Origin of the sequence: Nocardiopsis coralli (assembly GCF_014892575.1) — a bacterium.
Lineage (GTDB): Bacteria > Actinomycetota > Actinomycetes > Streptosporangiales > Streptosporangiaceae > Nocardiopsis > Nocardiopsis coralli.
In genome coordinates this window covers 1-57,671 of sequence record NZ_JADBGI010000020.1, presented here as the reverse complement: position 1 = coordinate 57,671, position 57,671 = coordinate 1, and the positions used below count along the sequence as shown (strand labels likewise).

Annotated in this window: 46 protein-coding genes and 1 pseudogene (1 of these 47 running past the window's edge); 37 read left to right on the top strand and 10 right to left on the bottom strand. The window is 71.6% G+C overall.

Going from position 1 to position 57,671, the window contains the following annotated elements; translation table 11 throughout:
* From IDM40_RS20545 to IDM40_RS20495, 11 genes are all read left to right on the top strand, one after another.
* Positions 1–743 carry the 3' portion of a diaminopimelate decarboxylase family protein gene (locus IDM40_RS20545; RefSeq protein ID WP_193123660.1) on the top strand. The gene continues 460 nt to the left of window position 1, outside the view, so 743 of the gene's 1,203 nt are visible here — the last part of the coding sequence; its start codon lies off the left edge, out of view; it ends in the stop codon at positions 741–743.
* Complete coding sequence (locus IDM40_RS20540) at positions 740–1,987, top strand: arginase family protein (RefSeq protein ID WP_193123659.1); 1,248 nt, start codon at positions 740–742, stop codon at positions 1,985–1,987. The genes IDM40_RS20545 and IDM40_RS20540 overlap by 4 nt, the downstream gene beginning before the upstream one ends.
* Positions 1,984–3,105 (top strand): diaminopimelate decarboxylase family protein, encoded by a 1,122-nt coding sequence (locus tag IDM40_RS20535; RefSeq protein WP_193123658.1) that lies wholly within the window; start codon positions 1,984–1,986, stop codon positions 3,103–3,105. Before IDM40_RS20540 ends, IDM40_RS20535 begins: the two co-directional genes overlap by 4 nt.
* A complete protein-coding gene (locus IDM40_RS20530; protein ID WP_193123657.1) occupies positions 3,102–4,598 on the top strand; it encodes a PLP-dependent aminotransferase family protein in 1,497 nt (498 codons plus the stop codon). The genes IDM40_RS20535 and IDM40_RS20530 overlap by 4 nt, the downstream gene beginning before the upstream one ends.
* An 11-nt stretch (positions 4,599–4,609) precedes the next feature.
* Entirely contained in the window at positions 4,610–5,077 is a 468-nt protein-coding gene (locus IDM40_RS20525) for a hypothetical protein (RefSeq protein WP_193123656.1), read from the top strand.
* On the top strand, positions 5,074–5,625 hold the full coding sequence (locus tag IDM40_RS20520) for a 2OG-Fe(II) oxygenase family protein (protein WP_193123655.1): 552 nt from the start codon (positions 5,074–5,076) through the stop codon (positions 5,623–5,625). The genes IDM40_RS20525 and IDM40_RS20520 overlap by 4 nt, the downstream gene beginning before the upstream one ends.
* 6 nt (positions 5,626–5,631) lie before the next feature.
* Positions 5,632–6,954, top strand: a complete 1,323-nt coding sequence (locus IDM40_RS20515; RefSeq protein ID WP_193123654.1) for an MFS transporter — start codon at positions 5,632–5,634, stop codon at positions 6,952–6,954.
* Positions 6,951–7,940, top strand: coding sequence for a GNAT family N-acetyltransferase (locus tag IDM40_RS20510; protein WP_193123653.1), 990 nt, complete (start codon positions 6,951–6,953; stop codon positions 7,938–7,940). Before IDM40_RS20515 ends, IDM40_RS20510 begins: the two co-directional genes overlap by 4 nt.
* A 43-nt stretch (positions 7,941–7,983) precedes the next feature.
* Positions 7,984–8,565, top strand: coding sequence for a DUF3090 domain-containing protein (locus tag IDM40_RS20505; RefSeq protein WP_193123652.1), 582 nt, complete (start codon positions 7,984–7,986; stop codon positions 8,563–8,565).
* A gap of 46 nt (positions 8,566–8,611) precedes the next feature.
* A complete protein-coding gene (locus IDM40_RS20500) occupies positions 8,612–9,367 on the top strand; it encodes an SCO1664 family protein (RefSeq protein WP_193123709.1) in 756 nt (251 codons plus the stop codon).
* A 97-nt stretch (positions 9,368–9,464) separates the two neighbouring features.
* Positions 9,465–10,244 (top strand): HAD-IIA family hydrolase, encoded by a 780-nt coding sequence (locus IDM40_RS20495; RefSeq protein WP_193123708.1) that lies wholly within the window; start codon positions 9,465–9,467, stop codon positions 10,242–10,244.
* 120 nt (positions 10,245–10,364) lie between these two features.
* On the opposite strand, the gene IDM40_RS20490 is transcribed toward IDM40_RS20495, so the two are convergent.
* The gene (locus IDM40_RS20490) at positions 10,365–10,739 is read right to left on the bottom strand and encodes an RNA polymerase-binding protein RbpA (RefSeq protein WP_193123651.1); all 375 of its coding nucleotides are present in this window, start codon (positions 10,737–10,739) and stop codon (positions 10,365–10,367) included.
* A 705-nt stretch (positions 10,740–11,444) separates the two neighbouring features.
* Here IDM40_RS20490 and IDM40_RS20485 point away from each other — a divergent pair.
* From IDM40_RS20485 to IDM40_RS20445, 9 genes and pseudogenes are all read left to right on the top strand, one after another.
* On the top strand, positions 11,445–12,971 hold the full coding sequence (locus tag IDM40_RS20485; RefSeq protein ID WP_193123650.1) for a sensor histidine kinase: 1,527 nt from the start codon (positions 11,445–11,447) through the stop codon (positions 12,969–12,971).
* Positions 12,971–13,375 carry a roadblock/LC7 domain-containing protein gene (locus IDM40_RS20480; RefSeq protein WP_193123649.1) on the top strand — a complete coding sequence of 135 codons (405 nt, stop codon included), beginning with the start codon at positions 12,971–12,973 and terminating at the stop codon, positions 13,373–13,375. Before IDM40_RS20485 ends, IDM40_RS20480 begins: the two co-directional genes overlap by 1 nt.
* Positions 13,372–13,731, top strand: coding sequence for a DUF742 domain-containing protein (locus IDM40_RS20475; protein WP_193123648.1), 360 nt, complete (start codon positions 13,372–13,374; stop codon positions 13,729–13,731). The genes IDM40_RS20480 and IDM40_RS20475 overlap by 4 nt, the downstream gene beginning before the upstream one ends.
* A complete protein-coding gene (locus IDM40_RS20470; RefSeq protein ID WP_193123647.1) occupies positions 13,712–14,332 on the top strand; it encodes a GTP-binding protein in 621 nt (206 codons plus the stop codon). The genes IDM40_RS20475 and IDM40_RS20470 overlap by 20 nt, the downstream gene beginning before the upstream one ends.
* A pseudogene (locus tag IDM40_RS28960) lies at positions 14,329–15,700 on the top strand (cytochrome P450). Before IDM40_RS20470 ends, IDM40_RS28960 begins: the two are co-directional and overlap by 4 nt.
* Positions 15,700–16,944: a cytochrome P450 family protein gene (locus IDM40_RS20460; protein WP_193123646.1), complete on the top strand. Its 1,245-nt coding sequence runs from the start codon at positions 15,700–15,702 to the stop codon at positions 16,942–16,944. The pseudogene IDM40_RS28960 and the gene IDM40_RS20460 overlap by 1 nt, the downstream one beginning before the upstream one ends.
* A 66-nt stretch (positions 16,945–17,010) precedes the next feature.
* Positions 17,011–18,222, top strand: coding sequence for a cytochrome P450 (locus IDM40_RS20455; RefSeq protein ID WP_193123645.1), 1,212 nt, complete (start codon positions 17,011–17,013; stop codon positions 18,220–18,222).
* The gene (locus IDM40_RS20450) at positions 18,222–19,463 is read left to right on the top strand and encodes a cytochrome P450 family protein (RefSeq protein WP_193123644.1); all 1,242 of its coding nucleotides are present in this window, start codon (positions 18,222–18,224) and stop codon (positions 19,461–19,463) included. The genes IDM40_RS20455 and IDM40_RS20450 overlap by 1 nt, the downstream gene beginning before the upstream one ends.
* A gap of 137 nt (positions 19,464–19,600) precedes the next feature.
* Positions 19,601–20,482 (top strand): hypothetical protein, encoded by an 882-nt coding sequence (locus tag IDM40_RS20445; RefSeq protein WP_193123643.1) that lies wholly within the window; start codon positions 19,601–19,603, stop codon positions 20,480–20,482.
* Positions 20,483–20,563: 81 nt separating this feature from the next.
* Here the strand turns inward: IDM40_RS20445 and IDM40_RS20440 are convergent, their stop codons facing one another.
* Positions 20,564–21,961: a nucleobase:cation symporter-2 family protein gene (locus IDM40_RS20440; protein ID WP_193123642.1), complete on the bottom strand. Its 1,398-nt coding sequence runs from the start codon at positions 21,959–21,961 to the stop codon at positions 20,564–20,566.
* Between the two features lie 260 nt (positions 21,962–22,221).
* On the opposite strand from IDM40_RS20440, the gene IDM40_RS20435 reads away from it, so the two are divergent.
* From IDM40_RS20435 to IDM40_RS20425, 3 genes are all read left to right on the top strand, one after another.
* Positions 22,222–22,719 carry a hypothetical protein gene (locus IDM40_RS20435; RefSeq protein WP_193123641.1) on the top strand — a complete coding sequence of 166 codons (498 nt, stop codon included), beginning with the start codon at positions 22,222–22,224 and terminating at the stop codon, positions 22,717–22,719.
* A gap of 24 nt (positions 22,720–22,743) precedes the next feature.
* Positions 22,744–23,097 (top strand): hypothetical protein, encoded by a 354-nt coding sequence (locus IDM40_RS20430; RefSeq protein WP_193123640.1) that lies wholly within the window; start codon positions 22,744–22,746, stop codon positions 23,095–23,097.
* A gap of 82 nt (positions 23,098–23,179) precedes the next feature.
* Entirely contained in the window at positions 23,180–24,736 is a 1,557-nt protein-coding gene (locus tag IDM40_RS20425; protein ID WP_216631074.1) for a glutamate synthase-related protein, read from the top strand.
* Between the two features lie 103 nt (positions 24,737–24,839).
* On the opposite strand, the gene IDM40_RS20420 is transcribed toward IDM40_RS20425, so the two are convergent.
* Positions 24,840–26,525 (bottom strand): ABC-F family ATP-binding cassette domain-containing protein, encoded by a 1,686-nt coding sequence (locus IDM40_RS20420; protein ID WP_193123639.1) that lies wholly within the window; start codon positions 26,523–26,525, stop codon positions 24,840–24,842.
* A gap of 159 nt (positions 26,526–26,684) precedes the next feature.
* Positions 26,685–27,314 (bottom strand): restriction endonuclease, encoded by a 630-nt coding sequence (locus IDM40_RS20415; RefSeq protein WP_193123707.1) that lies wholly within the window; start codon positions 27,312–27,314, stop codon positions 26,685–26,687.
* Positions 27,315–27,592: 278 nt separating this feature from the next.
* On the opposite strand from IDM40_RS20415, the gene IDM40_RS20410 reads away from it, so the two are divergent.
* The 5 genes from IDM40_RS20410 to IDM40_RS20385 all read left to right on the top strand — a co-directional run bounded on the left by IDM40_RS20410 (position 27,593) and on the right by IDM40_RS20385 (position 35,827).
* Positions 27,593–29,110, top strand: coding sequence for a TIGR02677 family protein (locus IDM40_RS20410; RefSeq protein ID WP_193123638.1), 1,518 nt, complete (start codon positions 27,593–27,595; stop codon positions 29,108–29,110).
* Positions 29,110–30,597: a DUF2398 family protein gene (locus IDM40_RS20405; protein WP_193123637.1), complete on the top strand. Its 1,488-nt coding sequence runs from the start codon at positions 29,110–29,112 to the stop codon at positions 30,595–30,597. Before IDM40_RS20410 ends, IDM40_RS20405 begins: the two co-directional genes overlap by 1 nt.
* Positions 30,594–34,790 (top strand): TIGR02680 family protein, encoded by a 4,197-nt coding sequence (locus IDM40_RS20400; protein ID WP_193123636.1) that lies wholly within the window; start codon positions 30,594–30,596, stop codon positions 34,788–34,790. Before IDM40_RS20405 ends, IDM40_RS20400 begins: the two co-directional genes overlap by 4 nt.
* Before the next feature lie 192 nt (positions 34,791–34,982).
* Positions 34,983–35,306, top strand: a complete 324-nt coding sequence (locus IDM40_RS20390) for a hypothetical protein (protein ID WP_193123635.1) — start codon at positions 34,983–34,985, stop codon at positions 35,304–35,306.
* A 98-nt stretch (positions 35,307–35,404) separates the two neighbouring features.
* On the top strand, positions 35,405–35,827 hold the full coding sequence (locus IDM40_RS20385; RefSeq protein WP_193123634.1) for a DoxX family protein: 423 nt from the start codon (positions 35,405–35,407) through the stop codon (positions 35,825–35,827).
* Positions 35,828–35,890: 63 nt separating this feature from the next.
* On the opposite strand, the gene IDM40_RS20380 is transcribed toward IDM40_RS20385, so the two are convergent.
* Positions 35,891–37,294, bottom strand: coding sequence for a nucleobase:cation symporter-2 family protein (locus tag IDM40_RS20380; protein WP_193123633.1), 1,404 nt, complete (start codon positions 37,292–37,294; stop codon positions 35,891–35,893).
* A 259-nt stretch (positions 37,295–37,553) separates the two neighbouring features.
* A complete protein-coding gene (locus IDM40_RS20375) occupies positions 37,554–38,165 on the bottom strand; it encodes a hypothetical protein (protein ID WP_193123632.1) in 612 nt (203 codons plus the stop codon).
* A gap of 212 nt (positions 38,166–38,377) precedes the next feature.
* Here IDM40_RS20375 and IDM40_RS20370 point away from each other — a divergent pair, with 212 nt between their 5' ends.
* On the top strand, positions 38,378–39,343 hold the full coding sequence (locus IDM40_RS20370) for a bile acid:sodium symporter family protein (protein ID WP_193123631.1): 966 nt from the start codon (positions 38,378–38,380) through the stop codon (positions 39,341–39,343).
* A 135-nt stretch (positions 39,344–39,478) separates the two neighbouring features.
* Positions 39,479–40,099: a class I SAM-dependent DNA methyltransferase gene (locus tag IDM40_RS20365; RefSeq protein WP_193123630.1), complete on the top strand. Its 621-nt coding sequence runs from the start codon at positions 39,479–39,481 to the stop codon at positions 40,097–40,099.
* A gap of 140 nt (positions 40,100–40,239) precedes the next feature.
* On the opposite strand, the gene IDM40_RS20360 is transcribed toward IDM40_RS20365, so the two are convergent.
* On the bottom strand, positions 40,240–40,599 hold the full coding sequence (locus IDM40_RS20360; RefSeq protein ID WP_193123629.1) for a hypothetical protein: 360 nt from the start codon (positions 40,597–40,599) through the stop codon (positions 40,240–40,242).
* 294 nt (positions 40,600–40,893) lie between these two features.
* Here IDM40_RS20360 and IDM40_RS20355 point away from each other — a divergent pair, with 294 nt between their 5' ends.
* The 6 genes from IDM40_RS20355 (at position 40,894) to IDM40_RS20330 (ending at position 48,601) form a co-directional block, all read left to right on the top strand.
* Positions 40,894–42,000, top strand: a complete 1,107-nt coding sequence (locus IDM40_RS20355; RefSeq protein WP_193123628.1) for an endonuclease/exonuclease/phosphatase family protein — start codon at positions 40,894–40,896, stop codon at positions 41,998–42,000.
* A 323-nt stretch (positions 42,001–42,323) separates the two neighbouring features.
* Entirely contained in the window at positions 42,324–44,024 is a 1,701-nt protein-coding gene (locus tag IDM40_RS20350; RefSeq protein ID WP_193123627.1) for a glycosyltransferase family 4 protein, read from the top strand.
* A gap of 411 nt (positions 44,025–44,435) precedes the next feature.
* Positions 44,436–45,266, top strand: a complete 831-nt coding sequence (locus tag IDM40_RS20345) for a DeoR/GlpR family DNA-binding transcription regulator (RefSeq protein WP_216631072.1) — start codon at positions 44,436–44,438, stop codon at positions 45,264–45,266.
* A gap of 294 nt (positions 45,267–45,560) precedes the next feature.
* A complete protein-coding gene (locus IDM40_RS20340) occupies positions 45,561–46,763 on the top strand; it encodes an extracellular solute-binding protein (RefSeq protein ID WP_193123626.1) in 1,203 nt (400 codons plus the stop codon).
* Positions 46,764–46,819: 56 nt separating this feature from the next.
* Complete coding sequence (locus IDM40_RS20335) at positions 46,820–47,695, top strand: carbohydrate ABC transporter permease (protein WP_235997780.1); 876 nt, start codon at positions 46,820–46,822, stop codon at positions 47,693–47,695.
* Positions 47,696–47,773: 78 nt separating this feature from the next.
* On the top strand, positions 47,774–48,601 hold the full coding sequence (locus IDM40_RS20330) for a carbohydrate ABC transporter permease (RefSeq protein WP_328807081.1): 828 nt from the start codon (positions 47,774–47,776) through the stop codon (positions 48,599–48,601).
* 184 nt (positions 48,602–48,785) lie between these two features.
* Here the strand turns inward: IDM40_RS20330 and IDM40_RS20325 are convergent, their stop codons facing one another.
* The 3 genes from IDM40_RS20325 to IDM40_RS28310 all read right to left on the bottom strand — a co-directional run bounded on the left by IDM40_RS20325 (position 48,786) and on the right by IDM40_RS28310 (position 53,668).
* Entirely contained in the window at positions 48,786–49,286 is a 501-nt protein-coding gene (locus IDM40_RS20325; RefSeq protein WP_193123625.1) for a helix-turn-helix domain-containing protein, read from the bottom strand.
* 957 nt (positions 49,287–50,243) lie between these two features.
* Positions 50,244–51,908, bottom strand: coding sequence for a serine/threonine-protein kinase (locus tag IDM40_RS20320; protein WP_193123624.1), 1,665 nt, complete (start codon positions 51,906–51,908; stop codon positions 50,244–50,246).
* A gap of 23 nt (positions 51,909–51,931) precedes the next feature.
* Positions 51,932–53,668 (bottom strand): serine/threonine-protein kinase, encoded by a 1,737-nt coding sequence (locus IDM40_RS28310; RefSeq protein WP_328807080.1) that lies wholly within the window; start codon positions 53,666–53,668, stop codon positions 51,932–51,934.
* A gap of 413 nt (positions 53,669–54,081) precedes the next feature.
* On the opposite strand from IDM40_RS28310, the gene IDM40_RS28860 reads away from it, so the two are divergent.
* Positions 54,082–57,144, top strand: a complete 3,063-nt coding sequence (locus IDM40_RS28860) for a DEAD/DEAH box helicase (RefSeq protein ID WP_193123623.1) — start codon at positions 54,082–54,084, stop codon at positions 57,142–57,144.
* Positions 57,145–57,671 lie beyond the last annotated feature (527 nt).

Here is a 57,671-nt window from a genome sequence, read left to right as displayed (position 1 = left end):
TCGCCGGGGACAGCCGGTTCGGGATCCTGCCCTCCGACCCCGGCCTTCCCCGGGTGCTCGACCGACACCGGCTGAGGGCCACCCGGTTGCACGTGCACACCGGTCAGATGAGCCCCGACTCCCTGCGCTACAAGACCCGGTACCTGCTCACCGTCGCCGAGCACCTGCCCGACGTGGCCACCATCGACCTCGGCGGTGGTTTCCTGCACCTCTACCAGGACCGGGCGAGCGCCGTCGCCGCGTTCACCGACGTCGCCGCGCTCGTGACCGGCTGGCGCGAACGCACCGGCCGCCCGATCTCCCTGCGCTTCGAACCGGGCGGGGCGCTGCTCACCCCCTACGGCTACCTGCTCGCCGGGGTGCGGTCGGTGGAGGAACACCATCCGGTCCTCGGCACCCGTGTCGTGACCCTGGACACCTCGGCCTGGAACCTCGCCCCGTGGCACAACCGCCCCCAGGTCCTGGCCCTGGACGCGGAGCGCCCCACCGGGCCCGCGCTCCTGGCAGGGTGCACCCTCTACGAGAACGACTACTTCGGTGCCACCCCCGCCGCGGCCCGCACCGTCCTGCAGGTCCCCGACTGCCGCCCGGGCGATCGCCTGGTCATCACCGCCACCGGCGCCTACACCATGACCAACGCCCGGTGGTTCAACCGCATCCCGCCGCCGCAGGAACACCTCTTCGACGGTGAGCGCATGATCGAGGCCGGCGCCCCGCTCACCACCGCCGGGGCCGCCACGTGAACGACGCCGCACCCGGGCCGGCCGAGGCCCCCGCGATCACCGACGACACCCTCCTGACCACCGAACCCCTGCTCGCCATGCGCGGTGCACGGAACGGCCGCACGACCGTGTGGCACACCCGCGAGGGGTGGGAGATCGAGGTCGGCCCGGCCACCGCCGACCTGCTCGCCGCCTTCGCCGTCCCCCGCACCCTGGCCACCTTTCCCGACGGCGGCGCCACCGACCGGTCCCGCCTGCGCACTCTCGTCACGGCGCTGGGCGAACGCGGCCTCGTCCGGCGCCACGACCCGGACGGCGTGCCCACACCCGCCGGACGGGGCGGCATGTTCGGTGCCCCGGTCCTGACCCTGGCCGAGGCGCTGCGCGGTGAGGCCTGTGACGTGGTCTTCGCCGGGATGCCCTACGACCTGGGCGCCTCGCACCGGCCCGGCAGCAGGTTCGGCCCCGCTCAACTGCGGCGGACCGGGGGTGCGGTGTTCCGCTGCCGGGACACCGTCGACGGCCCGCCCGGCGCCGTGGATCCGGTGACCGGAAACCGGGTGCTGGCCGGGGTCCGCCTGGCCGACATCGGCGACGTGACCGCGAGCGTGCACCGCTCCGCCGGGCCCACCTGGTCGGTCCTGGAGAACGTGGTCGGCCGGCTCGCCGGCCACGGGCGGCTCCCGGTGGTCCTGGGCGGGGACCACTCCGTCACGCTGCCCGTCGTCCGCGGCCTGACCGGGGTCCACGGCGAGCTCGGTGTCCTGCACATCGACGCACACGGCGACTACGCGCGCCCCCGCCGCGACGACGCCGAACTCCACTGCCACCACGGCAACGTCATGGACTGGGTGGTGGGCGACCCCCGGGTGGTCCGCCTCGCCCAGTTCGGCCTGCGCCAACTGGAGGATCCGCCCGCACGACCGGACGAGGCCCTGCGCCGTTGGCCCGGGACGTCGGCTCTGCGCACCCCGCTCGCCGACATCCTCGCCGAACTCCCGGAGGGCCTGCCCTACCACCTGACCGTCGACGTGGACGCCCTGGACCCCTCGGTGCTCTCGGCCACCGGCACGCCCCTGCCCGGCGGGTTCACGCACGCGCAACTGGTCGGGCTGCTCACCGACCTGTGCTCCGCCCGGCGCATCGTCGGCATCGACGTGGTCGAGTTCCTGCCCCAGGAGGGCGAGACCGACGGGTTGATCATCTCCGACCTGCTGTTGCGGGCCCTGGACGCCGCCACGGCACCGAGGGGAGGCGCCGCGTGACGATCGTGCCCTCCGCCCCCGGTGAGGCGGTCCTGCGGGCCGCCCGGACCGTCGGCACCCCCGCCCTCCTGTACGACCTGGACGCGATCACCACGACCGTCCGTGCATTGCGCGAGGACACGGCCGACCTCCCGGACCGCGGCCTGCTGTTCGCCCTCAAGGCCAACCGCTTCCCGCCGCTGTTGCGCCACCTGGCCGGCCTCGGGGTGGGGGCCGACGTCGCCTCGCCCGCCGAGTTCCGGGCGGCGCGGGACGCCGGCATGGACCCGATCAGCGCCACCGGGCCGGGACTGACCGGCGAGCATCTGGCCACCATGGCCGAGCACGGTGCGATGGTCGACGTCGACGGCGTCGACCAACTGCGATCGCTCCTGCGGGCCCGCCCCGTGCCACGGGAGATCGGGCTGCGCCTGCGCGTGCCGATGGCCGAACAGGACCGCACCTCGGGGCGCCGGGCGAGCAGGTTCGGGGCCGAGCCCGCCGACCCCGAACTCCACCGGCTCCTGGACGAGGCCGGGGTCCGCGTCGTGCGGCTCCACGTCCACAGCGGCGAGGTCGGTACGCCAGAACGGGCCCGCCTGTTGGCGTCGGCCCTGCTCACCTGCCTGCGCGCCTTCCCGCAGGTGCGGACACTCAACCTGGGCGGCGGCCTGACCACGCTGTACGTCGACCGGCAGCGGGCCCGGCAGGCCTGGAAGCGCGTCGCCGAACGCCTCGCAGACGCACCCGTGCGCGTCCTCCTGGAGCCCGGCATGCTGACGACCGCGTTGGCCGGCTACCTGGTGGTCTCCCTGCGCTCCGTCGACCGGCTGCCCGACGGCCGCGGATACGCCGTCGCCGACGCCTCGGGCTGGAACCTGTTCACCTGGGGGAGCCCCCGGGTCGTGGCCCGCGTGCCGGACCGGGGCGGGGAGGGGCACCCCCATCTGATCGGCGGGGTGACCTGCTACGAGAACGACGTCCTGGCCGAGGAGGCCGCGCTGACCGATCCCCGCCCCGGCGACCGGCTGGTGTTCAACGCGTCCGGGGCCTACACCGCGAGCATGATGCGCGACCTCCACGGATGGGGCCCACCGCGCCAGGAGGTCGTGCGCGTCGAAGGAGGGCGGAGCACATGAGCACGGACGCCACCGGAGCGCGCGCGGACACGGCCACGGCGGCCGCACCCGACGAGGCCGCGGCCCTGCTCGGGCTCGCCGACACGCTGTTCCCCCCGGCCCCGGACGGCCGCCGGGCCGGGCCGACACGGGGGTGGCGCGAACGCGTCCTGGCCTCGGCCGGAGAACAGGGCCCCGAGGCGGAGGAGGAGATGAGCCGGGCGGAGGCCGAACTCCGCGCGATGTGGCTGCGCCACGCCCACGGCTTCACCGATCCCCTCTACAAGTCACCGCCCCTGGGCACACCCATGGCCCTGCCCTTCGGGCGCCCCTCCACGCACAGCTACGAGCGCAACATCGAATGCCCCTCGCTGGAGGAGCGGCTCGCGGCCCAGGACACCGGGCTCGACCACCACGAGGCCGCGCACGTCGTGTACTCCAGCGGCATGGCGTCCATCGCAGGGGTCCTCCAGTGTTATCGGAGTCTGACCCGGGCCACCGCGGACGGTCCCCTGAACCTCGTGATGTGGGGCGCCTACTACGAGACCGGGGTCCTGTTCGACCTGGTCGCCGACGACGGCCTGCGCTGCCGACGCGCCGAGAGCCAGGAGGAACTGCGTTCGTCCCTGCTCTCGGGGGAGGTGGACGTGCTGTTCGTCGAACCCGTCCGCTACGAGTGGGAACTGGAGGCGCTCGACCTGCCGGCGCTCATGGGCGCGTGGCGGGAACGGCGCGGCGGCCGTCCCGGCATGGTCGTGGTGGACTCGACCCTCGTCGCGCCCGTATGGCCCATGGAACGGTTCGCAGAGGCCGTCGGCGACCCCGGCGTCCTGGTCGTCGAGGTCCGCTCCGGCCTCAAGCTCGACCAGCGCGGCCTGGAACTGGGCAACCTGGGGGTGGCGTCCCTGTACACGCGCCGGTCCGATCCGGTGCTCCCGCCCGTGGCCGACCTGGCCGCCTACCTGCGCAAGATGCGCACGGTCGTGGGCTCCGGCCTGTCCCTGGAGGCCCTCTCGGTGCTCAGCGCACCGTTCGTCCTGGACCGTGCGGCCGCCCGGGACCACGCCGTCGCGGTCCTGCGCAACAACGCGCTGACCGCCCGGCTGCTCGCCGACCTCTCGGGACCGGGGCGGCTCTTCTCCCGCATCGCCCATCCCGCGCTGGACGGCGGGGCGGCCTGGGCGCAGGCCCCGTTCGTCGTGTGCCATCTGCGTGAGGACCGGCTCGAGCACCACGGGCGGCTCCTCGGGGTGTTGCGTTCCCAAGCGTGCCGCCGGGGACTGCCGTTCTCGCACGGGTCGAGCTTCGGTTTCCGCGCCCACCGGTTCGAGTGCATCGTGCCCTCGCTCAAGGAGGGGCGGGGCCTGTTCAAGGTGGCGATGGGCGCGCGGGGCGGGTGGGGCAGGTCAGCGGTGCTGGAGCTCCTGATGGAGGTGGCCTCCCATCCCGACATCGATTCCCTGTGCCGGAGCGACCCCGACGCGGTCCCCGTCGACCTGACCGATCTGGAGTGAAGGAGAAGACGATGATCCTCACCGCAGGGCCGACGGAGGTGTCCGTCGACCCAGCACTGCCGCAGGAGGTGGAGTCGGTGCTGGAGGGCCTGCGCCCCTCGGCCCCGGCCGACCTCACCGGGGCCCGGTCCCGGTACACCGACCTCGCCGTCGACGAACCCGAACTGCGGGACCGCCTCATCGCCGTCGCCGCCGGGTTGCCCGGTACCCCCGACCCCGCGACGGTACGCGTGCACCGCCACGGCGTCGGTGACTTCACCCTGCCCCGCCGGGCCGGTGACAGCGCGGCCGGGAACTGGACGCTGACCTTCCCCCTGACCGACTCCGAGGTCGACGGGGTCACCGCCTGGACCGGCGAGCGTTTCGAACGCCTGCCGGACCGGGTGGGCGCGGGCCTGGTCCTGGAACCGGGGGCGTGGACGTGGGTGAGCCCCGTGCGCGGGGCACCCAGGTACAGCGTCGTGATGGGGGTGCGATGAAGCCGTTGACCGTGGTTCCCGACGTGGTGGCCGACTGCGCGGGGATCGTCTCCCTCGCCCGCCGCTACCGACACCTCTTCGCCGACCACCCCGACCCCGGCGCCCCGCCCCGGCCGGCCGGGACCGACCCCTTCGACCCCTACCGGGACACCGAGTACGAGGACGACGACCGCTACCACGTGCTCCAGTCCGCCTGGATGCCCGACGACCTCAGGGCCGCGATCTTCGCCGCCATCACCCCGGAGGGGACACCGATGGGCGACTACTACGTCCAGGTCAACAGGTACGACCGCGGAGACTACGTCCTGCCGCACCGCGACTCGCTGCGCCAGGGCCTCTACATGCTCAGCACGTCGGGCTCGGACGGTCTCAACGCCCAGCACGACCCCGGGACCATGGTGTTCGTCCCGGACCGGGCCGGCACCTTCGTCGAGCACGATCCCCAGGCCTGGCACTGGGTCGACCCGGTGGTCTCGGAGGAGCGCTACACCCTGGTGACGATCCCGCCGCTGCCGCACCGCAGCGACGCCCCCTCCGGCGAGGTCTAGGACGGCATGCGACGTTTCTCCCTGGTGTGGTCGACCCAGCTGCTGTCCGCGATCGGATCGGGCACGGCCTGGTTCGCCGTGACCCTGTGGGTGTGGGCGGAGTCCGGTTCGGCGACCCTGTTCGCACTGCTGACCCTGCTGTCCCTGGCCCCCGGACTGGCCATGGCACCGGTGGCCGGCGTGCTCGTGGACCGCATCGGGCCGCGGGTGGCCGTGCTGTTCGGCGACGCCGCACTCGCCGTCACCACGTCCACCGTCCTCGCCCTGTACCTCACGGGCACCCTGGAGATCTGGCACCTGTTCGTCATCGCCGTGTTCGAAGGGGTCATGGAGTCCCTGCACCTGGTGGCGTACATGGCGCTGGTCCCGCTGCTGGTGGCCGAGGAACGGCTGGTGCGCGCCAACGGGATGATCAGCCTGGTCGCGCCGGGGTCGGAGATCCTCGGCCCCGCCCTCGGGGGTGTCCTGCTGGCGCTGACCGACCTGTCGCTCATCCTGCTCCTGGACCTGGTCACGTTCGTGTTCGCCGCGGTGGTCCTGTTGCTGGTCCGCACCCCCCGGCCGGTCGCGGCGGAGGGGGAAGCGCGCCGTTCGTGGGCGGTGTTCCGCGCCGACCTGTCGTTCGGGTTCACCTACATCTTCGGCAGCCGGCCCCTGGTGATCCTGCTCCTGCTGTTCTTCGTGCTCAACTTCTCCGGGGCGATCTCCTACGCGCTGACCACACCGCTGATCATGCTGCGCAGCGGGGACGACGAGGCCCTGCTCGGGGTGGTCCTGGCCGCCGGAGGAGTGGGCGGGGTGATGGGCGCCCTGGCCGTCAGCGCGGTCGGTGACCGGTTCCGGCGGATGACCCTCGTACTGGCCGGGATGGCGGTCGGGTCGGTCGCCGGCCCCCTGCTGCTGGGCCTGTCGTGGGCCCCGTGGCTGTGGATCGCCTCGTCCCTGCTGGCCGGGTCGGTGCTGCCCGCGGTCAACTCCGCCTACCAGGCCATCTGGCAGTCCCACGTGCCGGAACAGCAGCAGGGGAGGGTCTTCGGGGCCCGGCGTCTGCTGGCACAGTCGTCCCTCCCGCTGGGGCTGCTCGTCGCCGGACCCGTCGTCGACTACGTCCTGACCCCGCTGTTCGCCGACACCGGAGCTGGCCCGGCGGTGCCGCTGCTGGGCGCCGACAAGACCGGCGCCACCGCATTCTTCCTGGCGTTCGCGGGCCTGTTGGGGCTCGCCGCCGCGCTCCTGGCCATGACCTCGTCGCGGCTGCGCGGTTTCGGTGAACCCGCTGCGGACAGCCCCGAGGAAACGATCACGAACGAATCGAGGACACCGACATGATCTCGCCGATCGACCCCGCGGACGGGCCCGCCCTGCGGGGCTGGCACGCCGCCCTGGTCGAGGCCGCCACCGCCGGCCGGGCGGAGGCCGCCGTCATGGGTTACCCCGACCTCGAGGGGATGGTCGCTCCGCGCGAGGACCGCCACCACCGTCTGTACGCGGCGCTGGAGGACGGCCGGACCGTGGGGACCCTCCTCGTCGACCTCCCGGACCTGGAGAACCGGCACCTGGCCGAGGTGGACGTGTCCGTGGTTCCCGGGCACCGGCGCCGGGGACTGGGCGCACGCCTGCTCGAACAGGCCGCGGAGGCCATGGCGGAGGAGGGGCGTACCACCGCGGCCGGCGAGGTCTGCGTCCCCGGCGGGTGGTCCCCGGACGACTGGCCGGGCGCCGCGTTCGCACGGTCCCACGGCTTCGACGTCGTGCACGAGGAGGACTACCAGGTCCTGGACCTGCCGGTGCCGGAGCAACGGCTGGCGGCACTGCCCGGGGCGACCGGTGGGCACCGGCTCACCACCTGGACCGGCCCGTGCCCGGAAGACCTGTTGGAGCCCTACGCGCGCATGCGGACCGCCATGGAACTCGACGTGCCCACGGGCGAGCTCGACACCGAACCGCAGGTGTGGGACGCCGATCGGGTCCGTCAGGAGGATCTGCGCCGGGAAGGGCAGGGATACACCACCATCGTCTCCGTCGCCCGGGCCGCGTCGGGGGAGTGGGCCGGTTACAGCCTGATGATGGTCCCGGACGAGGGCGAGGGGGAGGTCTACCAGGACGACACCCTGGTGATGCGGGCCCATCGGGGCCACGGGCTCGGTGCGGCGCTCAAGCGGCGCAACCTCGAGGAGCTGTCCCGGCAGGCTCCCGGGGCCAAGTGGGTCCGCACGTGGGTGGACCCCGACAACGCACCGATGCTCGCGGTCAACGACCTCTTCGGGTTCCGCACGGTGGAGCGCATGTGGGAGGTGCAACGCGTGGTCACCTGACCGGGAATCGTCCCGTGTCACCGTGATCCCTTAGGCTCGTGGCATGCCCGTCTTTCAGTTCAACCCGCCGGAGCGGTTCGTCGCCGGAACCGTGGGCCAGCCCGGGGAACGCACCTTCTTCCTGCAAGCCGTGGGCGAGGGGCGCATCACCAGTGTCGTCCTCGAGAAAGCCCAGGTCGAGGCCCTGGCCACCCGAGTCGAGGAACTCCTGGAAGAGGTGAACCGCCGCTTCGGCACCCAACCCGAGGACGGCGAACCGCCCGAGGACGACGGGCCCCTCGAACAGCCCATCGACGAGGACTTCCGTGTGGGGACCCTCGCCCTGGCCTGGGACGCCGAGGCCGCCCGCGTCATCATCGAGGCGCAGGAGATCGACGAGAGCGCCGGCGAGGAACTGACCGAGGAGGACGAGGAGGAGCTGGAGGTCTTCACCGAGGAGGGCCCCGCCCACCGCGACGTCCTGCGCGTCTACCTCACCCCCGGCGAGGCCCGCGCCTTCGCCGGCCGCGCCCTCAAGGTCGTCTCCGCCGGACGCCCCGACTGCCCGCTGTGCAGCCGCCCGCTGGACCCGGCCGGGCACGTGTGCGTACGCCAGAACGGGTACCGGCCCGACAGCCTGGTCTGACGTGGCCGCCGAGCGCGAGCAGTCCGAGAACCCGCCCCCCGGACCGGTGGCGGGCGGGTCCCGCGACGCCTTCGACGGCCTCACCCCCGCCGAGGGCCTGAGCCTGCTCCACGAGGGCACCTTCACCGTCGAGGGGCGCCTGGCCGCCGCCTCCAACGCCACCCTGTACTGCACCGTCTCCGACGGCACCCGCTCGGCCGCGTGTGTGTACAAACCCGTGGCGGGGGAGCGGCCCCTGTGGGACTTCCCCGACGGCACCCTGGCCGGTCGCGAGGTCTCCGCCTTCGCCGTCTCCGAGGCCCTGGGCTGGGCGGTCGTGCCGCCCACCGTGCACCGGGACGGCCCCTTCGGCGAGGGCATGGTGCAGCTGTGGGTGCACGGCGACACCACCGTGGACCTGGTGGAACTCTCCCGCAGCACCGACCACACCGGGCTCCGGCGCATGGCCGTCCTGGACGCCGTCATCAACAACACCGACCGCAAGATCGGCCACCTGCTGCCCACGCCCGCGGGCCACCTGTACGGCTGCGACCACGGCGTCTCCTTCGCCGAGGACTACAAGCTCCGCACCGTCCTGTGGCAGTGGCAGGGCCTGCCCCTGACGGAGGAGGCCCTCACCGCGCTCATGCGCCTGCACGGTCTGCTCGCCGACCCGGTCAGCGAGGTCTCCGCGGCACTGGAACGCCACCTGACCGGCCCGGAGGCACACGCGGTGCGCGACCGGGTCGACCTGCTCATCCAACACGGCATCCACCCCTACCCGGCCCCCGACTGGCCCGCCGTTCCGTGGCCGCCGGTGTGAGACGCCTCAACTACCGCGGGGTACGTGTTCCCGGCGCCCCCCGTACCTGCACAATGGTCCCGTGAGCAACGACAGCGAGTGGAACTACCTCTTCGACATGGACGGCGTGCTCGTGCGCGAGGAGCACCTCGTCCCCGGCGCCGACGCGGTCCTGACGGAGCTGCGTGAGAACGAGACCCCGTTCATGGTGTTGACCAACAACTCCATCTACACACCGCGGGACCTGCGTGCACGGCTGCTCAACGCGGGCCTGGACATCCCCGAGGAGTCCATCTGGACCTCGGCGTTGGCGACCGCGCAGTTCCTGCAGACCCAGCGGCCCGGCGGTTCGGCCTACGTCGTGGGGGAGTCCGGTCTGACCACGGCCCTGCACAACGTCGGCTACGTCATGACCGACCGCGACCCCGACTACGTCGTGCTCGGCGAGACCCGCACCTACAGCTTCGAGGCCATCACACGCGCGATCCGGCTCGTGCGCAACGGTGCGCGGTTCATCGCCACCAACCCCGACGCGACCGGTCCCAGCACCGAGGGCCCGCTCCCGGCCACCGGGGCGGTCGCGGCGCTCATCGAGAAGGCCACCGGGCGGCGCCCCTACTTCGTGGGCAAGCCCAACCCGCTCATGATGCGCTCGGCGCTGCGCCGTATCGGGGCGCACTCGGAGAACACCGTCATGGTCGGCGACCGCATGGACACCGACGTGCTCAGCGGGCTCGAGGCCGGCCTGCAGACGGTCCTGGTGCTCTCGGGCATCTCCGGGCGCGAAACGGCCGAGCAGTTCCCCTACCGGCCCACCCTCGTGCTGGAGTCGGTCAACAGCCTCGTCGGCAAGACCCGCGAGCCCTTCGGGGCCGACGGCCTCCAGCCCGAGGTCTGAACACCCTCTTCGCGGGGCCGGGCCGCTGAGGCCGTTCGCGCGCCGGCCCGGCCCGGACACGACGACGGGGCGGCGGACCGTGGTCCGCCGCCCCGTGATGTCGCTGCTGCGAGGGTGGTGTTACTGCTGGTCGGCCAGTTCCTCGACCTTGGCCGCCTCCTCGCGGCGGCGTGCGCGCAGCACCTCCAGGCGTTCGGCCAGGACCTCCTCGAGGTCCTCCATGCTGCGGCGCTCCAGCAGCATGTCCCAGTGCGTACGCACCGGCTTGGCGTTCTTGGGCTCCTCGCCCTCGCCGTCCCGCCTGCGGGCGCGGTCGCCGCAGAACCGGCACTCCCATTCCACGGGGACCTCGGCCTCGGTCGCGAAGGTGACCGAGAACTTGTGTCCGCGGGTGCAGTCGTACGTGACCTCCTGCCGGGGAGCCAGGTCGGTGTTGCGGTCGTTCTCGTAGCTCGTCGCTCCGAGCCGGGTGCCGCGAAGTGCTCGCTCGGCCATCGTGTGGGTGCCTCCAGGCGCTCGTGCTCTCTCGCGGGGTTGTAACGCGTCGGTCCACGTCAAGATTCCCCGAGGACCCGAGATCGAACCGCGCATGATGCACCGGGGGACCGTGTCTCCTCCCGGTGCGTGCGTCGCCTCGGTGTCGCTGTGTGGGTGTGATGCGGGACACGGACCGATCGTCGGTGTGCGCCCCTGTCCGTGTGTCCCCACCGTACGGCCTGCGTATTCGTGCTTCATCATCGCCCCGGGGCTGCAGGGGGCGAGGCGATGGTCACGGCCCGGCCGGGGGCGGGTGAATTCGAGGTGCAGCCCGGTGGTCTTCGTGTTTTCCTGCCATTGTTGTTCCGGTGACTTCGCCCGGGGCCTCTGTGGCCTGCGGTTCTTGTGGATGCACGTGAACCTTTCCGGTTGCGGCGCCTCTCCGGTGCGTATCGGTGTCAACGGACCGCCTGGTTGTGCGTCCGTGCGCGAGTATCACACGCTTTCCCCGGCACGCAATGGTGTGCTTTTTCCTGGGGTGGGTGGGGCGGAAAGGTCTGCATTTCCGTTATCGTCGTCCGCGTGGCGCAGTGGTAGGTTGTGCCGCTGTGCGGTGAAAGCGGCGCCGATGCAATTCGGTGCGCCCTTTCGGTCCCTCGTGCACGAGGACCCCCCGACCGCCCCCGAGCGGTTCCATCAGCGACGACGTGGCCGGATCTGGAGATGACCGACAAAATCCCCCGAGACCGTGGAGCGCCCCCGACCCGGTCCACCGAACCCCTGTGGTTCCTGCTGCCCGTGCCCGCACTCCTGCTCTGGACGTGGGTGTTCTGGGAGGCCCCCGAGGACCTGGCGGCGCCCGTCCTGGCCGCAGGAGGCGCGACCGTGGTCCTGTTGACCGTGTGCGCCGCACTGCTGGTCCGCCGCGACCGCAAGGTGCGCGAGCTCGACGGCCGGGTCGACGCCATCTTCGACCAGGCCGCCACCCTCGCCGAGCGGGACCTGCCGCGGGTCATCACCCGACTGCGCGAGGGCGAGAGCGCCGAACGGGTCATGCACACCCTGTCCCGTGCCGAGCACCCCGCCGGGCAGGCCGTGCTCGACCTCGTCGTCACCGAGATCTCCCGGGCCGAGCGGCGCCGCGCGGCCACCGTCAGCGCCTGCGCCACCGCGGCAGGGCGGATCCAGGCCATGACCACCACGATGCTCGCCGACCTGCGGCAGATGCAGGACAGCCACGGGGACGGCACCGCCGGCGCCGACGTGCTCGGCGACCTCATGCACCTGGACCACAGCGTCGCCCGCACCGGCCGTACGGCCGACAGCATCGCCGTGCTCACCGGGGCCCGCTCCGGCCGCCGCTGGAGCCGGGCCATCCCGATGGAGAGCATCGTGCGCGGCGCCATGAGCCGCATCGGCGGTTACCAGCGTGTGCGCCTGCACCACGTGCCCGACCAGGCCATCGCCGGGTTCGCCGCCGAGGGCATCATCCACGCGCTCGCCGAGGTCCTCGACAACGCCGCGAAGTTCTCCCCGCCCACCTCCGAGGTCCACGTGCACGTGGAGGAGGTCCAGGCCGGGCTCGCCGTGATGGTCGAGGACGGCGGGCTCGTCATGGGGGAGGAGGCCCTGAACCGGGCCCGCGCGACCGTCGGCCGGGGCGCGGACATCGGGGAGATCTCCGGGACCCGTCTCGGGCTGTCCGTGGTGGGGCTCATCGCCCACCGCTACGACCTGTCGGTCTCCTTCCGCCCCTCCTCGCGCGGGGGCACCGCGGTCGTGGTCCTGCTGCCGCGCACCCTCGTCAAACCCCTCGCCCCCGGGCCCGTCACCGGTGGTGCGCCCGTGTCCGGTCTGCCGCAGGCGCCGGGGAACGCGCCGGGTGCCGCACCCACGCGGGGCAGCGTTCCGGGCACCGGTCCCGTGCCGGGGCAGGGCACACCGACGCCGGCGCCGAGCCCTGCGCAGGGCACCGCGCCGCCACCCGCGCCGGCCACCCAGGCGCTGCCCGCCGCACCCGCGGAACCCGGGCCCGCACCGGCCGGTCGCTCCGCCGCCGAGGAGCCCGACACCCTTCCGCGCCACTCCAGCGGCCTGCCCATGCGCAGGCGCGGACAGACCCTCGCAGCCACCCAACGGCCCGAACCCGGACCGGCCACCTCCGGCCCCGCGACCTCGTCCAAGGGCTTCGGGGCCTTCCGCTCCGCCGTTCGCGGGCAGGAACCGACCGGAACACCGAAGGACGGATGATGGACCTCGACAAGCTCACCTGGCTCCTCGAAGGCCTCCTGGAACGCACCCCCGGCACCCGCCACGCGCTGGTCCTGTCGAGGGACGGCCTCAAGCTCTGCCACACCTCCGGGCTGACCCGGGACAGCGCCGACCACCTCTCCGCCATCGCCGCCGGGCTCCAGAGCCTGTCGCAGAGCGCGTCCATCGAGTTCGGCAACGGCGGCGGGGGCGTGCGCCAGGCGATGACCGAGTTCTACGGCGGGCTCCTCTTCATCGTCGAGGCCGGCGCCGGCGCCCACCTGGCCGTGCTCACCTCCGAGCAGGCCGACCCCGGCCTGGTCGGGCACAACATGAACGAACTCGTCGAGCAGATGGGCGAGTACCTGACCACCCCGCCGCGCCAGGCCACGGGTGCCTCGTGAGCCGGTCCCACCGCGACGAGAGCCCCGACCGCCTCCACGTCATCACCGGAGGCCGGAGCCGGGGAGCCGACGACGCGCTCGACGCCGTGACCCTCGTCGTCGCCGAGAACGCCCCCGCCCCGGGCCTGCAGTCCGAACACGCGGCGATCCTGCGCCTGTGCCGGACCCCCACCGCCGTCGTCGAGGTCGCGGCGCACCTGCGGCTGCCCGTCACGGTCGTGCGGATCCTGCTCACCGACCTCATCGACACCGGGCAGGTCACCGCACGCCACCCCGCGCCCGCGCCCTCGCAGTCCCACCCCTTCGCTTCCCCGGACGTGCTGGAGAAGGTGCTCGTTGCACTCCACAACCTCTGAGACCGCCCCTCACGGCGTCGCCCTGCCCCCGACCGCCTCCCAAGCGCTCAAGATCGCCGTCGTCGGCGGTTTCGGCGTCGGAAAGACCACCCTGGTGCGCTCGGTCAGCGAGATCCGGCCGCTCGACACCGAGGAGACCATGACCCGCGCCGGCGGGGGTGTCGACGACCTCGCCGGGGTCGAGTACAAGCACTCCACCACCGTCGCCTTCGACTTCGGCCGCATCACCCTGGACGCCACCTCCGTGCTGTACCTGTTCGGCGCCCCGGGCCAGGAACGGTTCTGGTTCCTGTGGGACCGCCTCTTCACCGGCTCGCTCGGCGCCGTGATCCTGGTCGACACCCGCCGCATCGAGGACTCCTGGTACGCCATCGACCGCCTCGAACAACAGGGCACGCCCTTCGTCGTCGCCCACAACGACTTCGGTGGCGAGCACGCCCTGGAGGACGTGCGCGCCGCACTGGACCTGGACCCCGGGGTGCCGCTCGTGCGGTGCGACGCCCGTGAGCGCGCCTCCGCCAAACAGGTCCTCATCACCCTCGTCGAGCACGTGCAGTCCCTGGTCGTACCCTCGGCCCCGACGCAGAGGAGCGCGACGTGAACGTCTGCCCCGTCCGCCTGCGCGGCCCCGAACACACCACGGACCCCGCGGGCCACCTCGAGAAGATGCGCGCCGAACACGGCCCCGTCGTCCCGGTGCTCATGGACGCCGATGTGCCCGCGTGGCTGGTCATCGGCTACCGCGAACTGCACCACGTGCTCAACACCCCGTCGGTGTTCGCGCGCAGCTCCGCCCGCTGGAACGCCTGGGACCGGGTTCCGGCCGACTGGCCGCTGCTGCCCATGGTCATGCAGCTGCCCACCGTGCTCTACACCGAGGGGGAGGAGCACCTGCGCCGCTCCCGTGCCATCACCGACGCGCTTTCGGCCGTGGACCCGCACGAGCTCAGGGCCGTCACCGTGCGCATGGCTGACCGGCTCATCGACAGCTTCTGCGGTTCGGGCAGCGTGGACCTGCGCACCGCCTACACGGCCCGGATCCCCGCGCTGGTGCTGGCGTGGATCTACGGGCTCGAGGACCGCCGGGGCGACGAACTGGCCCGGATCATGACCGCCATGATCGACGGCGGCCCAGACGCCATGGCCGCCCAGCGCGAACTCATGGCCCGCATGGCCCACCTGGTCGCCGAACGCCGCGCCGCACCCGGCCCCGACGCGGTCTCGCGGCTGCTGGCCCACCCCGCCGGCTACACCGACGACGAACTCACCGCCGAACTCATTGTGGTCCTGGGCGGCGGCANCCATGGCCGCCCAGCGCGAACTCATGGCCCGCATGGCCCACCTGGTCGCCGAACGCCGCGCCGCACCCGGCCCCGACGCGGTCTCGCGGCTGCTGGCCCACCCCGCCGGCTACACCGACGACGAACTCACCGCCGAACTCATTGTGGTCCTGGGCGGCGGCAACCAGCCCACGGGCGAGTGGATCGGCAACGCCCTGCGGCTCATGCTCACCGACGAGCGCTTCTCCGCCTCCTTCGCGGGCGCGCGCAGCAGCGTGCGCGCCGCGCTCAACGAGGTCCTGTGGGAGGACACCCCCACCCAGATCCACGCCGGACGGTTCGCTGTGCACGACACCGAACTGGGCGGACGGCGGATCGGCCGGGGCGACATGGTGCTGCTGGGCCTCTCGGGCGCCAACCAGGACCCGTCCGTGCGCGCGGGGGTCCCGGCCGAGGGCAACAACGCACACCTGTCCTTCTCCCACGGCGCGCACCGGTGCCCCTTCCCCGCGCAGGACATCGCCGAGACGGTCGCCGCCACCGCCGTCGAGATCCTGCTGGACCGGCTGCCCGACGCCGAACTCGCCGTCGCACCCCGCGAACTGCGCTGGCGCCCCTCTCCCTGGGTGCGTGGCGTCTCGTCCCTCCCCGTCACCTTCACCCCCGTATCCCCCCGAGGAGACTCCTGATGCCCTGCCCCGTCGATCACGGCCCCGGTGGAACCGTCACCCTCGACCCCTACGTCCGCGACCTGCGTTCCGAGCGCGAGGAACTGCACGCGGCGGGCCCCATCACCCGCGTCGAGCTCCCCGACGGGGTGACCGCCTGGGCCGTCACCCACCACGGTCTCGCCAGGGACCTGCTCACCGACCGCCGGATGGTCAAGGACGTCGCACACTGGGACGACCTGCAGCAGGGCCGTATCCCCGAGGGTTGGCCGCTGCTCAGCACCATCCCCCCGACCCCCACCAACCTCCTGGGCGCCGACGGCCCCGAGCACCGGCGCCTGCGCGAACTCACCGCCAAGGCGTTCTCCGCCCGCAGCACCGAGCGGATCCGCCCCCGCGTCGAGCAGCTCACCAAGGACCTGCTCGACGCCCTGGAGGACCGCGCCGGCCAGGTCCTGGACCTGAAGTCGGAGTTCGCCTTCAAACTCCCCATGAACGTGATCGGCGAGCTCTACGGTGTGGACAGCTCCGAGCACGCCTACCTGCGCGACATGTACGTGAAGTTCTTCAGCTCCGTGACCTCGCCGGAGGAGTTCATGGAGGTCTACGCGACGCTGGAGCGCTACTACGACGACATGATCGCCGCCAAGCGCGCGGCCCCGGGCGACGACCTCACCACGGACCTCATCAACGCCGGAGAGAACGGCGACGCCCTCACCGACCTGGAGATCCGCGGGACCCTGCAGGTCGTGGTCGCCGCCGGGCACGAGACCACGGTCAACCTCATCACCAACGCCGTGCGCGCCCTGCTCACCCACCCCGAGCAGTTCGACCTGGTCAAGAAGGGCGAGGTCGGCTGGGACACGGTGGTGGAGGAGACCCTGCGCTTCGACCCGCCCACGTCCAACTTCGTCTTCCGCTTCGCCGCCGAGGACGTCGAGGCCGGGGGCGTGACCATCGAGAAGGGCCAGGCCCTGATGGTCTCCTACGGGGCGATCAGCCGCGACCGGGACGAACACGGCACCGAGCCGCACCCCGACACCTTCGACCTGACCCGCGACCGCGGGCGCCACATCTCCTTCGGGTTCGGGCCGCACGTGTGCCCGGGTTCCCACCTGGCGCGGATGGAGGGGCAGATCGCCCTGCCGAAGCTCTTCGAACGCTTCCCCGACATGCGCCTGGCCGTGCCCGACGCCGAGCTGGAGAACCACCCCTCCATCGTCGTCAACAGCCTCAAGGGGCTGCCGGTGCTGCTGCGGCCCTGACGCCCGGCCGGGCCCGCCGCGCGGGCCCGGCCTCCTCACCGCCCCCGCCCCCCAGTGAGGACGCCCGTGCCTGCTGTTGCTCCCGTGCCCCTGTCGGACCCGCGGTTCGTCTCCGACCCGCCGGGTTTCTACGCCTGGATGCGCGCCGAGCACGGGCCCGTCGTCCCGGTCCTCGCGGCCGGCGGGGTCCCGGCGTGGCTGGTGATCGGGTACCGGGAACTGCACCACGTGCTGAGCAACCCCGCGGTGTTCGCGCGCAGCTCGCGCCGGTGGAACGGCTGGGGCGGGGTGCCCCCGGACTGGCCGCTCAACCCCGTCCTGGTTCCGCTGCCCAACCTGCTCTCGGCCGAGGGCGAGGAGCACCGGCGCCGGACCAAGGCGGTCAACGACGCACTCGACGGCGCCGACCCCCACGAGGTGCAGGCCGTCACCACACGCATCTGCGACCGCCTGATCGATGGTTTCTGCACCGCCGGCCGGGCCGACCTGCGCGCCGAGTACGCCGCGCGGCTGCCGATGCTGGTCCTGGGCTGGATGTACGGGCTCGACGGACCCCGTGCGGAGGAGCTCGCCGCGCAGATGACCGCCGTCTTCGACGCGACCGGGGCCGAAGCGCTCCGGGCCCACGAGAAGATCGCGGCCGGCGTGCACGCCCTGATCGCCGAGCGCAGGGCCCGACCCGGACCCGACGTCGTCTCCCGCCTCATCGCCGACCCCATCGGCCACGGCGACGAGGACCTCGTGGCCGAGCTCGTCGCCGTCCTGGGCGGCGGGGACCAGCCCACGGGCGAGTGGATCGGCAACGCCCTGCGGCTCATGCTCACCGACGAGCGCTTCTCGGCCTCCTTGTCGGGGGCGCGCAGCAGTGTGCGCGACGCCCTCTCCGAGGTCCTGTGGGAGGACTCCCCGTCGCAGATCGTCGCCGGCCGTTTCCCAGTCCACGACGTCGTCCTGGGGCACCACCACGTCCGCGCCGGCGATCTGCTGCTGATGGGGTACGCCGCGGCCAACCAGGACCCGGTGGTCCGGGGGCACGGCGACAGCACCAACCACGCCCACCTGTCCTTCGCCCACGGGGAACACTCCTGCCCCTACATGGCCCGCACCCTGGCCGAGACCATCGCCGTCACCGGCATCGAGGTCCTGCTCGACCGGCTGCCGGACCTGGAACTGGCCATCGCCCCCGACCAGGTGCGCTGGCGTCCCTCCCCCTGGGTGCGGGGCGTCGCGTCCCTGCCGGTCACCTTCACCCCCACCTCTCCACCAGGAGCGTTCTGATGTCCTGCCCCATGCACACCCCCGACGGGCTCCCGCTCATCCACGCGATCCCGGAGGACGTCCAGGCCGACCGCGCACGCCTGCTCGCCGAGGGACCCGTCGTGCGGGTCGAGCTGCCCGGCGGGGTGCGGGCCTGGGCCACCACGCACCACGAGGCCACCAAGGCCGCCCTCAACGACCCCCGGCTGGTACGGAGCACCGACCACTGGGCCGACTTCCAGAACGGAGCGGTCTCCGAGTCCTGGCCGCTCATGGGGACCATCCCGCGCGACGACTCCAACATGCTCGCGCTCGACGGGCCTCCCCACCGCCGCATGCGCAAGCTCACCTCGAGCCCCTTCTCCGCGCGCCGGGTCGAGCGGCTGCGTCCGCACATCGAACGCATCACCGACCGGGCCCTGGAAGGGCTCGAACCCCGGGCCACCGAGCCCCTGGACCTGCGCGCGGAGTTCACCTTCAAGGTGCCCATGACCGTGATCGGGGAGCTGTACGGGGTCGAGGGCAACGAGTACGAGAAGCTCGGCGACATGTACTCCCGGCTGTTCTCCGGGACGACCGCCGAGGGCGAGCACCTGCAGATCCTCGCCGACCTCCACCGGTTCTTCACCGAGCTGGTGGCTCGCAAGCGCGCCGAACCCGGCGCCGACGACTTCACCACGGACCTGATCCGCGCCTCGGAGGAGGGCGAGCAGCCCCTCACCGACGAAGAGGTCGTCACCACCCTCATCACCGTGGTCGCGGCGGGCCACGAGACCACCGTCAACCTGCTCAACAACGTGGTCCGGGCGCTGCTGGCCCACCCCGCGGAGCACGAGAAGCTGCGCCGGGGCGAGTACACGTGGGAGCAGGTCGTCGAGGAGACCCTGCGCTTCGACGCACCCAACAACCTCGTGCTGTTCCGGTTCGCGGCCGAGGACGTCGAACTGTGCGGGGTGACGATCGAGAAGGGGGAGGCCCTCTTCACCCACTACGGTGCCTCGGCCAAGGACCCCGCGGAGTTCGGGGACGACGCGGACGTGTTCGATCCCGGGCGTGCGCGCGGGCGGCACGTCACGTTCGGGTACGGGCCGCACATCTGCCCGGGCGCACCGCTCTCCCGGCTCGAGGCGGGCATCATCCTGCCCAAGCTCTTCGAACGCTTCCCCGACCTGCGGTTGGCCGTTCCCGACGCGGAGCTCGAGGTCTCCACGGCCCTGTCGGTCAACAGCCTCAAGGAACTGCCGGTGCTGCTGCGGCCCTGACCCGCCCCGCGGTGGGACGCCGGACGTCGGGGCGCCCCACCGTGCACAAACAAGACTTGGGGCATCAAGGCTCTCCCTTGACGCATCCCGGCCCTATCGTGTGAATCCCGGACCAGCGGGACCCACGGGAGAGGCCGATGTTCTCCGCACGAGTGTCCACCGCAGCCGCAGTCCTGGCACTGCTGGCGGCGGCCGGGTGCGAGCTCCCCGACGCGGAGGAGATCCTGCCCGCACCGAACGGGGAGGAGACCGGCGAACGCACCGCGCCGGCCCCCGAAGGGGACGCCGCCACCGACGCCCACCGGGGCAGTGAGGGTGAGGAGCCGCCGCCCGGGGGCGCGGCCCAGCAGGACGCCTCGGACACGCTCGTCCGCGACTACGTGACCGCGCTGGCCGCCACGTCCGACCCCGACCGCATGCGCGAGGGCCTCGACCTGGCCGAGGAGGGCTCGGCCGCCCACGCCTACCTGCGCCACCACGCCGGTTTCGCCCAGGCCTGGGTGGACGCCGGGACCCCGCTGCCCGACGCCGAGGTGCACAGCGTCGACGGGGCGCACGAGGTCCGCCGCACCCGCGAACCCGGCACGCACCCCGTCTGCGCCGTGCACGAGCACTTCACCGAGAACGACGGCCGCCTGGCCGACCTGCGCGTGGACGGTACCGACCCGGGCCCGTACCTGTCGGAGGACGACGAGGCCACCGACGACTCCGAAGGTGTGCACGCCACGTTCCTGAGCGCCCACCGCACGGTCGAGGACGGGACCCTCGTGGTCACCGCCGACCTCACCACGGTCGACGACGTCAGCCTCGACCTCGACGGCGCCGTCTACGTGCCCGAGGGTTCGGAGACCGAGGAGCCCGCGGCCGTGTCCGTGGGCCGCTACGAACTCGACGCCGGGAGCGGGACCCACGCGGCCTTCATCTTCCCCGGCGCCGAGCCCGGCGGCGAACTGCGCCTGGGCGGGTGCCTGGCCGAGTGCTCGGCGATGGTCGACCTCGCCCTGCCCGTTCCCGACTGATGGGAACGGCGCGCCGACCGGACGGACACACGCCGCGGGCCGCCCCGGAAGAGGACGGCCCGCGGAGGAACGGGGAGCGGGTCACTCCCGGCGTCGGCCGTCCGGGGCCGAGCTCTCGCCCGGACCCGGGCCGCCCGTGTGGTCGGCCGAGGACCCCCACATGTTGAAGAACGCGTTGAGCAGCAGCGCGCTCACCGCCGCCGTGACGATGCCCGAGTGCAGGATCATCTCCGCCCACTCGGGGAAGGCGGTGAAGAAGTCCGGCGCGGCGATCGGCAGCACACCGAAGGCCATCGACACGGCCACGATCATGAGGTTGTGGTTGCCGTCGTAGTCGACCTCCGACAGGGTGCGGATCCCCGCCGCGGCCACCGACCCGAACAGCACCAGCCCGGCCCCGCCCAGCACCGGGGACGGGATCATCGCCACGATCTGGCCCAGGTACGGGAACAGGCCCATCGCGACCAGGATCCCGCCGCCCGTGGCGACGACGTGGCGGCTGCGCACCTTGTTGAGCGCGATGAGGCCGACGTTCTGGCTGAACGTGCTGCCGGGGAAGGAGTTGAGGAAGGGGCCCACCACGGCGGTGGCCGCGTCCGCCCGCAACCCGTCGGCCAGGCGGCGCCCGTCCACCTTCGTGCCCACGACCTGGCCCACCGCCAGGATGTCGGCCACCCCCTCGGCCAGGATCACGATCATGACCACACACATGGTCACGATCGCCGCGACCTGGAACTCGGGGGCGCCGAAGTAGAAGGGTTGCCCCACCGAGACGACCGGGCCCTGGCCCACCTCGGACGGGTCGACCTGCCCGAACGCGGCCGCGCCGAGGGTGCCCAGGACCAGGCCGATGAGGATCGCCATCCGGCTCCACACACCGGGCAGGACCTTGCTCAGGATCAGGATGATCAGCAGCGTGCCGCCGGCCATGGCCAGAGCGGGGGTGCTGGGCGCGCCCGATTCCGGGTCGTCCTGGATCCACCCCACCGCGACCGGCAGCAGAGTCACGCCGATCACGGTGATGACGGTGCCGGTGACCAGCGGGGGGAAGAAGCGGATCAGCGACGCCACGAACGGGACGGCGATCAGCCCGAACACCCCCGCCGCGATCGCCGCACCGAACACCGCGGGCAGGCCGCTGCTCTGCCCGATGCCCGTCATCGCGCTCACCGGCACGAACGAGGTGCCGATGACCAGGGGCAGCTGGGCGCCGAAACGCCACACGCCCAGGGTCTGCAACAGGGTCGCCAGGCCGCTGACCAGCAGCGCGGCGCTGATGAGCATGGCGGTCTCGCCGCCGTCGAGGCCGACCGCCTCGGCGATGATGATCGGCGGGGTGATCACACCCGCGTACATCGCCAGGATGTGCTGGAGCCCGTAGGTGAACATCCAGCGCGCAGGGGGACGTGCGTCCTCGGGGCGGGCGGCCGGGCCGTCCGGCGCGGGGCTCTCACCCCGGGCGCCCTTGGGGAACTTCATGGGGGACCTTCCGGTTCTGTGTGCCGTGGGGCCGTCGGTGTTCCTGCCCGTCGCGCCGCGGGCGGTCACCGACATGGTGCTGTCGAGCGCCGCGCACAGGCAACTACCGTCGTGTTACACACGCCGCCCCCGCGTGTTGCCGGGACATGACGTCCGTGGTGCGCGGTGTGGGCTCCGACACCGCGGGGAACCCCGTTCCGCGTGCGACACCCGTGTCCCGCCTTCCTCCCCGTGCGCGCCCCCGCAACCACAATGGCGGGGTGAGTGCACGAGAACGCCGGGCGGTGTGGGCCTTCTGGTCCGACACCCCGCCCTGGCTGCGCCGGTCCTCGGCCGCGTCGGTCGCGGCGGGCACCGTCCTGCTCGTCCTCGGCCTGTGGGGCGACGCCGCCGGGTTCTGGGAGGGGCTGGACTACCTGACCTCCATGGTCTCCGGCCTGACCGGACTCGCGTTCGGGATCCCCGCCGCCCTGCTCGTCTACAGCAGGCTCACCGAGGCCCGCGCCGAGGCCGACCTGCGCCGCCAGATGCTGCGGCGCGCCCGCGTGGCCGGCGCCGACTTCCACCGGGCCGTGTTCGCCGCCTTCGACACCGCAGACCGCGACACCGTCCTGGAGGCCCTGCACAGCACCCGTGCCCGCAACGCCGCCCTGGCCCGCGCGCTGCACGCGGCCCTGCACGCACCCGCCGACACCGACGAGCTGCACCGGCTCCTGGAGGAACGCAACGACGCCTGGCGCTGGGTCGGGCGCCGCTGATCCGGGACCCGCCGCGCCTCGCGCATGTACGTACGCGTCGTGCAGGTGGAGTGGCGCGAGGTCCTGGCCACCCGCGGGCGTGTGCACGAGGCCGGGCTGGACTGGCTCGACACCCACAGCGTCGTCAGCATGAACGACGCCGCAGAGAGCCTGGGGCGCGGTGCCTACACCATGTTCGAGCGCAACTGGGTCAAACGCTTCAACCAGCTCTCCGACCTCCCCGGACCCGACCACGACGACGGCACACGGCGCCAGATCCTCACCGAACTGCGCCTGGCCACCGGGGAGGTCAACGGGTTCCTGGAGGCCCTCTCCCGCCTGGTCCACGAGCTGCCCCACACCCTGGACCGCCCACCTCGCATCCCCTCCGACCTGTGACGACGACCCGAGAGCGGTGTGTGTCCGCCACCGCCGGGGAAGAAGGCCACCACCGACAGCCGGTGGGGAAGGGGACACGGTCATGGGCGCGGTCAGACTCGCCTCCTGGGACGAACTCGCCGAAGGGGAACCCAGGCACGCACTGGTGGCCGGGGTGGACCTGGTCGTGGTCCGCGCACCCGGTACCGAGGACGTCTCCGTCCTGTACGGCCGCTGCAGGCACCGCGGAGCCCTGCTCAGCGACGCCCACGTGCGCGGCACCCGTCTGGTCTGCGGGTTGCACGGTTCCACCTACGACCTGCGCACCGGCCGCAACACCAACCCCGCGCACCAGGGCGCCGACGTGCACAGGTTCACCTCCTGGGTCGCCGACGGCGCGGTCTGGGCCGACGCGGAGGAGATCGCCGCCTGGGCCGAACGCAACCCCCAGCCCTACCGCCGCGACACCTACCAGGGCACCTACGCCGACTTCCGCGGCACCCCCGACGAACCCCACAACGGCGAGATCCACCGCCTGGCCGCCGACGGCCTGAGCAAGGTCGGCCACCACGGCGCCGTCGCCGCCATGGGCGTGCCCCGCGACCAGGTCCCCACCTGGGACGACCTGCAGATCGTCACCGCCCAACTGGCCACGCCTCCGCTGCTGGACGACGAACCCGTGGGCACCGAGGTGGTCATCGGCCCCCGCGCCCGCCGGCCCCTGCACCTGGACATCCCCCTGCTGGTGTCCGACATGAGCTTCGGCGCCCTGTCGCAGGAGGCCAAGACCGCCCTGGCCACCGGTGCCCAACGCGCCGGCACGGGGATCTGCTCGGGCGAGGGCGGCATGCTCCCCGAGGAACAGGAGGCCAACGGACGGTACTTCTACGAACTCGCCTCGGCCCGTTTCGGGTTCTCCATGGACAAGGTCGCCCGGTGCCAGGCCTTCCACTTCAAGGGCGGGCAGGCCGCCAAGACCGGTACCGGCGGCCACCTGCCCGGGCACAAGGTCTCCGGACGCATCGCCCAGGTGCGCGGCCTGGCCGAGGGCGAAGCCGCCGTCTCCCCGGCACGCTTTCCCGACCTGACCACCACGGCCGACTTCCGCGAGGTCGCCGCGCAGGTGCGCGAGGCCACCGGCGGGATCCCCGTCGGCTTCAAGCTCTCCGCCCAGCACATCGAACGCGACCTGGACGCGGCCCTCGACATCGGGGTCGACTACGTCATCCTCGACGGCCGCGGCGGCGGGACCGGGGCCGCACTGCTGCTGTTCCGCGAGAACATCTCCGTGCCCACCATCCCCGCGCTTGCCCGCGCCCGCCGCCACCTGGACCGGCGCGAACGCCCCGACGTCACGCTCGTGGCCACCGGAGGCCTGCGCCTGCCCGCCGACTTCGCCAAGGCCCTGGCGCTGGGGGCCGACGCCGTCGCCGTGGCCAACTCGGCGATGCAGGCCATCGGCTGCCTGGGCATGCGCGCCTGCCACACCGACAACTGCCCCGTCGGGATCGCCACCCAGAACCCGCGCCTGCGCGCACGCCTGCCCGTGGACGAGGGCGCCGACCGCCTCGCCCGGTTCCTCGGCGCCTCGGTCGAACTCATGGCCGGTGCTGGCCCGCGCGTGCGGCCACGACCACCTCGCACGGTTCTCACCGGATGACCTGGTGGCCTGGAAACGCGACCTCGCCGACCTGTCCGGTGTCGCCTACGGCGGTGTGCGGGACCGGGGCTGAGCCGGCGCGGGTCACCGGTGCCGGCCCCCGTCAGCGCGGGCGCCGCACGCGCCCCTCGTCCCACACCGGTTCCGAGGTCTCCAGCACCCGGCCGTCGGAGGCGAAGACCAGGAAACGGTCGAACCCCCGGGCGAACCACCGGTCGTGCGTGACCGCCAGGACCGTGCCCTCGAACGGTTCCAACGCGGTCTCCAGCGCCTCGGCCGAGACCACGTCCAGGTTGTCGGTCGGCTCGTCCAGCAGCAGCATCGTCGAGCCCGCCAGCTCCAGCAACAGGATCTGGAACCGCGCCTGCTGCCCGCCCGACAGTGTGTCGAAGGTCTGCTCGGCCGAGGACGCCAGCTCGTAACGGTCCAGCGCACGCCCCGACTCGTCACGCGGCAGACCCTTCCGGGAGCCCTCACCCTCGTGCAGGATCTCCAACAGCGTGCGCCCGGCGAACTCCGGGTGCTCGTGGGTCTGCGCGAACCAACCCGGGGACACGCGCGCCCCCAAGCGTGCCTTCCCGGTGTGCCCGACCGGGGCGATGCGGGCCCGCTCCTCCTCCGACAGCAGTGACGCCTCCGGCAGGCTCCCGCCCCCGGCCAGCAGCCGCAGGAAGTGGGACTTGCCCGACCCGTTGGCGCCCAGCGCCGCGACACGCTCGCCGTAGCGCACCTCCAGGTCGAAGGGGCGCATGAGCCCGGTCAGCTCCAGGTCCTCGCACACCAGGGCCCGTTTGCCGGTGCGGCCCCCGCGCAGCCGCATGCGCAGGTTCTGCTCCCGCGGGCGCTGCTGGGGCGGACCGGCGTCCTCGAAACGGCGCAACCGGGTCAGCGCCGACTGGTACCGCGAGGCCATGTCCGAGTTGTAGGCGGCCTTCTGTTTGAACATGCGCACGAGGTCCTTGAGCTTGGCGTGCTCCTCGTCCCAACGCCGGCGCAGCTCGTCCAGGCGCTCGAACCGCTCCCGGCGCGCCGCGTGGTAGGTCTCGAAGGACCCGCCGTGCACCCACGCGCTGTTGCCCGCGGCGCCGAGTTCCACGGTGACGATGCGGTCCGGGACCCGGCTCAGGAGCTCGCGGTCGTGTGAGACGAACAGGACCGTCTTCGGGCTCGCGCGCAGGGCCTCCTCCAGCCACCGCTTGCCCGGGACGTCCAGATAGTTGTCCGGCTCGTCCAGCAGCAGGACCGGGGCGGGGCCGCGCAGGAGCGCCTCGATCACCAGGCGCTTCTGCTCACCGCCGGAGAGCGTGCGCACCTCGCGCCACCGGCACTGCGTGTAGGGCAGGCCGAGCGCCGCCATGCAGCACTGGTCCCACACGACCTCGGCGTCGTACCCGCCGGCGTCGTGGTAGGCGGTGATGGCCTCGGCGTACCGCATCTGGGTCTTCTCGTCCTCGGAGGCCATCATCGCCTCCTCGGCCCGCTCCAGACGGGCGTGCGCCCGGCGCACCGCGGTGGGGGAGACCGAGACCAGCAGGTCGTGCACGGTCGTGGCGTCGCGCACGTGCCCCACGAACTGGGGCATCACCCCGAGCTCGCCCTCCACGGTCACCGCGCCCGACTGCGGCGCGAACTCGCCGCGCAGCAGCCGCAGCAGGGTGCTCTTGCCCGCACCGTTCGCGCCGATCAGCGCCGTCTTGGACCCCTCGCCGACCCGGAAGGAGACCGCGTCCAGCAGCGGCCGCCCGTCCGGCAGGACGTGCCCCACCTGGTTGACGTCGATGTGGCCCACGCCCGTCCCCCCCCTGTGCCTCGTGCGCGTGCCTGCCAGGCACGCCGCAGCGCAGCCTCGCACGGCCCGCGAACCCGGGGCAACGCGTTTTTCCCCGGTCGCGGGTGCTCGCCGAACCCTCGTCCGGAGCCTGGTAGCGCCACCGGGTGGCCGGCCCTCTCACGCGGCGTCGGCGGCCCCGGTGCGCATCGGCGGCAGCTCGGGGGCGCGCTCTCCGCGCATCCACAGGGCCAGCTCCTCGCGGCCCACCAGGACCAGCGCCGCGTCGTGGCCCGCGTCGGCCTCGCGCACCGCCGCGTCGGTGAACCCCCGGGAGGCCACGAACACCCCCGTGAACCCCCGGTGGCTCCCCGAGAGCGTGCCCACGAACGCCCGCACCTCGTTCGGCGGCACCGGCCGCCGCCAGCGCTTGCACTGCACCACGACCGCACGTCCGTCCGGGGCACGGGCGCGCACGTCCGCGCCGCCGTCGGAGGCGCCGCCCACCACCTCCACCCGCCGGTACCCGTGGGTGCGCATCAGGGAGGCCACGAACGCCTCGAACTCGGTCCCGCCCATCAGGTCCACGCCCGACAGGTCGGTGCGTGCCACCAGCCGCTGCTCGCGCCAGGCGGCCCACCGGCGACGCAGCCACCACCCCAGCGCCGCGGCGCCCGCGAGGCCGGCGGTTCCGAGCGCGGCCCACAGCAGCGGCCGGTCGGCGTTCGTGCTGAGCCACGTGCCCAACGCCAACAGCCCCAGCACCACCCACGGCCACCCGTCCCGGTGACGGCGCACGAACGCCCACACACCCCGCCTGCGCCGCCGTCCCACCGCGGTCCTCCTCACGTCCACCGACCCGTCGGGAGCATACTCGGCGGCCCCGGAAGCCCTGCGGGGCGGGGGAAGCAGACACCTGTGCCCCACCCCACCGCCCCTGCCGCCCGACCCGGATCCGGCCACCCCGCGACGCTGTCAGAATGGGATGGTCGCCGGTCGGGCCGGTCAGGGGCGGGGGAGCGCCGCGGCCGCGACGCCTTCGACGAACGTGCAACCGTGCATCCGGACAGAGAACGGGGTATCGATCCGTGGCTGAGCGCAGGGCCCTGGACCTGGACGCGCTCGCGGTCAGCGACCGCTTCCGACTGTTCAACTTCACCCGTCGCGACGACCACGTGACCTACCTGTGGATCCTGCGGGCCATGGACCGCCTGCGCGAGGTGCACCAGGTCCAGGTCGGGGCCGGCGACGTCGCCGGGGCCCTGCGCGAACTCTCCGCCGCCCACCCCGAGGTGACCGTCCCCGACAGCGGCCTGCGCGACCGCCTCGACCAGCTCGCCGCCGACGGGCTCGTGCACCGCTTCGACGACGCCTCCCGCGCCGGGAACCTGGCCAGCTACCGCAACCGGCAGTCGGTCTACCAGTTCGGCGAGCTCGGCTACTGGGCCTACCAGGCGGTCGAGAACGTGCTCGGCGCCCGTGTCGAGGACGTCAACCTCTCCCGCCTGGTCTTCTCCGACGTGCTCGACGACCTGCGCGCCCTGGCCGAGGCCAACCGCACCGGTCAGGGTGAGGACGTCTACCGTCGCCTGTCCCGCCTGGACTCGGTGATGGAGGACATGGGCCGCCGCTCCGCCCAGTTCCACGTGACCCTCGGCGAGATCCTGCGCTCCACGGAGGCCTCCCCGGAGGTGTTCCTGCGCCACAAGAACGCCCTGCTCGTGCACATGTCCGATTTCATGGCCGAGCTCGAGCGTTACCTGCCGCGCCTGGACACCGCCGTGCACGAGGTCGAGGACACCGGCCTGTCCACCCTGCTCTCGCGCGCCGCCGAGGCCGACGAACGCCTGTTCATGGACCGCGCCGAACGCCTGGAGGACTGGCGCCGCCGCTGGCTGGCCGTGCGCGGATGGTTCGCCTCCGACGGCACCGCGCCGACCCGCGCCGCCGAACTGGGCGCCGCCACCCGCTCGGCCGTCTCCGGCGTCATCGCCCTGCTGCGCCAGATCACCGAGGCCCAGCGCAGCGGCGTGAACCGCTCCACGCAACTGCGCCACCTCGCCGAATGGGTGCACGGCGCCCCCGACGACGGCGCCGCCCACGCCCTCATGGGCGCCGCGTTCAACATGCGCTCCGCCCGCCACCTGGGAACCGCGCACGAGGACGGCGAACAGATCTCGCCCAACACCACCTGGTGGGACGCCCCCGGGGTCGAGGTGTCGGTGACGCTCTTCCGCAGCGACCGGGCGCCCAGCACCGGCGTGCCCAAGCCCGTGCGCCGCAACCCCGGCGCCAAGGCCGCGCTGCGCGAGCGCCAGGCCGAGGACCGCGCCGCCGAACGCCGGGCCGCCCGCGACCTGGTCTCCGACGGCGCCCACGCCCGCGTCCTGGACGAGACCGACACCCGCATCCTGCTGCGCCTGGTCACCAAGGCCCTGGAGTCCCGCAGTGTCGTGGCCGGCCGCCTGCGCTCGGCCGACGGCACCGACGGCGGGACCACCGTGCGGCTGGTCCCCAGCGAGGAGGGCAGCACCGTGCGCACCGTCCAGGGCAGCATCCACCTGCCGGGCTTCCGCCTCGAACTCCTCGCCGGAAAGGGGAAGTGATGGCCCGCCGCCGCGGCCCCGCACGCACCGTCGACCCCGCCGACCTGGGCACCTACCAACAGGCCGTGCGACGGGTGCTCACGTGCGACCTCATCACCGCCGACCGCCCCCGTCCCGGTGCACTCGAACACGTGCTCCGCTGGGCCGACCAGATGTCCGAGGACCTGCGCGCCCTCTTCGGCTACACGCTCATCGCCACCACCGACCACGTGCGCCTGGTCCGCGAACTCGACGAGCTCGACCCCACCCAGCGCCAGGTGTTCGCACGCAAGGGCCGACCCTTCGACCGGCGCCGCCTGGCCTACCTGTGCCTGCTGCTGGCCTCCTTCCAGCGCTCGCAGGTCGAGATCAGCCTCGGCGACCTGGTGCGCCGCTTCACCCCCTCGGCCAACGAGGTGGACGGGCTCGGCTACGACCCCACCGACTCCACACACAAGGCCGCCCTCGTCGACGCCGCGCACTGGCTCCTGGACCGCGGGGCCCTGCACCTGTCCGACGGGTCGCTGGAGGCCTGGGCACGCGGCCACGAGCACGCCGACGCGCTCTTCGACATCGACCACGAGATCTGCGAGATCCTCTTCCGGCCCGCCCGGCCCGTGCAGCACCTGGGCAGCGTCACCGGCCTGCTCAGCGACCCCGTCCCGCGGGAACTGGGCCGCGAACGCGCCGCACAGCGCGCCCGCCGCCTGCTGATCGAACACCCCGTCGTGCTCTACGCCGACCTCGACCCGGAGGTCGCCTCCGCCCTGCGCACCAAGGGCCCCGCCGAGGACGTGGCCCGCATGACCGGCACGGTGGTCGAGCGCCGCGCCGAAGGGGTGCTGCTCGCCGACCCCTCCGGCCTGTTCACCGACCGGCCCTTCCCCGGCCGCGGCGGCGCCGTCACCCGCACCGCCGGGCTCCTGCTGGCCCAGATCGCCGACCTGTTCGAGACCTCCTGGGCCGCACTCGACCACCGCGAACTGCCCGCCCGGGGCCACGAACACGGCGACCTCGTGCGCCAGGTCGACGCCGGGCTGCCCCGCCACGGCGTCGTCGGAGAGCTCGCCTGGACCGACCCCTCACCCGCCGGCGCCGGCCCCGACGCCGACCCCGACCGGGTCCCGGTCGTGGACCGGGCACGCCTGGAGGGCATGGTCGCCGACCTGTTCGCCGAGTTCGGGTCCGCGTCCTTCACCAACACCTGGCAGCAGGACCCCCACGGCCTCCTCGACGCCGCCCTGGCCCTGCTCGCCGACCTGCGGCTGGTGCGGCCCACCCCCGACGGGGTCGCGGTCATGCCCGCCGCACTGCGCTACCGCAACATCCAGGGCGCCCTGCCCGAACGCGCCGACACCGGCCAACTCCCGTTCGGCCCCCTCGCCGCCCCGGACACCGCCGAGGACGGGGAGCCCGCCGACGGCGCGGCCGAGCACACCTCCGAAGGCCAGCACCCGGGCGCCCCCGACGCAGCCGACCTGCACCAGACCGAAGGATCCACCCCATGAGCCGCAGGAGCGACCGCTTCCAGCCCAGCCGCGCAGGCGTCATCAACGTCTGGGACTACGTCGACGAGGAGTTCGCCTTCGCCGACGGCCGGCTCGTCCTGCGCGGGCACAACGGCTCCGGCAAGACCAAGGCGCTGGAGGTGCTGTTCCCCTTCATCCTTGACGGCTACACCGACGCCCGCAGGCTCGACCCGTTCAGCGGCCAGAACCGCACCATGAAGTCCAACCTGCTCTACCGGGGGGACGAGTCCGCCTACGGGTACGTGTGGATGGAGTTCGCCCGCCCCGCCGGGGAGGGCGGCACCCCGCCCGAGACCGTCACCCTCGTCATCGGTCTGCGCGCCCACAAACACCGCGACGGCGTCGTGCCCTCCTTCTTCGTCACCGACCGGCGCATGGGCGTGGACTTCGGACTGCTGGCCTCCGACGGCCGCCCCCTCACCGAACGCCAGCTCAAGGCCGCCCTCGGGGAACAGGCCCACCACAGCACCGCGACCGACTACCGACGCGCCGTCGACGCGCGCCTGTTCGGGCTCAAGGAGCGTTACGTCCAGCTCCTCGACCTGCTCCTGGCCCTGCGCCGGCCCCTGCTCGCCAAGGACCTCGACCCCGAGAAGGTCTCCGAGACCCTCACCAGCGGCCTGAGCCCCGTCGACGAGACCCTCCTGGACCAGGCCGCCCGCGACTTCGCCAACCTCGCCGCCGTCCAGCGCCGCTTCGACAGCGCCAACGCCGCACACGAGGCCGTCGGAACCTTCCTCGGCGAGTACTCCGCCTACCTGACCGCCAACGCGAAGCGCCGGCTGGGCCGTATCCGCACCGCCGTCGACCAGGCGGGCGAACACGCCCGCACCGTCACCGGGGCCGTCGCCGAGCACGACCGAGCCACCCTCGCCCGCGAGGAGGCCCGCACCGAACAGGAACGCCACGAGGCCCGCGCCGGCGAGCTCGCCGCCCAGGTCAAGGCCCTGGAGGCCGACGAGGCCCTGACCGACCACGCCGGCCTGCGCGAACGCAGCAACGCCGCCCAGGAGAACGGCCGCCGCCTGCACGCCCAGGCCGAACGCCTCGACGGGCGCGCCCAGGAGATCGCCGGGCTGCGCACCGAGGCCGACCGGGTCGCCGAACGCATCGAACGCGACCGCGCCACCGCCCAGCGCCTGTCCGGCGAACTCACCGACGCCGCCCGCCGGGCCGGGATCGAGCACGACGCCGAGGGGCCCGCCGACAGCGGCGACGACCTGCCCGACACCGCCCGCGCCCGCACCGCCGCACGCCGGGGCGACGTCGACGCCGTCCTCGAACAGCTCGACGCCCTCGACACGGCCGAGGCGGTCCGGTCCCGCGCCGACTCCGACGCCGCCCGCGCCCGCGCCGACCTGGAGGAGCACGAGAGCGCCGGGAGCGCCGCGGAGGAGGAGCTCACCGGGCTCCGGTCCTCCGCCGCCGAGGCAGTGCAGGCCTGGGCCGAGCGCTGGGACCTGGTCGAGGACACCGGGCGCGACGCCCTCCTGGCGGCCCTCGACCGCTGCGGTGATCCCGGTGCCCCCACCCTCGCCGAGGTCCTGGGCGAGCACACCCGCACCGCCCAGCTCCAGACCGCCGCCCGCCTGCACGGACTGGAGACGGAGGAGGACGAGGCCACCGCAGGCCTCGACCGCCTGACCGCCGAGCGCGCCGACATCGCCGCCGAACGCGACGACGCACCCCCGGCCGACCAGCTGCGCACCGCCCACCGCGAGGACCGCCCCGGCGCACCTCTGTGGCAGCTCGTGCGCTTCGCCGACGGTGTCGGGGAGGACCGCGCGGCCGCACTCGAGGGCGCCCTGCACGCCGCAGGGCTCCTCACCGCCTGGGTGCACCCGGACCCGGTACAGACCCGCACCGCCCTGGCCGACGGCGGCAGCGACGCCTACCTCCTGCCCGCCGCCGCACCGCACGAGGGCCCCACCCTCGCCGACGTCCTGGTGCCCGAGGACCAGGACCACGTGCCCGCCGCGGCCATCAACGCCCTGCTCGCCTCCGTGCCCCTGCACGAGGAAGGGGACGCCGCCGACGCCGGGGGAGTGGACATCCGCGCCCGCTTCGGCCTCGGCGTGCTCGTGGGCGCCCACCCCAAACCGGACGCCGAGTTCATCGGCGCGACCGCCCGCGCCCATCGCCGCCGAGAACGCCTCGCCGACTGCGACACCCGCCTGGCCGAGCTCACCGCCCACCGCGACCGGCTCCGCGAGAGCATCGACCGGGCCAGGGAACGCCAGAAGGACCACGAACGCGCCCGCGCCGACCTGCCCGACACCACACCCGTGGCCCGGGCCGTGCGCGGGGTCGAGCACCGCTCCACCCTCCTGGCCTCGGCCCGCTCCACCGCCGCCCGCCTCGCCCGCACCCTCGACGCCGCGGTCGCCGACGCCGACGCCCACCGCGCCCGCGTGCGTGCCGTGGCCGCCGAACGCGCCCTGCCCACCGACCGGCCCGGCGTCGAGGCGGCGGCAGCGGCCGTGGCCGAGTTCGAACGCACGGCGACGGCCCTGCACACGGCCCGCACCGACGCCGCCGAGTACGAACGCGACCTCGACCAGCGGCGCGAGACCGTCGACCGACTCACCGGGACCCTCGAGGGCGAACGCGAGGACCTGGCCGCCCAGCAGGCCGCCCACGAGGAGGAGACCGCCGAGATCGCCGCCCTCGAGGCCGCCATCGACGCCCCGGTCAAGGAGATCCTCGCCCGCCTCGAAGGCCTGCGCGCCGACCGCCGCGAGGCCGACACCGCCGCACGTGCCGCCCGCACACGCGCGGAGGAGGAGAACACCCGCGTCATCCAGGCCGACACCCGGCGCGAGGAGGGCCACAAGTACCTCAGCCACGCCCTGGAGGGCCTCTACGAACAGGTCGAGTCGCTCGGCGAGTTCACCCAGCCCGCCGTGCGCACCGTCCTGGGCGTGGAACCGGAGGCCGCCTGGTCGGACCGCCACACCTGGCCCTCACCCGAGGACGCCGCCCGGCGGGTGCTCAACGGCGAGGTCGGCACCGTCCTGGAGGCCCTGCCCGAGAACGTCGCCGCGCACGTCACCGCCTTCGAGGAGGCCCTCGCCCCGCTCACCGGGGGCGGCGACAAGGACGAGCGCGCCACCGCCACACGCATGTCCAACGCCCTGCGCACCTTCCAGGAGACCCTGGGCGGCGACGCCGAGGGGTACCGCGTCGACCACGAGGTCGGCCCGACCGGTGTGATCACCGTCTTCGTCAACGACGAGAACGGACGCAACCCCGTCTCCGCGTTCGCCCGCACCATCGCCGACCGCGTCGGGGAACAGGGGGCGCTCCTGCGCGAGGAGGAACACCACGTCCTGGAGGACGAGCTCCTCGGCGGTATCGCCCAGCAGATCCACGAACGGGTGCGCGCCGCCCGCGACCTCGTGCGCGCCATGGACGGTGACACCCGCGCCCGTCCGATGTCCTCGGGCACCCGCATCGGTATCCGGTGGGCGCGCTCGGACGGGCTCAACGACCGCGAACGCCTCGCCTCCCAGCTGGTCAAGCGCGACGGGGCCGGGCTGGGCGCCTCTGGGCTGGCCGAGCTGCGCGCCGTGCTGCGGGACATGATCCGCGACCACCACGCCGCCCACCCGCGCGCCAGCTACAAGCAGGTGCTCGGCGCGGTGCTGGACTACCGGCGCTGGTACCGCTTCGAGCTGCGCCTGGCCGTGCCCGGCCAGGAGGAGGTCAAGCTCACCAAGAACAAACACGAGCAGATGTCCGGCGGGGAGAAGTCCGCCGCGATCCACCTGCCGCTGTTCGCCGCCGCCAACGCGCTGTACTCCTCGGCCGCCCCCACCTGCCCGCGGGTGGTCGCCCTGGACGAGGCCTTCGCCGGCATCGACGACCGCTACAAGCCCGAACTCATGGGCCTGACGGTCACCTTCGACCTGGACATGTTCATGACCGGCCACGACCTGTGGGTGCACTACGAGAACGTGCCCATGGCCGCCCACTACGACATGCACCACGACAAGGGTTCGCACACGGTCTCGGCGATGCTCATGCTCTGGGACGGTACCCAGACCGTCGACGCCGACGCCGGGTTCGCCGGGAACGAGGAGCTGGCCGCCGAACTCCTGGGGCTGACCCCGAGCCGCTTCGTGCCCCAGTCCACCGAGGGCACCCTGCTCGCCGAGGCCGGGCAGGCCTGACCCGGCGGCGGAGAACCGGTCGGCGTGCCCCGGCTCAGAGTACGAGCCGGGGCACGAGGTGGACGAGGGAGAAGGCCTCGTAGAGCGCACCCGCCACGAAGAGCGCCAGCGCGGGCAGGAGCACCGGCCCACGTCCCGACCGGGTTCGCCGCGTTCTTCCACGGTCTGAGCGAGCGGCAGCGGTGCCTGCTCATGGTGTACTCCACCGTGTTCAGCGAGAGGTCCCTGGAGGGGTTCCGTGCGCTGCTCGGTGAACCCGACGAGACCTCCGAGGGGTTCGAGGCCCTGGCCGCCGACGCCGACGAGGCCACCACCGACCGTCCGGCCGAGCGTGTGGTCCGGGTCGTGCGCCGCTCGCACCGGGAACACCCGTGGTCGCAGGACCCGGCAGCCGACTCCCCGCACGGTTCCGCGCACGCCGAACGCGCCATGGCCGAGGCGGTGGTGCACCTGTACAACCCGGCCCAGCTGCGGGTGCTCGGACGGGTGCAGGGGCTCCTGGCCCAGGAGGGGTGAGGTGTTTGAGCACGCTCCCCACCGAGGAGATACGGGGGTACGGCCCACCGCGCACCCCGGTGCGTCCCGGGAGCCGCTCCGCGAGAAAGGCACACGAGATGGCAACGAGCGTTCCGTCCACGCCTCCCACGACCCCGCTGCGGACAGCGGCCCGGTTCGCCCTGTCCGGCGCGCTGGTCTTCGCCGGAACGAGTCACCTCTTCTGGGGGCGCAAGGCCTTCCGCGCCCAGGTGCCCAGATCGGTGCCCATGGACGAGGACGGTGTCGTCATGGCCTCCGGCGGGGTGGAGATCATGCTCGGCGCCGGGCTCGCGGTGCTGCCGCGCGACCGCGTGCGCATCGGCCGTCTCGCGGCGGCCTTCTTCGTCGCGGTGTTCCCGGGCAACATCTCCCAGTACGTCCACCGGCGGGACGGGTTCGGCCTCGACACCGACGGCAAGAGGTTCGTACGCCTGCTGTTCCAGCCGCTGCTCGTGGCGTGGGCCCTGTGGTCGACGGGTGTGCCGAAGAACAAGCGCTGAGCACGGCCGGGCCCCCGGGGCCGGTGGTGATGCGGCCCCGGAGACCGGCGCGGGCACCCGGGGTCAGCCGCGGGCGACCGCTTCGGGGGCCGGCCCGCTCTCCTGACCGGCCCCCTGCTCGGCGGGCCGTTTCGGGCCCAGGACGTTGAAGAACACGTTGAGCAGCAGCGCCGCCGCGGTCGCGGTCACGATGCCCGAGTGCAGCAGCATCGACACAGCCTCGGGGAGCGCGTCGAAGAAGACCGGCGAGGCGATCGAGATGATGCCCAGACCCAGCGAGACCGCCACGACGATCATGTTCTGGTTGCCCTCGTAGTCGACACGGCCCAGGGTCTGCACCCCGGCGGCCGCCACCGATCCGAACAGCACCAGGCCCGCACCGCCCAGCACCGGCGAGGGGATCATCGCCACGACCTGGCCCAGCACCGGGAACAGGCTCATGAGGATCAGGAACACACCGCTGGTGGCCACCACGTAGCGGCTCTTGACCTTGTTCAGCGCGATCAGGCCGATGTTCTGGCTGAACGTGCTGCCGGGGAAGGAGTTGAGCAGCGGGCCCACCAGCGCGGTGGAGGCGTCCGCGCGCAGCCCGTCGGCCATCCGGCGGCTGTCGACCTCGGTTCCCACGACCTTGCTCATCGCGAGGATATCGGCCACGCCTTCGGCCATGATCGCGATCATCACGATGCACATGGTCACGATGGCGGCGACCTGGAACTCGGGCGCGCCGAAGTGGAACGGTTCGGCGAAGGAGACCGCGGGGCCGTCGTCGACCGCGGAGAAGTCCACCTGGCCGAACGGGATCGCCAGCAGGGTGCCCAGCACCAGGCCGAGCAGGATCGAGGCGCGGTTCCACACGCCCGGCAGCACCTTGGTGAGCACCAGCGTGATGGCGAGCGTGGCGGCGGCCAGGCCCAGCCCGGTTCCGGTGGGGGCGCCCGAGGGGTTCTCGTCGACGATCCACCCGACCGCCACCGGGATCAGGGTGATGCCGATGACGGTGATGACACTGCCGGTCACCACCGGCGGGAAGAAGCGCAGCAGGTTGGCGACGAACGGCGCCACGAGGATGCCGAACAGCCCCGCCACCATCGACGCGCCGAAGACCGCCGGCAGGCCGCTCTGGTCGGCGATCGCCGTCATCGCCGTCACCGGGGTGAAGGAGGCGCCGATGACCATGGGCACCCGCGCGCCGAACCGCCACACGCCCAGGGTCTGCAGCAGGGTCGCCAGACCGCTGACCAGCAGAGCGGCGCTGATGATGAGCGCGGTCTCGGACGGGTCCAGACCCACCGCGGTGGCCATGACCAGCGGGGGAGCGATGACCCCGGCGTAGAGCGCCAGCACGTGCTGGAACCCGTACAGGGCCATCAACCGGGCCGGGGGTTTTTCGTCCTCGGGACGCTCGGCGGGTTCGTGCTCGCGCGGCGCGGATGCGGCGCCACGCTCCCCCCGGAGGAGCTTCATGTGCGGGACCTTCCAGAACGGTGCGCGGACACCAAATCATCGGATGACCCAACTGAGATGCGCAAATCGGCATCAACCGTTGGATGAAAACACGATGTACGCAATTCGCACGCACCCTGGCTGTACGTGATCTCCACCGGCCGCACGCTGCGTTCGGCAACGCCGGTGCCGCAGTGCTTCGCGCCCGCCCGCGCGCCCGCGGCGTGACCCCGGACTCACGCCCGGCACTGCACCGCTGCGCTCGTCCCCGTGAGCGGATTCACGCTTCCCGGAGCGACGGCGACATGGCTTCCCAGAGCGCCCTCAGCCACCGGCAGGTCCCCAGCGCCGTGTACCGGGCGTAGTGCTCGGGTTCGACCCCGAACGACCGTGAGATTCCACGGCCGTAGCTGCACGGCGAAGTCCGGGCCATCTCGGGACAGGAGGGGATGAGCAGGGACCAGCCGAGCGAGAGCAGGTCGCTGTGCCCCCGGCCGTGCCATTCCTGCCCGTGCCTGCGCAGCCAGGGGGCCAGGAACCGGTCCGGTCGGCCGTGGTTGGTCAGGTCGGAGTAGGAACCCTCCGCCCCGTTCAGGAGGTCGGCGGCTTCCCGGGCGGCCGTCTCGACGAAGACGTACCCGCCGACCAGCGCCTCGAGCCTGTGCGCCGTTACCAGAGCACCACCCGGGGGCGCATCGCCGTCCGTGGCCGTGAAGTGCCTGCTGTGGAAGCGCCCGGCTTCCAGGGTGCGCTGGTCCGCGTGCGTCAGGTCCGGCGCGACCTGCCACGCGTACTCGTGTCCCCGGTCGTCGATGATCGCGATCTCCCACACGTCGTGCAGGTCGGAACGGATGCCGGTGGTTTTGGCGTCGACGAACAGATGACCGGTCATCGAGACCCCTGGGGGCGAGTGGCGATGCGGGGGCAGGCCCCACTCTCGCGCATGGCCCGAACGGCCCGGTTCGTGTGCGCGGGGCTGACCCGTGGGGGCGGGCCGTAGGGGCAGGTCGTTAGCATGACCTGGCGGCGCCGACCCGGGCGGGCGGTGACCGTTCGGGACACGGAACCCGCCGGTCCCGGGGCACCTCCACGGGAAGCACACCGATGACCCTCATCTCGCGCGTCGCCGCCTTCGCCGGCCGGTGGTTCGCGCTCCTCGTCCTGATCGCGTCCGCGGCCGCCCTCGTCCGGCCCGAGTACACCGCGCCCCTCGCCGAACACACGTCCCTGTTCCTCGGCGTCATCATGTTCGGGATGGGCCTGACCCTGCGCCCGGCCGACTTCTCCGTCGTGGTCACCCACCCCAAGGCCGCGCTCATCGGCATCGCGAGCCAGTACACGATCATGCCGCTACTGGGATGGGGCATCGCGCACGCCCTCGACCTGCCGCCCATGCTCGTGGTCGGCATGATCCTCGTCGGGGCCTCGCCGGGCGGGACCGCCTCCAACGTCATGGTCTACCTGGCCCGCGGTGACGTCGCCCTGTCGGTGGCCATGACCTCCGTCTCGACGATGCTCGCCCCGATCATGACCCCGCTGCTCGTGCTCGCGCTCGCCGGGCGCACCCTCGAGGTGCCGGCGGGGGAGATGTTCGGGAGCATCCTGGCCGTGGTCCTGGTTCCGGTCCTGGCCGGGCTCGCACTGCGCACCTTCGCCGACCGCTGGATCACCCCGATCCTCCCGGTGCTGCCGCTGGTGTCCGTGGTCGGCATCATGCTCGTGGTCGTCGGTGTCGTCGGGGCCAACGCCGACGACATCGTGTCCACCGGTGCCCTCGTCGCCCTCGCCGTGGTGTTGCACAACGGTTTCGGCCTGGCCCTGGGTTATTTCGTCGGACGGATCACCGGGCTCTCCGAACCCGGCCGACGCGCCATCAGCGTGGAGGTCGGGATGCAGAACTCCGGTCTGGCCGCGACCCTGGCGACCACCTACTTCTCGCCCCTGGCCGCGCTGCCCGGTGCCCTCTTCTCGGTCTGGCACAACGTTTCGGGCGCTCTCCTGGCCACCTTCTGGTCGCGGCGGGCCCCGGACGGATCCGAGGGCGATCCGCAACGCCAGACGCAGGGCTGATGCTCTCGAGGCTGTGCTCCGGGCGTCGGGATCGGCCATATCCCGTGTTTTATGTCCGCTTTGTCGGTTAGGACAGGACCGGCAACAACCGGACGCCGGCGGCGACCCCGCCGGCGCGGAGCAGAAAGGTCGAGGGTGAGCGAACCCCGTCACGTTTTGGACCGCATCTACTCCCTGAAGAACCCGGCCGAGGCCGAGGGCGCCTACGACGAGTGGGCCGAGACCTACGAGCACGACACCACCGAAGGGCTGGGCTACGTGGCGCCCCAGCGCGCCGCCGAGCTCCTCCGCGACCTGCTGCCCGACAACCCCCGGGCCGAGGTGCTCGACGCGGGTTGCGGCACGGGCCTGGTCGGACAGTCGCTCTCCGGGCTCGGTCTCGAGGTCGTCGACGGCATCGACCTGTCCACGGCCATGCTGGACCGGGCGCGGGACAAGGGTGCCTACCGCAACCTCGACAAGGCCGACATGACCCGTCGCCTGTCCATCGCCGACGACAGCTACGACGCGGTGATCTGCGTGGGCACCTTCACCGAGGGCCACGTAGGGCCCGAGGGGATCGACGAGCTCGTGCGCGTGGCCCGTCCCGGCGCCCCGCTCGTCCTGACCATCACCGACGCGGTATGGGAGTCGGAGGGCTTCGCCGACCACGTCGCCGGCCTCGAGAAGGACGGCCGCGTGGCCATCGAGCAGACCGCCCCCGGCAGCGTGTACCACGTCATCACCTGCAACCAGGTGGTGCTGCGCGTCCGGTGACCCCGTTCTCCGGGCACGGTCCGACGGCCGCGGACACCGGGGATCCGCGCCGCCGGACCGGGATGTGAGCCCGGACCCGGCACGGGGGCCGCGACGGCAACGACCGTCGGCGGCCTCCGCGCCGGCTCACACGGTGGGGATCAGGTCTGCGAGCCCCCGCAGCCCTTGCAGCCGTAGTGGTAGGCCCCCTTGATCGCCCGCTCGCTGGTCACCTCCACCTCGTTGCTGTTGCCCCACTTGGTGGTGCCCAGGCTCCCGTCGGTGTAGATGACCTGCACGCCCAGCTGCCCCTTGCAGTTCGAGCCCGGCATGGCCTGCGTGGAGGCGTAGTAGTCGCCGTCGCCCCGCTTCTCGCTGACGATGCGGTTCTCCCCGCAGCCGCGCTCGACGACGTCCTCGCCCAGGGCGTACGCCGGCGCCGAGAAGAGGGACGAGGCGATCAGGGCCGCGCTCGTGGCCGCCACGGCCTTGGTCGCCACGCTCTTGAATCCGATGGTCATGGTTCCTCCCGTGGATGTTTTTCGGTCCGGGTTCTTCGAGGGGCCCGGACCGCGGAAATGCACGGTTTCTGGAAATCCGCCCCAGAAGCAATGCGTATTCATCGTGCGAGTGTTGTCTTTCAGGCCTCTTTCACGTGAGGAGGGGGTTCTTTCGTCCGGGTGTCGGAATGGATCGGATCTTCCGGCTCGTGTAGTTCTCGTTCTAGCGCATCAGGGGATCTCGACATTTTTGTCATTGTTCTTGTTTCCCCGGATCCTGCGCGTCATGGATGAATCGGACGAAAGGAATCGGCCATGTCCGTCGAAGGGGTGAGGGCAGGGCTGCGCTCCCTGGCCGCCGTCGCAGGGGCCGTGATCGTTGCGGCGGGCACCGCCGCCCACACCGACCGGCCCGCCGCGGCCGAGGCCGACCCGGGTGGTGTCCAGGCCCCGCCCCGTGACGAGGCGGTGGTCGGCCAGCTCAACCTCTGGGGGTCGGTGGCGCACTACGGACAGGTCGAGGGCCCGGTGTCCGCCGTCGCCGCCGAGGTGCGCGCACACGAACCCCTGGCGCTGACCCTGCAGGAGGCCTGCGAGAACCAGGTCGAGGCGTTGGCCGCAGACCTCGACGGCTACGGCTACGTGTTCGAGCCCGTCCGGAGTCCCGAGGTCACCACCGGTGGGGAGCGGGAACCGATGCGGTGCAGGGGCATCCCCGGACAGGAGGCTCAGGAGAGCGACGCCGAACAACCCCGGTTCGGCAACGCGGTGCTCGTCAGGCAGGACGCCGGCTTCGCCGAACAGGGCGACCCCGACGTCGGCCGCTTCGACCTGGGCACGACCGGCGAGCGCGAACGCCGGACCATGGTCTGTACGCCGTCGCAGGACCGGGGCCTGGCCGTGTGCTCCACCCATCTGAGCGCGGGCGAGGTCCCCGACGTGCGCGAGGCCGAGGTCCGGGTCGCCGCCGACCGCATCCAGGAGCACTACGGCGACGGAACGGCCGTCCTGGGCGGCGACCTCAACATGCAGCCGCACGAAGCCGCCATCGACTTCCTGTACCACCCCGCCTACGACCATCCCGAGTGGACCGAGTACCCCGGCCAGGGCCACCTGCGCCACCTCATGAGCACGTGCGGCGACCGGATGTCCGCCGAATGCCGCGAGGGCGCGGCCACCTTCGACGGTGTCGACAGCGCACGCCAGCACACCCGCACCCCCGAACGGCAGCTCGACCACCTCTTCGCCAGTACCGACGTGGCCGTCCGGGGGAGCCGGGTCACCGAGCCCCCGCAGGGGTGTGACAACCCGGTGCACGGCGTCGACCACGAGGAGGTTCCCGACGAGGTCGCCGAGCAGGAGACCATCTCCTGTTCCGACCACGAGATGCTGTGGGCCCAGATCGGGCTTCCGCAGCCCTGACCGCCGCCCGACCGCCCGCCCCGGAGGGGTTTCCGATTTCCGGGGAAATAGAACGTTCGCGCCTTTCGGTGAGCATGTATTTTCGGTTTTCGCGGGTTCGCTCCCCGTGTGGCGGAAAGCGGCGGACACCCCCGTCACGCCGTGACCCTCCGAATTCAGGGGAGGGGGAGGGGGTCCGGGATAACCTCGCCCCGAGAAAAGGCAGGGCAGGAGCACACCGTCGAACACAGGTGCGTTCGACGCAAAACCCCACCCTGTACCGCACCTGCCGCCACCGTCCGCGGCGGGTGCGGGGAATCGACGGCGAGGCCCGGGGGTATTCCATGCGGTTGTTCCAGCGAGGTGTGCGTTATCTGGGCCGGCACCGGAAGGAGACCCTCGGCGCCGCCGTCGCCGGAGGGCTCGGCCTGACGGTGCTGCTCGCCCTCACCGGGTTGCTCACCTGGACCGCCGCCGTGCAGACCCTCGCCTGGGGCGCGCTCGCCCTCGGCACCGGCCTCGCCCTCGCCCTGCTCGTACGCCTGGACGAGCGCACCGGCGACGTGCGCCGGGCCGTCTTCGGCGGCGGGGCCCTCCTCACCGCGCAGGGCATGGCCGGTATCGCCGAACACGCCAAGCAAGCCCGTGACCGTGCCGACGACCTCTACGAACAGGGCCACATCCAGGAGGCCGTCGACGAACTCGTGCCCTACGCCGCCTTCGACGACGAGGCCGACCTGGTCCGGCGCCGCATCATGAGCGAACGCCGCGCCCTCGGCCCCCTCACCGGTCTGCCCGAGCACACCCCCGCCGCACAGGAACCCGTCCCCGGGCGGGTGCTGCACCTGGTCTCCAACGCGCTGCCCAACAGCCAGGTCGGGTACACCGTGCGCACCCACCGCATCGTCACCGCCCAGCGCGAGGCCGGGCTCGACCCGCACGTGGTGACCTTCCCCGGCTGGCCGATCATGGCCCACTGCGACACCGCCCCCGTGCGCGAGGTCGACGGGATCCCCTACCACCGGGTGCGTCCCGGACAGCAGATCCGGCCCGGTCTCCAGGAACGCATCGACGCCGCCGTCACCGACGTCACCGCTCTGGCCCGCCGCCTGCGCCCCGCGGTCCTGCACGCGGCCAGCGACCACAAGAACGCCACCGTCGCCCTGCACGTCGGCCGCGCGCTGGGCATCCCCGTCGTCTACGAACTCCGCGGGTTCCTCGAGGAGACCTGGATCTCCGGGGGAGGGGCCGTGTCCCGGCGCGGCACCGAACGCCACCACCTGCTCGTCGAACGCGAGACCTCGGCCCTGCGCCAGGCCGACGCCGTGGTCACCCTCGCCCACACCATGCGCGAGGAGATCGTGCGCCGCGGCGTCGACCCCGAGCGTGTCGTGCTCGCACCCAACGCCGTCGACACCGACCTGCTCGAGTCCCGCCCCGACGGCGACGCGTTCCGCGCGGCCCACGGCATCGACCCGCACGCGTTCGTCATCGGATCGGTCTCCACCCTCACCCACTACGAAGGCTTCGGCACCCTCATCGAGGCCGCCGGCGACCTGCACCGCCGCGGCCTGCCCATCCGGGTGCTGCTGGTCGGGGACGGGGCCGCCCGCCGCGAGCTGCTCGCCCGCGTCCGCGACCTAGGCCTGGAGCAGATCTGTGTGCTGCCCGGCAAGGTCGGCCCCGACGAGGCCCTGCGCGCCCAGGCCGCACTCGACGTCATGGTCGTGCCCCGCCTGGACCGGCGTGTGTGCCGCCTGGTGACCCCGCTCAAACCGGTCGAGGCCATGGCGCTGGGAACCCCGGTGGTCGCCAGCGACCTGCCCGCCCTGCGCGAACTCCTCGACGAGGGCCGCATCGGAACCCTGGTGCCGCCCGAGGACCCCGCCGCGCTCGCCGACGCCGTCGCCGAGCTGGCCGAGGACCCGGACCTGTGCCGGCAGCAGGCCAAGGCCGCGCGCGAGCAGGTCCTGGCCACCCGCACCTGGGCCCGCAACGCCGAGGCCTACCGCGACCTGTACGCACGGCTCGGCGTGATCCCCTGATCCCCGGGAACGAGGAGCTCAGGGTCGGTGCGCGCAACCGGTCCGTGTGTTTCGCGGGCTCGCCGAGGGAGGCCGAACCCCGCGGTGGCCGTCGGTCCCGAGCATGGGGGTGTGGGTACCATCGGGTGGACCAGAGGCCCCGTTGAGCGGTGCGGCCGTAGTGGAACCGCGTTCATCAGGGGCTGCCCTGCCACCCGAGCCCGGTTCGGAGGCCGGCCGCGGCGGACGCACCCCACCCGAGGCGTCACCGTGTGTCAGCGGCCCTTGACCGGGACGAACCGTGTCCGTGGCCCGATCGGACCCGAGGCCGGCGATCCCGCGCCGCGAACGTCGACGGCCGTCCCCCGACAGGGCCGCTCGGGCCAGTAGCTCCTGTGATGGTCACCCGAGGTCGTTCGAGCAGTTTCTTCGGTGGGCCTGGCAAGCGAACGCCCGAACGTAGAGAACGGAACCGCCGTGGAGCGAGAAGACCGCCTGTCGCGACTGGTCGACTACATCGTCGCGGAAGGTTCGGTGAGAATTGAGGAGATCACCGAAAAATTCGGTGTCTCGATGCCCACCACCAGGAGGGACCTGGACGCGCTCGCCTCTCAACAGCTCATCGTGAGGACCCGCGGTGGAGCGATGGCCAACAGCAGCTCCGGGGACATTCCCTTGCGTTACCGCACTTCACGGCAGTGGCGTGAGAAGAACGCGATCGCCCGTCAGGTGGCGCAGATGGTCGATCCGGGTAGTGTCATCGCGTTCAACGGCGGGACCACGACCACGGCCGCCGCGTTCGAGGTGGGTGTCCGTGCGGCTGCCGAGGACCGGTTCGCGGGGTCGCAGACGACCGTGGTCACCAACGCGGTCAACATCGCCAACGATCTCATTGTGCGTCCCCAACTGCGCATCGTGGTGCTCGGCGGGGTGGCCAGAATGCGGTCCTACGAGCTCATCGGTCCCCTGACCTCGCTCATCCTGCCCGAGATCACCGTCGACACGCTGTTCCTCGGGGTCACCGCGGTCGATCTCCAGAACGGCCTGTTCACACACGACGAGGGCGAGGCCGCGGTCAACGCCGAGCTCGCGAGAGCGGCCCGGCGGGTGATCGTGCTCGCGGATTCGACAAAATTCGACGTCACCTCCTTCGCGAGGATCTGTGAGCTCGATGCCGTTCATGGCCTGATCACCGACCCCGGTGTGCAGCCCGAAGCCGTGCAGGAGCTCGGTGAGAAGGGCGTCGAAATCACCATCGCCTGACCCGAAGCATCAGGTCCCCGCCCTTCTCCGGTGTCACTGCTTTCACTGTTTTCACTGCGTTCCCAGGGGTCCCGCGGGGCGTGGAATACCAGGTTGGTAACCGTCTCTTGTCGGGTGAGCGTTCCTGATGTCTAATCGCCGAAATCAGGCAGGATTGATCACGCCCATGCGTGCATCATGCCCGGCCGGCGGGGAGCGTGCCGATCCGCCACCGGGCTTTTTCGTGCTCACAGAGCTCCGGCGGAGAGACGGTGATCAGAAATGCATCCGCGGTTGAGGCGATCCCTCCCAGGCGTGGCAGTACTGGGGCTCGTGTTGCCCCTGGCGGCATGCGAGGCCGGGGGAGGCGACAACACGATCACCTTCATGGCGGCCGAGTACAGCCCCCAGACAGAGCCTTACTGGGAGAACCTCATCGAGGAGTTCGAGGAGGCGAACCCGGAGCACACCGTGGAGCTCCAGGTGATCAACTGGAACGACATCGACCAGGAGATCACCACCCGTATCCAGACCGGTGAACAGCCCGACATCCTCAACCTGAACAAGTTCGCCGAGTACGCCCTGGACGACCTGTTGTTGCCCGCGGAGGACGCGGTCTCCGCGGAGGTCCTCGACGACTTCGACGAGGGGTTCGCCGAGGCGTCCAGCTACGAGGGGACCCAGTACGCGCTGCCGTTCATCGCCAGCACGCGGCTGTTGTTCTACAACGAGGAGCTGTTCGAAGAGGCCGGGATCGAGGAACCTCCTGCCGATTGGGACGGGGTGCGGGAGGCGGCCGCGGCCATCGACGATCTGGACGGCGACGCCGTCGGTTACGGGCTGCCGCTGGGCCCCGAAGAGGCCCAGGCCGAGTTCCTGATGTGGGCCGCCGGCAACAACGGCACCCTGCACGACGGCGACTCGTGGCAGATCAATTCCCCGGAGAACACCGAGACACTCGAATTCCTCTCCGGCATGGTCGACGACGGTCTCACCCAGCCCAACCCGGGCGGGACCGACCGCACCGACCTGTTCAACGTCTTCGCGCAGGGAAACATCGGCATGCTCAACGGCGCCGTCTTCCTGCCCGGCATGGTCGAGGAGCAGAACCCCGACCTGGAGTACGGGGTCGCGGAGATCCCGCTGGCCGATGCCGAGGACCCCCCGATGACCCTGGGGGTCCAGGACTTCCTGATGGCCTTCGACAACGGCAACGACGAGACCGTCAACCTGTTCCTGGACTTCTTCTACCAGGAGGAGAACTACACGGAGTTCCTCGAGCGGGAGGGCTTCCTGCCCGCGACCGAGGGCGCCGTCGGCCACATGGACGACGACCCGCTCATGGAGCCCTTCATCGAATCGCTGCCCACCTCGGAGTTCTACCCCACCGAGCAGCCTGCCTGGAGCGCTGTCGACGGTGCGGTGAAGGAAGAGGTCGGTACCGGGGTGCAGGCCGATGCCGACCCGCAGGAGGTCCTGGACGAGATCCAGCGCAGGGCAGAGGAAGCATCGGATTGACCTCGCAATCCGCGAAACGGCCCGGGACTGGGCGGAGACGGCGTCCGGCCCGGTCCTTGGGCCCGCTTCCCTGGATCGGACCGGCACTGCTGCTGATCTTCGCCGTGGTGCTGTGGCCTGCGGTGGAGATGGTGCGCACGTCCTTCTCCGAGATCGCTCTCACCGGCATGGTGCGCGGGCCGGCCGGCCTGGACAACTACCGCACCCTGCTGGCGGAGCCGGAACTGGTCCCGGTCGTCCTGCGGACCGTGGTGTGGGTGGCCGGGATCGTGTTCTTCACCGTGGTCCTGGGCCTGCTGCTGGCGCAGCTGTTGCAGCAGCACTTCCCCGGACGGCGTGTGGTGCGATGGCTGATCCTGCTGCCGTGGGCCGCTTCGGTGGTGATGACGGCCATCGTGTGGCGCTGGATGCTGGACTACTTCTACGGCCTGGTCAACGGTCTGCTCACCCGGCCGCTGCCGCTCATCGGTCCCGTCCTCGACGGTCCGGTGGACTGGTTGGGGCAAGCCTCCACCGCCCTGCCCTGGATGATGTGGGTGGCCGTGTTCGTCTCCCTGCCGTTCACCATCTACGTGATCATCGCGGGGCTCTCGGCGATCCCCCAGGAGGTCTATGAGGCCGCGCGGATGGACGGGGCCTCCGCATGGCAGGCCTATGTCGGCATCACACTCCCGATGCTGCGCCCGTCCATCCTGATCGCCACGGTCATCAACATCATCAACGTGTTCAACTCCTTTCCGATCATCTGGGTGATGACCGGGGGAGGGCCGGCCTCAGCCACCGATACGACCACCACGTTCATGTACAAGCTCGCTTTCGTGCGCAACGACGTCGGTGCCTCGGCGGCCATGGCGGTGGTCAACTTCCTGTTGGTGCTCGTTGTCGTACTGGTCTATCTGCGGATCGTGCGGAAACGCGGAATGGAGGTCTGACCGTTGTCGAAGGCGACTCGAGAACCGCGGCACCACCGAGTTCCGGGGCACACCGGTGCCCGTGGTGCGGTCCGACCCGTGCCGGGTTTCAGCCTGCGCCGGGCCCTGATCACCGGCGGGGCCTGGCTGGTGGCCTTCGTCTTCCTGGCCCCCTACCTGCAGATGCTCCTGACCGCGCTGAAACCGGGGGAGGAACTGTTCCGTACCCCGCCCACGCTGTTGCCCGAGCGGTGGGAGTGGTCGAACTTCGCAGAGGTGTGGAACGTCGCGCCGATCGGTGACCACCTACGGGTGACGCTGATCGTGGCCACCTGTTCCACCCTCCTGGTGTTGTTGGTGGCCGCGCCGGCCGCCTACTACACGGCCCGCAACGCCTACCGGGGCCGTACCGCCTTCCTGCTGTTGGTGCTGGTCACCCAGATGTTCGCGCCGACAGCGCTGGTGATCGGCCTGTACCGGCAGTTCGTGGCGTTGGACCTGGTCAACACCTATGCGGCGTTGATCCTGGTGAACGCGGCCTTCAACCTGGCCTTCTCCACCTGGATCCTGACGGCGGCCTTCGCCGCCGTCCCCAGGGACCTCGAGGACGCGGGTATGACCGACGGGTTGGGCCGTATCGGTGTGCTGGTGCGCATCACCATCCCCACCGCACTCCCAGGTGTGGTCACCGCGGTCATCTTCACCTTCATCACGACCTGGAACGAGTTCGTGGTGGCGCTGACCCTGACCAACTCGCCGGACCGGCAACCACTGACGGTGGGCATCACCGCCTTCATCGGCCAGTACGAGGTCCAGTGGCAGTATCTGTTCGCTGCTTCGCTGGTGGCCGTGCTGCCGGTCGTGGTGCTGTTCGTCTTCATCGAGCGCTACCTGGTGACCGGACTGACGGCGGGCAGCTTCCGTTGACCCGAGTACGTGCACCTGTTCTGGTCCGCCAAGGAACAGGTGCACGGTTCCGGGTGCCCATCGCGTCAGTCCCAGACGAAGGCCGAACGCCGGTGGGGCTCTGCCTCGCGGTCCCGCACGAACAGCTCGGGCGAATCCTCCTCGACGGCCTTGACATCGGCGAACAGGACCTCGGTGGGCTCCATTACGCCTCACCGTCCATCGGTACGTCGAATGCGAGCACGTCCGGGGGCAGCTCAGCCAGAACCTCGGCCTGCTGGTCGCTGGACCCGGCGAAAAACACCCGGGGGTGCAGTTGGTAAATCCCTCGCTTGACCTGCATGACCAGTCCGATCTCTCGTAGGTTGCCCAGGAGATTGGACACGTCGGTGCGGTGGATCTCCAGTTTGTCGGCCATCTCGCTTTGGGTCATGCGGACCCGGGCAGTTCCGTGCTCCTGCTCCAGGCCAAGGAGCAGAAGGATCAAAATCTCCCGGCGACCGAGGTCGAAGTGCTTGACGATCGTGAAAAGGGCCCGGCTGATCTGTTGGAAGGCCCCGCCGACAAAATCGTAGTTCGCGGGCCGTTGCCTGCGCTCGACGACGACCTTGTCGCCTCTACCAAGCTTGAGGGGTTGTACAGGCGGAGGTGCGGGGGTCGTTTCGGGGGTTTCGGAGGTGCGAGCCTGGCGTGCGTGTTGACCCACGCGGACCTCGTTCCAGGTAGGTGGCAGGGGTGGCCATCGCGTCCATTGTGGACCAAGTCGTGCATCTCCAGTGCGCTCGAATGCGGCACCGGCTCCCTTTGGGGTGATCCCTTTGGGACGTCGAACACAGCGCCGACGCTACGTTTGACCACCCCTTCGGGTCGACAGCAGTTAAGCAGTGCCAACACTACTCTACCGGCCAGTAATGGAGTGCTGAAGCTACGTTGACGATTGCATTTCCCCAGTTCATCGGCGCAATCATTGGGGTTTCCTCTTAATGAAGTGAGATGGAGCAGGACGCGCGCTGGAGCATCGCCCCTGAGCATGGCTGAGCCATAAAGCGGCATAGCCGCTTGCGGGAATTTTCATGGATGAGTAAACGCATGCCATGGGAGCTCGTGTGGCTCCTCGGATCGGGAGGACGACCATGATTGACGTGCGGGCTGCTGTAATTCTGCTGGGAAGCGTAGGGGTCGGAGCCATCGCCGGGGCTCTGCGGCTGGCGGCCGGGGGCTCCTGGCCGGACTCCCTGGGGGTGGCCGGGGCCGCCTTGGCATTCGCCGTAGGGGTCCTGGCGCTCGTGGTGAAGGAGAGTGATTCCCCTCAATAGCGGGGGTTGAGGCGCCCGTAACCCTACGTGAACCTCGCCCCTGACGGCCTGGCCGTATCTGCGTGAGGCGGTAGAGTAATCCGGTGGATCGGACTGGCTCTACCGCCTGCGTGGTTCGCGGAAGACGAAGCTCGCCGCGGCCGGCCCAGGTATCTTCTGACCGGTTCTTTCGAACTGCCGGAAGACCGGCAGCCCTGTACCGACGGGGCCCGGCGAGTCTGCTCAGCCCCCCGTTCCTACGTACGGCAGCCCGCCGTTAGGCGCGGCCGCGGCGCACCGTTCGCCGCGCTCCTCCTCGCCGGAGCCCGGCCGGTGTCGCAAGGATGCCGGCCACTCACTGCAGGCATTCACAGGCATTCATCGAAATCCACGGAAAATTCTCCGGTCTCCGCGTCGTAGCAGACGCCGACCGGCGGGGCACCCTCGGCGTTCTCCACGTACTCTTCGTCGATGAGGGCGAGCAGGCCCTGCGGGGGAGCCCCGTCGAAAGCGACGGTGAGCTCCACGTTCAGCATGTAGGAGGTGTTGTCCGCGACGATGTTCTCGGGCGCGCGGAAATGCCCCTCCGGGGTCACGACCGTGAGCTTGCTGAACCCTGCCTCCGGCCCTTCACCGACGGGGATGGCGTTGACGCTGGCGGTGAACTCGACCCCGTCCCCTTCTCCGGCCCCGGCCGGCTCGACCGCAGACACATTGACGGTATCGGTACGCCGGTGGGTCAGTGCCCGGTGCACGAGCGAGGCGTACTCGTCGCCGGGGGAGAGCACATCGGAGAGCGACGCCTGTTCCGCGTCGGCCGTCTCGATGGAGGCCTGCGACTCATGATCGGGGTTGCGCCCCTCCGTCGCGGCCTCCGGTGGGTCCCATGCCACCGGCCCGCCGTCCCCGTCGGCCGCATCGGCGTCCACAGCTCCGCCGTCGGAGCCCCCTTCGTCGGTGCCCCCGAAGGGCGAACCCAGCAGGGCGGCCACGATCGCCCCGGAGAGCACGACCGCCCCTGCTGCCACACCGAGGGCGGCCCACCGGCGCCTGCCGTTCCAAGGCTTGCCGTTGCGCAGCACGCGGGTCCGGGGTGGAGCCGGATCCACCCCGGTCACGTGGTTCCACTGCTGGTCCAGGACCTGCCCGACCACCGTGGTGACCTCGTCGGCCCCGTCGTCCCGGGGGGTGACCGGTGCGGCCACCCCGGTCAACTCCGTGAGCAGGCGTGAGGGGGCCGGACGCGCATCCGGGTCCTTGTCCATCGCGGCCGCGACCAGGGGGCGCATCTTCTTGGACAGCCCGGACAGGTCGGGCTCCTCCCGCAGGGCCCGGTAGGCGAGCACATCCGGCGAGGCCGTACCGAACGGGGTACGGCCGGTGGCCGCGAACAGGAGCAGCGCACCCCAGGAGAAGACGTCGCCGGCGCCGGTCAGCGACTCCGCGCGGTAGAGCTCCGGTGCGGCCCACCCGGGGGTGCCCACGAGCCCGCCGGTCCGGGTCAGGGCCGCCTCACCCGCGGCCCGGGCGATACCGAAGTCCAGCAGTTTGGGGCCGTCCGGGGCCAGGATGACGTTGCCCGGCTTGAGGTCGCGGTGCACGACACCCAGCGCGTGGATGGAGCGCAGCGCCTCGGCCACCCCCACGGCCAGACCGTGGAGCAGACCGGGTGAGAGCGGTCCGTGCTCGCGCACGTACGCGTCCAGGGTCTGCCCCGCGACGAACTCGGTGACCAGCCAGGGCGGATCACCGTGGGGATCGGCCTTGAGGAGGGCCGGAACACAGCGGTCGTCGACCCGTGACAGCAAGGAGATCTCGCGGGCGAAGCGGGACCGGAAGTCGGTGTCGTCGGCGAACTCGGGGTGGATCAGTTTGACCGCGACGTACGACCCGTCCTCGGGAACGGCACCCGCATAGACGGTCCCCATGCCTCCGGCCCCGACCTTTCCGACGATCCGGTACCCGCCGATCCGGGTGGGGTCGTCCGGACCGAGCGCGCCGAGCCGCGGTGCAGCGGTCGCCTCTGTGTGCATGTGCCTCTCCTGGTCCGGGGCCCCTAACACCATGGATCCACGGTTCTGGACCCGGGCTGCCAACCGTCGACGTCGGCGCTGTAGCACAGGGTGCCCGGCCCCAGCTGCGCATCCGCGTAGTCAGGGCCCCAGACCTGTCCAGGGTCGGGTATGTAGATCAGGTAGCCGGAGGGCGGGGCGTCGGCGACCGTGAAGGTGAACTCTTGTTCCCGGTTCTCCGGGCTGAGGACCGCCAGCTCCTCGTCGTTCTGGGCGGTGTATTCGTCGAAGGACGGATGGCTCTCGTCGGGGTCTCCCGGTTCGGGGTGGACCTGCTCATCGGTGGTGCGCTCGAACAGGGTGAAGTCGCCGGCCCGGATCGTGTAGGTTCCCGCGTCGGCCAGGAACACCGCCTCTGCGGTGAACTCGACCCCTCCGTCCCCCTCCTCGGCGTCCAGGAAAGTGATCGTGGCCTCCGCCAGTTCCGAGTGTTCCTCGGGATCCAGCGGGAGCGGGGACCAGTCGAGGGAATCGCCGGGCTCAGGGTCCACACCGAGTGCGCCGTCCTCGCTCGCGTACACGGTGAACAGGTCAGAGCCCCCGGAATGCACCGACAGCTCCACGATCTCGCGCCCCGCCGCTGCAGCGTCCTCGGGCGGGTCGGCCGCCCCGGCTTCTTCGGCGTCCCCTGCCTCCGCCCCGTCCCCTGCCGTGCCCGTGCCGTCCTGCCCGGGGCCTGTCCACGCCCCCGCGGCCCAGGTGACCACGAGGGCCATGGCTGCGGCGCCGACCGTGAACAGCGCCCCTGTGCGGCGCCGTGACCGCCGTTGCCGCGCCTGCATGGCGGCGGGCCACCCGGGCGCATCGGCCGTGGCGTCGGGACGTTGCCACTCCCGGTCGAGGAGGGTGGGAACGACCTGTGTGGCCTCGGCGGTGGAACCTACGGAACGCCCCGTGTGCTCGCCGACGACCGCGCGCAGCGCCTGCTCCGCGGTGGGACGGGCCTCCGGATCCTTGGCCAGCGCAGCCGTGACCACGGGTCGCAGCGCCTCGGGGACCCCCTCGGTGTCGGGCTGCTCCTCCATGAGCCGCAGGGCCACGACGTCCGGCGGCCCGTCACCGAACGGGGCCTCCCCGGTGGCGGCGTAGAGCAGCAGCTCGGCCCACGCGAACACGTCACCCGCGGCACCCGGCTGCGCCCCGCGAAACACCTCCGGGGCCACCCACCCGGGTGTGCCGAGAAGCCCTCCGGTGCGGGTGATGGCGCTCTCGTCGACGGCCCGGGCGATGCCGAAGTCCAGCAGTTTGGGGCCGTCCGGGGCCAGGATGACGTTGCCCGGTTTGAGATCGCGGTGCACGATTCCGAGCGCATGGATGGACTGGAGCGCCTCGGCGGTCCCTGCGGCGAGCCCCCACAACGCCCCGCCCTGCAGTGGCCCGTGCTCGGCGATGTGGCGGTGCAGGGGGAGCCCCGGAACGAACTCGGTCGCCAGCCACGGCCGGTCGGCGTCGGTGTCCGCGGACAGGAAGGCGGGCACGTACGGGCTCCGGGCCCGCTGCACCATCCCCACCTCGCGGGCGAACCGCGCCCGGAACTCGGGGTCCGCGGCGAAGTCGCGGTGGACGACCTTGACCGCGACGGGAGAACCGCGTGGGTCCACACCGGCGTGGACGGTCCCCATCCCGCCTTCCCCGAGCCTCCCGGCGATCCGGTACCGGCCGATGCGTTCGGGGTCGCCGGGGCGTTTCGGTAGTCGGTCCGCAGTGGGGGGATACGGCACGGAACTCCTTCATACAAGCAGGCTCGGGGGGACAGCCACCGTCACATTCTAGGCGTGCGGGGGTGGCTGTACCCGGTTCGATGCCCGGAACCTTTGGCCGATGGCAGCGTCCCTCGAAACACCACGGACCGGTTGCTCCAGTGGCCGGGGACACCTCCGTCCGACGAGGGCTTCGGGGAAGGCCCTGGGAACTCACGCGCGGGGGGCGTGATGCCTGCGGTATCCGTCAGGGCCGCCGTCACCGCCTGTTCGCGGGTGCTTCGAGGGTCAGCAAGGTCCCGCACATGGCCGGATGCGGTCACCCGGCACCCTGGCTTCCGGGGCCGCGTTCCAGAACTGGTAGGAACGTTGAGTGATCGCCCCTTCGACGAGGGTGACCGGAAGAACTCGACCGGCAGCGCGGGGAGCAGTGCGTGGGCAAGGGTGACAAGCAGCGGGCGAAGGTCATCGACTTCTGGCGCGCAGTGGAGATGTTCGAGCCGACGGACGTACCACATCCCACCAGGAAGGGCTCGTTCAAGCCGGTGATCGAGCTGCGGGAGGACGCGCCCCTGCCGTGGAGCCCTCACCACCGCTACCAGGGCGCGGAGACCCCCAGACCGGGCCGGCAATGGAGGCACACCGTGTACTGCGGGGTGTTCCCACTGGAGTCGGTCCAACAGCTCCTCGAAGAGCGGTTCGGGCGCGACGACGAGGACGCCGACGACTACGCCCCTGGGGACGCGGCACTGTTCGCCTTCGAGGTGGACCACCGGGGCCGCGCCCTCCTGGAGAGCGATTCCCTGTCCAGCTGTGGCTGGGCGGTCGGACGGACCCTCGGGGTCGGCCCCGACTCCACCGAGTGGCTGGATGGTTTCGAGGCCGCCCAAGAGCGCTGCCGCCTGTTGTTCGAATGGCTGGTGACCGAACCTTCCCCGGGACCTGCGCGGGCCCTGCTGTCCATGGCGAGCGGAGAGGGCTTCCTCGAGCTCGCCTTGGGTGAACTGTGGGACCTGGCCGAGGAGACCCTCGACGGTATTCGCCGTGAGGACGAGGAGGACGCCACGGCGGAGATCTTCCCTGGACTGGGGGCGGAGGCCGACGCCCCGCACGAGAGGCGCCGGCGGGTTCTGGGCCCGGAGGAACTGGAAGCTTGCCTCACCATGGCGCTCAGGATCAGCGGCGCGGACGCGTTCGTGCCCGCGACGCTGCGGGTGGCCAGCCGTCGGATCTCCGATGCCAACGGTGCGAAGGAGGAGGAGCGACAGCTCACTGTTCTGCAGCAGCGGGCGGCCGCCCGCGATGAGTGCGATTTTCCCGAGCAGCCCCCGCAGCCGGGTGAGTCGGTGTTCCTCAACAGTTTCATCTCCGAGGACCTGGGGCGGGTGGCAGCGGCCATGCGCGAGGGAGATGTGGGGGAAGCGCTGCGCACTTACCTGTACTCGGAGACCGAGTGCGGTTCCATCGACCGGGTGGACCTGCGTGAGGAGGGTCAAGAGCTGTTGCGGCGTGTCCTGCCCCAGCGCATGCCTTTGGCCCGGTGGCCGAGCAAGGACACCCACCCCTTGGCGCTGAGCCAGCAGGTCGCGGTGAACAGCATCGTGGACATGCTCGGTGACGGCGCGGGGATCTTCTCCGTCAATGGTCCGCCCGGAACAGGCAAGACCACGCTCCTGCGGGACCTGATCGCCCATGTCGTGGTTGAGCGGGCTCTGGCGTTGAGCGCGCTGGACCGGCCGGAGGACGCCTTCGCGGACTCGACCGGGTGGAGCACCGAGGACGGTTCCATCACCGTGCATCCGTTCGTGCCGGCCTTGACCGGGCACGAGATCGTGGTGGCCTCGGCCAACAACGCCGCGGTGGAGAACGTGACCACGGAGATCCCGGCCATGAAGGCCGTGGACGAGCAGTGGCACGACCGCGCCGACTTCTTCGCCGAGATCGGCGGGCGAGTCCTGGGCAAGCCCGCCTGGGGCACGATGGCGGCGCGGCTGGGCAACATGACCAACCGCACCCACTTCGCGCAGCACTGGTGGCAGGGCGGTTACGGCCAACGGGTCGACGGCCGGTACGTGCCGCCCCCCGGTGGAATGCGGGAGTTCCTCAAGGAGGCCGCAGCCACCAAACGCCCCAAGAACGTCAAGGCCACACGTTGGCGCAAGGCCGTGGAGTCGTTCAGGGCCGTGGTCGACAAGGCCGAGGGGATACGCGCCGAACAGGTCGGTCTCACCCGGCTGTGGAATCGGATGCGCAAGCTCGAGGGGTCGGCCTCCCCTCAGGACCGTGCTGAGTGGGAGCGGTTGCGCGAGCAGAACCGGAAGGCCAAGGAGCGCTTCGGTAGCCATATTCCGACCTCGGCGCTGCTCAGTGACGACGTCGAGCGGGAGCTGAGCTCTCCCTGGAACGACCCGGAGACGACGCGGGCCCGCACCGAGGTCTTCCTGGCCGCGCTGCGATTGCACCAAGATTTCATCGAGGCCGTGCCGGGCAAGATGCTGCGCAACCTCCAGGCTGCGGAAGCGGTCCTGCGGGGCAGAGTCCCCGGGGAGGCACCGGCGCAGGCGGTGCTGTCCGCCTGGCAGAGCCTGTTCTTCGTCGTCCCCGTGGTATCGACGACCTTCGCTTCCTTCCCTCGGCTGTTCGGCGGGTTGGGTTCGGAGTCCCTGGGCTGGCTACTGGTGGACGAGGCCGGTCAGGCCACGCCTCAGCAGGTGGTCGGGGCCCTGTGGCGGTCGCGCAGGGCGGTCATGGTCGGCGACCCGCTCCAGTTGGAGCCGATCTGCACCCTGCCGTTCACCACCCAGCAGGCGCTGCGCCGCAAGTACGACGTGGACGAGAAGTGGCTGCCGGTGTGGTCTTCGGTGCAGACCCTGGCGGACCAGGTGAACCCGCTGGGCACTGAACTGGTGGGGGCCGACGGGGACGAGATCTGGGTCGGTGCGCCGCTGCGTGTCCACCGGCGCTGCGACGAGCCGATGTTCACCGTCTCCAACAACGTTGCCTACCAGGAGATGATGGTCCACGGCACCCCGCCGCGGCCGCCGTCGCAGCTGTACCAGAGCCTGTGGATCGACGTCCCCAACCGGGAAGGGCACAGCGAGGAGAGCTGGATCCCGGCCGAGGGCCAGGCGCTCAAACGCGTGCTCACCCAGCTCGCGGGGACGGGGCAGGAGATGAGCCAGGTCTTCGTCATCTCCCCGTTCCGCACGGTGGCCAGGAAGGCCCTGGGGATCGCCAGGGAGTTCGGGGTCACAGACGGCGGAACCATCCACCGGACCCAGGGTCGTGAGGCGGACGTGGTGGTCTTCGTGCTCGGCGGAGACCCGCGCAGACCCGGTGCCAAGCGGTGGGCGGCGAAGAAGCCCAACCTGGTGAATGTCGCCGCCAGCCGCGCGAAGCGGCGGCTGTACGTGATCGGGGACCACGCTTCCTGGTCCCAGCTGGACCACTTCGACGTCCTGGGCAGTGAACTCAGGTCGTGGGAGATCACCCCGTAGAGGTGCCAGGTTCCGCTGCCGAGGGTTGGGTGGTGTGGTCCGGGACGTGGGATATCAGGTGGGTGTTCTGTGGTGTTGCCTCGGGGGTGGTGGTTCGTCGGGGCCGGGATCTTAGCCCGGCCGGGCCTTCTCGCAACCCGCTTCGGCGCCACCCCCGACAGTTCTGGTTGGTTGGAGTGTGACGGCTTTCTGCGTGGTTGATCGGGGCGCCTCGGGGTGTGCGTTCCGGCCCTGTTCGCCGGGCTGACCCGACCCACCTCGACGAACCCCTCTTCGCCCCCGAGGCCCCGCCCGCAGCCAAAAGAACGGTGGGCACGTCCATCCCCCTGTGGTGGCCACATTGCGACCAACGCTTGCGGCGTGCACACCCTTCTCGCTCCTGCGGAAGCACAAGCTTCTCGCTCCTGCGGAGGCACAAGCCGCCCCGCGCACTTCCGGTGACGCATTGAGTCCCAGGGGTGGCGAGTGTGCGCATGGCCTCCCGGGCTCCGCGCACTCCCGGTGGGGCATTGAGTGTCGGGGGTGGC

What these genes read in the sequence shown, in the direction of transcription:
- IDM40_RS20510 (WP_193123653.1), top strand. Translation starts at nt 6,951, where the DNA reads ATGATCTCGCCGATCGACCCCGCGGACGGGCCCGCCCTGCGGGGCTGG.
- IDM40_RS20495 (WP_193123708.1), top strand. Translation starts at nt 9,465, where the DNA reads ATGGACGGCGTGCTCGTGCGCGAGGAGCACCTCGTCCCCGGCGCCGAC.
- IDM40_RS20445 (WP_193123643.1), top strand. Translation starts at nt 19,601, where the DNA reads ATGTTCTCCGCACGAGTGTCCACCGCAGCCGCAGTCCTGGCACTGCTG.
- IDM40_RS20460 (WP_193123646.1), top strand. Translation starts at nt 15,700, where the DNA reads ATGCCCTGCCCCGTCGATCACGGCCCCGGTGGAACCGTCACCCTCGAC.
- IDM40_RS20390 (WP_193123635.1), top strand. Translation starts at nt 34,983, where the DNA reads ATGGTGTACTCCACCGTGTTCAGCGAGAGGTCCCTGGAGGGGTTCCGT.
- IDM40_RS20430 (WP_193123640.1), top strand. Translation starts at nt 22,744, where the DNA reads ATGTACGTACGCGTCGTGCAGGTGGAGTGGCGCGAGGTCCTGGCCACC.
- IDM40_RS20400 (WP_193123636.1), top strand. Translation starts at nt 30,594, where the DNA reads ATGAGCCGCAGGAGCGACCGCTTCCAGCCCAGCCGCGCAGGCGTCATC.
- IDM40_RS20485 (WP_193123650.1), top strand. Translation starts at nt 11,445, where the DNA reads ATGACCGACAAAATCCCCCGAGACCGTGGAGCGCCCCCGACCCGGTCC.
- IDM40_RS20530 (WP_193123657.1), top strand. Translation starts at nt 3,102, where the DNA reads ATGAGCACGGACGCCACCGGAGCGCGCGCGGACACGGCCACGGCGGCC.
- IDM40_RS20450 (WP_193123644.1), top strand. Translation starts at nt 18,222, where the DNA reads ATGTCCTGCCCCATGCACACCCCCGACGGGCTCCCGCTCATCCACGCG.
- IDM40_RS20380 (WP_193123633.1), bottom strand. Translation starts at nt 37,294, where the DNA reads ATGAAGCTCCTCCGGGGGGAGCGTGGCGCCGCATCCGCGCCGCGCGAG.
- IDM40_RS20320 (WP_193123624.1), bottom strand. Translation starts at nt 51,908, where the DNA reads ATGCACACAGAGGCGACCGCTGCACCGCGGCTCGGCGCGCTCGGTCCG.
- IDM40_RS20505 (WP_193123652.1), top strand. Translation starts at nt 7,984, where the DNA reads ATGCCCGTCTTTCAGTTCAACCCGCCGGAGCGGTTCGTCGCCGGAACC.
- IDM40_RS20350 (WP_193123627.1), top strand. Translation starts at nt 42,324, where the DNA reads ATGCGGTTGTTCCAGCGAGGTGTGCGTTATCTGGGCCGGCACCGGAAG.
- IDM40_RS20370 (WP_193123631.1), top strand. Translation starts at nt 38,378, where the DNA reads ATGACCCTCATCTCGCGCGTCGCCGCCTTCGCCGGCCGGTGGTTCGCG.
- IDM40_RS20425 (WP_216631074.1), top strand. Translation starts at nt 23,180, where the DNA reads ATGGGCGCGGTCAGACTCGCCTCCTGGGACGAACTCGCCGAAGGGGAA.
- IDM40_RS20480 (WP_193123649.1), top strand. Translation starts at nt 12,971, where the DNA reads ATGGACCTCGACAAGCTCACCTGGCTCCTCGAAGGCCTCCTGGAACGC.
- IDM40_RS20375 (WP_193123632.1), bottom strand. Translation starts at nt 38,165, where the DNA reads ATGACCGGTCATCTGTTCGTCGACGCCAAAACCACCGGCATCCGTTCC.
- IDM40_RS20525 (WP_193123656.1), top strand. Translation starts at nt 4,610, where the DNA reads ATGATCCTCACCGCAGGGCCGACGGAGGTGTCCGTCGACCCAGCACTG.
- IDM40_RS20515 (WP_193123654.1), top strand. Translation starts at nt 5,632, where the DNA reads ATGCGACGTTTCTCCCTGGTGTGGTCGACCCAGCTGCTGTCCGCGATC.
- IDM40_RS20355 (WP_193123628.1), top strand. Translation starts at nt 40,894, where the DNA reads ATGTCCGTCGAAGGGGTGAGGGCAGGGCTGCGCTCCCTGGCCGCCGTC.
- IDM40_RS20520 (WP_193123655.1), top strand. Translation starts at nt 5,074, where the DNA reads ATGAAGCCGTTGACCGTGGTTCCCGACGTGGTGGCCGACTGCGCGGGG.
- IDM40_RS20490 (WP_193123651.1), bottom strand. Translation starts at nt 10,739, where the DNA reads ATGGCCGAGCGAGCACTTCGCGGCACCCGGCTCGGAGCGACGAGCTAC.
- IDM40_RS20385 (WP_193123634.1), top strand. Translation starts at nt 35,405, where the DNA reads ATGGCAACGAGCGTTCCGTCCACGCCTCCCACGACCCCGCTGCGGACA.
- IDM40_RS20360 (WP_193123629.1), bottom strand. Translation starts at nt 40,599, where the DNA reads ATGACCATCGGATTCAAGAGCGTGGCGACCAAGGCCGTGGCGGCCACG.
- IDM40_RS20440 (WP_193123642.1), bottom strand. Translation starts at nt 21,961, where the DNA reads ATGAAGTTCCCCAAGGGCGCCCGGGGTGAGAGCCCCGCGCCGGACGGC.
- IDM40_RS20405 (WP_193123637.1), top strand. Translation starts at nt 29,110, where the DNA reads ATGGCCCGCCGCCGCGGCCCCGCACGCACCGTCGACCCCGCCGACCTG.